We start from the raw sequence: 55,251 nt of genomic DNA, 5'->3' as shown, positions 1-55,251 counted from the left end.
TCTCGACGGTGACGGTCACGATGAAATCGTTGTGGTGAAGTCCTATCTCAAACGCGGCGCCGCGATTGCCGTCATCGCGCAGCGCAACGGCCGCTACCGGGTCGTTGCCGAGACAACGCCGCTTGGCGCCCCGAACCGCTGGCAGAACCCGGCCGGCATCGCCGACTTCACCGGCGACGGCAAGATCGACATCGCGCTGGTGCGCCAGCCGCACGCCGTCGGCGCGCTTGAATTATGGACCTACGACAAAGGCCGTCTGCGACAAACCGCAAGCCTTAACGGCTTCAGCAATCATGTCATCGGCTCGCCCGCGCTTGGCATGAGCGCCGTGGCCGATGTCGACGGCGACGGCACGCCGGATCTCGCGCTGCCGTCCTTCGATCTGACGCGCCTGCGCATCATGTCGTTCAGGCCGGCGCCGCGCGAAATCGCCCGTATCGCGCTGCCATCGAACGCCGCCGGCAATATCGGCATCATCGCGCGAAACGGCGCGCCGCCGGCGCTCGCTGTCGCGCTCGCCGACGGCACCCTCGTTGTCGTTCGTAACGACTAGAAGACGGCGAGATATTTCAGCAGCGACAATACGCCGATGATGATGACGATGATGCGCGCAATCTGCTTGGCGCGGCCGTCAATCGGCAACATGTTGATGAGATAAAGCACCAGCACGATCACCAGGAAGGTGACCAGAATGCTGATCAGCAGGCTGATAGCCATGGCAGGAGCCCCGTGTTCTGCGCCGCGATGATGCGGCTGTCACGGGGCACCAAGTTCCAGGACGGTAAAAAGTTCCCCGCCGGAACCGCGTCAGCGCGCAGGTCGCCGGTTGGGGCCGGGGCCGGCCGACCCGGGTGCAAGTCCCGGTGGCATGGGATCGCACTTCTTCTCCATCGCCTCGCGGCGTAATTCGTCGATATTGCCGCGGACGAGACCATACTCGCTGCTATAAGCGAGCACCGAGACGACGCCGCCGCCCGGCCCCGCTTCGGCCTTGGCCTGGGCTTGCGCCAATTCGCGTTCGCGCGAGACGTAGCCCGCAGCCGACCGCGCCAGTTGCTCGCAATCGTAAAGCCGGTACTTGCCGGGCGCGACCAGGAATTTGCCGACCCTGTCCTCGTTGTTCGAGGCGCTGCAGCTGGTGAGCGCCAACGCGATCGTTGCGGCCGCGGCGCTAAGCCGGTTCTTGCTCGATTTCATGTTGCCATTTGCCATAGCCGCACTGTCCAGCGCAATCGCGGCATATTAAAGAATGGTGCGGACGGAGGGAGTCGAACCCTCACGGGCTTACGCCCAACGGATTTTAAGTCCGGTCTGTCTACCGGTTCCAGCACGTCCGCACATCTCGTTATCCGCCGTCACGGCGGAGAACATCCGGCGCGGACGGCGAATTCAAATCACTTCTCTAATAAATCACCCCAGAGTTCGTCCCAGTCCTTGCCCGAGGAGTCGGTGACGCGGCCGTCCTTCTCGTAGAACTTGTTCGGGATCTGGAAGATGGCGAGGAAGGTGCCGCCGTTCGGCGACCACGCCGCATGGCGGCTGCCGGCCGGGCGCCAGACGAATTCGCCGGCCTTCACCTCGATGCCGGCGCCGGGGCCTTCCTTGTCGGCGAGCGATCCCTCAAGCACATAGGTCTGCTCGATTAGCACATGCTCGTGGTCGGGCAATTCGGCACCAGGGTCCATCTTGAACAGCAAGGTCGCCAGTCCGCTCGCCTTGTCGACGAGCAGCGGCTTGGTCCAGCAGCCGTGAAAGCGGCTCTTCTGCCACGCAATGTCCTTGGGATAGACAACGCGCGACGACAGATCGTCCGGCTTGGGCTCTGCTTTGGCGACGGCGGTCATGACCTGCATCCAAGGCTGGTGGCGCGCGATCCTAGCGCGCCGGGGCAAGCGCCGCCAGCGCCGATCTGCGGCGCAATCCGGCGTCGTGCCGCTTGGGCTCGGCAGCTCTGCCAGGATGGTCTTGCCAAACCTCCCGGAAGTCCTGCATGAAGTCGAAAACCAGCAACGAAACCGCACGCCCATCGCGCCGATAACACCGCAGATTCGAGGAAACGACATGCCCACTTATCGCTCCCGCACCACGACGCACGGCCGCAACATGGCGGGCGCGCGCGGACTCTGGCGTGCGACCGGCATGAAGAACGAGGACTTCGGCAAACCGATCATTGCGGTTGCAAACTCCTTCACCCAGTTCGTGCCGGGACATGTCCACCTCAAGGATCTCGGCCAGCTGGTGGCGCGCGAGATCGAATCCGCTGGCGGCATCGCCAAGGAGTTCAACACGATTGCTGTCGACGATGGCATCGCCATGGGCCACGACGGCATGCTGTACAGCCTGCCCTCGCGCGAGCTGATCGCCGACAGCGTCGAGTACATGGTCAACGCGCATTGCGCCGATGCTCTCGTCTGTATTTCCAACTGCGACAAGATCACGCCGGGCATGCTGATGGCCGCCTTGCGCCTCAACATTCCGACGATCTTCGTCTCCGGCGGCCCGATGGAGGCCGGCAAGGTGACGCTGAAGGGTAAGGCGCGCGCCGTCGATCTGGTCGATGCCATGGTGGTCGCCGCTGATAGTTCCTACAGCGACGCCGATGTCGCCGCCATCGAACGCTCGGCCTGCCCGACCTGCGGCTCCTGCTCGGGCATGTTCACCGCCAACTCGATGAACTGCCTGACCGAGGCGCTCGGTCTCGCGTTGCCGGGCAACGGTTCGGTGCTGGCCACCCACGCCGATCGCAAGCGCCTGTTCGTCGAGGCTGGCCATCTCATCGTCGATCTGGCGCGGCGCCATTACGAACAGGACGATTATAGCGTGCTGCCGCGCAGCATCGCCAATTTCGAAGCCTTCGAGAACGCCATGACGCTCGACATCGCCATGGGTGGCTCGACCAACACCGTGCTGCATCTGCTTGCCGCCGCCCATGAAGGCGAAGTGCCGTTCACGATGAAGGACATCGATCGGCTGTCGCGGCGCGTGCCGGTGCTGTGCAAGGTCGCGCCCTCGGTGGCCAACGTCCATCTCGAGGACGTGCACCGCGCCGGCGGCGTCATGGGCATTCTCGGCGAACTCAACCGCGGCGGTCTCATCCACGCCAAGGTCGGCTCCGTCCACGCCGACAGCCTGGAGAGCGCGCTGGCGCGTTGGGACGTCGTCGCCACGAACAACGAAAGCGTGCGTGACTTCTACCGCGCGGCGCCCGGCGGCGTGCCGACGCAACAGGCCTTCAGTCAGGCCGAGCGCTACGATGAGGTGGATACCGATCGTGAGAAAGGCTGCATCCGCGACGTCGCCCATGCCTTCTCGAAGGATGGCGGCCTCGCCGTACTCTACGGCAATCTCGCCGCCGATGGCTGCATCGTCAAAACCGCGGGCGTCGATGAAAGCCTGCTGACCTTCTCGGGCCCGGCGCGCATCTTCGAAAGTCAGGACGCCGCGGTGGATGGCATTCTCGGCGGCAAGATCGTCGCCGGCGACGTCGTGCTGATCCGCTACGAAGGGCCCAAAGGCGGGCCCGGCATGCAGGAAATGCTGTACCCGACCAGCTATCTCAAATCGAAGGGCCTCGGCAAAGCCTGCGCCCTGATCACCGACGGTCGCTTCTCCGGCGGCAGCTCGGGTTTGTCGATCGGCCACGTCTCGCCGGAAGCCGCCGAGGGCGGTTTGATCGGTCTGGTCGAAGAAGGCGACGTGATCCAGTTCGATATTCCGAACCGCCGCGTGCATCTCGATGTGCCGGAAGCTGAACTGACCAAGCGTCGCGCGGTGATGGAGGCGCGCGGTGCGGCGGCGTGGCATCCGGCGGCGAAGCGTCCGCGCAAGGTGACGACGGCGCTCCGCGCCTACGCGGCCTTCGCCACCAGCGCCGCCCGCGGCGCGGTGCGCGTCGTCAAGTAAGCACCATCAAGATCAACGCGCCGGCTGGGCTCAATCGCCGCCGGCGCGGATCGGCGGCGCGTAGGACAAAGCAGTGTCCCACGGGAAATAGATCCAGGTGTCCTGCGACACTTCGGTGATGAAAGTGTCGACCAGCGGCCGCCCCATCGGCTTGGCGTAGACCGTGGCGAAATGCGCGGCCGGCAGGATGTCGCGCACCATGCGCGCGGTCTTGCCGGTGTCGACGAGGTCGTCGATGATCAGCACGCCCTTTCCCTGGGCGCGCATCGACGTGATTTCCGGGCCGACGCCCTTCATCACCTTGATGTCACCCTGGTTCTTGTAGTCGTGATAGCTGGCGATGCAGACGGTCTCGATGATGCGCACGTTGAGTTCGCGCGCCACAATGGCCGCCGGCACCAGCCCGCCGCGCGTGATGCAAACGATGGCCTCGAACGGCCCGGCCTCGTGCAGCCGCCAGGTCAAGGCGCGGGTGTCGCGGTGAAACTGGTCCCAGGAGACGGGAAAGACTTTGTCGGGTCGCGGGGCGTCGCTCATCGGATTCTCTTCGGTCGCTTCCTCAGGATCATTGCTTTTATGCGCCGCTCAGGTCGCGGCGATCTGCGCGTGCACGGTCACCAGCATCGCCTCGACTGCGGCTTTGACTTCCTTGAGCCGCTCGGGATCGCGCGAGCGCACCACGATATGCGTATTCGGCCCGCCCTGCTCGTCCGTGAATGGATAGCTGCCGATGATGGCATCGGGATAGGCCTTGGCGATCAGACCAAGCTCGGTGCCGACATCGCCTTCGCGCGCATTGGCGCGGATCGACTCCGACAGCATCTTGACGCCGGTCTTCAGCTTCGGCGCCACCTCGTCGAGCATCGCCTGCATCACCGCCGGAATGCCGGCCATGGTAATGACATTGCCGATCCAGAAACCCGGCGCGCCGGACACCTTGTTGGCGACCAGCGAGCCGCCTTTGGGAATGCGCGTCATGCGCATGCGCGCTTCGTTGAGTTCGCCGCCGGCCTTGGCGATGCGCTCCTTCATAATTGCGATCGCGTCGGGGTGGAACTCGAGTTCGACGCCAAAAGCTTTGGCAACGCAGTCCGCGGTGATGTCATCGTGGGTTGGGCCGATACCGCCGGTGGTGAACACATAATCGTAGGCGCTACGCAGCGCGTTCAGCGCCGTAACGATGGCGGTCTCGTCGTCCGACACGACCCGCACTTCCTTGAGATCAATGCCAAGGGCGGTCATGTAGTCGGCGATGTAGCCGATGTTCTTGTCCTTGGTGCGGCCGGAGAGAATCTCGTCGCCAATCACCAGCACAGCCGCGGTGACGACGGCAGGCTTGGACGAAGTGGCGGTCATCAAAAGGTCCCTCGAGGGCAACGCATGCAGGCGTTTCCGCCGGACAAAAATCAGCGTTCGGCCGTTAAAGCAGAATGGCCGCCTCGCGGAAACAGGCCCGGCCCCGCTGCCGCCGGGCTGTCCGCAATTCTTTTCCATGCGCCTATTGGCCATCTTGCCGGCGCCCCTGCTTACTGCCCATAATTTGGGCAGCCAAGTCCGACGGACCCGGATATCGTCGGCAAATATGTGTTTTGCTTCAGGTTTTCCTTGGCCTGAAGATTGCTACGAGGGGTGAGGGAAACCCTCAAGGTGACCCGGCCAAAGCGTGGCCGGCCGGTTTGGGGGCTAAGGCGTGCTGGGGATCTGAATGGTATCCGCCTTCGACGAGATGAAGGGCCGCGACGGTGGAACCGTCCGGCCGGCCTATGGCGAACTCGACCGTTGGCTCAAGGAGGTGCCGCCGGACGTCCTCGACTACCGGCGCCGCGAGGCCGAACTGATCTTCCGCCGCATCGGCATCACCTTCGCCGTCTATGGCGAGGCCGACGCCACCGAACGCCTGATCCCCTTCGACGTCATCCCGCGCATTATGTCGGGTGCCGAATGGCGGCAACTGGAGAAGGGCCTGACCCAGCGCGTCAACGCGCTCAACCTGTTCATCAAGGACGTCTACGGCGCGCGCGAGATCCTGCGCGCCGGCATCGTCCCCGAAGACATGATCTTCCGTAATCCGGCGTTCCGCCCGGAGATGAACGGCCAGAGCGTGCCGCACGACATCTATGTGCACATCGCCGGCATCGACATTATCCGCGTCGACGCCGATACCTTCTATGTGCTCGAGGACAATGCCCGCACGCCCTCCGGCGTCTCCTACATGCTGGAGAACCGCGAGATCATGATGCGGCTGTTCCCGGAATTGTTCTCGCGCCATCGCATCGCGCCGGTCGAGAACTATCCCGACGAACTGCTCGCCACGCTCAAATCGGTGGCGCCCTTGTCGACGCCGAAGGAGCCGAACGTCGTGCTGCTCACGCCCGGCGTCTACAACTCCGCCTATTACGAACACTCGTTCCTCGCCGACAAGCTCGGCGTCGAACTGGTCGAAGGCCGCGACCTCTTCGTCAAGGACGAGGTCGTTTACATGCGCACGACGCAAGGCCCGCAGCGCGTCGATGTCATCTACCGCCGCGTCGATGACGACTTCATCGATCCCCTCGCCTTCCGCCCCGACTCGATCCTCGGCGTGCCCGGCCTGATGTCGGCCTATGCCGCCGGCAATGTCACGCTCGCCAATGCGGTCGGCACCGGCATTGCCGACGACAAGGCGATCTATTCCTTCATGCCGGACATCGTGAAGTTCTATCTCGGCGAAGAACCGCTTTTGAAGAACGTGCCGACCTGGCGCTGCCGCGAGCCCGAACATCTCTCCTATGTGCTCGATCACCTGCCAGAACTGGTGGTCAAGGAAGTGCACGGCTCCGGTGGCTACGGCATGCTGATTGGCCCGTCCGCCAGCAAGATCGCGATCGAGCAGTTCCGCGCCAAACTGAAAACGGCACCGGACAATTTCATCGCCCAGCCGACCCTCGCGCTGTCGACATCGCCGACCTGTGTCGAGAGCGGCGTGGCGCCGCGCCATGTCGATCTGCGGCCCTTCGTGCTCACCGGCCGCAAGGGCGTGCGCATCGTGCCCGGCGGCCTTACCCGCGTCGCGCTCAAGGAAGGTTCGCTGGTGGTCAATTCGAGCCAGGGCGGCGGCACCAAGGACACGTGGGTGCTGGATGGTTGAGATGTCGATGCAACGCGCCGGTCTCTCTTCACCTCCCCCTGGAGGGGGGAGGTCGGCGAGCGTAGCTCGCCGGGAGGGGGTGACGCGTCAGCGCCCAAGGTCACCCCACCCCGATGCGCTTCGCGCATCGACCCTCCCCCTCCAGGGGAGGGTGAAGATGAGCGCCGGGAATTTCTAAATGCTCTCACGCACCGCCGATAACCTGTTCTGGCTCTCGCGCTATGTCGAACGCGCCGAATATCTGGCGCGCATTCTCGACGCCACGCAGCGTCTGTCCGCTTTGCCGCTGGCTTATGTCGGCACCGGCAACGAGTGGGAATCCGCGGTGCTCACCGCCGGCTGCGCCGGCAGCTTCTTCAAGCACTACGAAACCGCGACGGAGGAAAACGTCACCGACTACCTCGCCTTCTCCACCGCCAACCCGTCCTCGATCCGCAACTGCTTCGAGATGGCGCGCGGCAACGCGCGCGCGGTGCGCACCGCGCTGACCGGCGAGATGTGGGATGCCATCAACGGCACCTGGCTCGAGCTCAAGCGCTTCGGCAACGGCCCCGCCTCGCGCGAGGAAACGTCGCGCTTCCTGCGCTGGGTGCAGGAATCCTCGCTGCGCTATGACGGCTCGGCCTACCGCACCATGCTGCGCAACGACGCCTATTGGTTCTCGCGACTCGGCGTCTACATGGAGCGCGCCGACAACACCGCACGCATTCTCGACGTGAAGTATCACCTGCTCCTGCCCGAGCATGAGCGCGTCGGCGGCCCGCTCGATTACTTCCAGTGGGCGGCGATCCTGCGCTCGGTGTCGGCGCTCACCGCCTATCACTGGGTCTATCGCGAGAGCCTCAAGCCGTGGCTAGTCGCCGACCTCTTGATTCTGAAAGAAGAGATGCCGCGCTCGCTCGCCTCCTGCTACGAGGCGATCGTGCGCAATCTCGATGCCATCGGCTCGACCTATGGCCGTCAGGGTCAGGCGCAGCGCCATGCCCGCGGCATCCGCACCCGCCTTCAGAACAGCAAAATGGACGGTATCTTCCAGCGCGGCCTGCACGAGTTCATCGGCGAATTCATCACTGAAAACAACCGCTTGGGCGTGAACATCACCGAGCAATTCCTGCAATGAGCCACCCCCTTGCTTCTCCCGCCGCCGTGCTAGGGTAGCTCGTCAGAACACCCCGCGCGCCACGCCAGGCTCCATGCGAATCCGGATCGCCCACACCACCACTTACACTTACGATGCGCCGCCCAAGAGCGTGACGCAGGTGCTGCGCCTCACGCCGCGCAATCACGACGGCCAGTATGTGCTGAACTGGCGCATCGACCTGTCGCGCGATTGCCAGTTGCACCAGCGCGAAGGCGCCTTCGGCAATATCAGCCATGTCTTCACCGCCGAAGGCCCGTTCAACGAACTCTCCGTCACCGTCGAAGGCGAAGTCGACACGCAGGATACGAGCGGCGTCATCCGCGGCACGATCGAGCGCTTTCCGCCGGCGCTTTATTTGCGCGACACCGAGCTCACGCAAGCCGATGCCGCCATCATCGCCTTCGCCGAAGACATTCGCGAGAAAGCCGGCTCCGACACCCTCACCGTGCTGCATGCCCTGCTCGCCGCGCTCAATGAAGGCTTCACCTTCGACACCGAGCCGACCGATGTCGGCACCACGGCGGCCGAAGCCTTTAAGCTCAAGCGCGGCGTCTGCCAGGACGGCACGCATATCTTCATCGCCGCCGCACGCCATCTCGGCATCCCGGCGCGCTACATCGGCGGCCATTACTGCCGCGCCGAAGAGACCTCGCCGCAGGAAGCGGGTCACGCCTGGGCCGAAGCCTATATCGACAAGCTCGGCTGGGTGGGCTTCGACCCAACACATGGGCTGTCACCGACCGAAGCGCATGTGCGCGTTGCCGTCGGGCTCGATTATCTCGGCGCCGCGCCGGTACGTGGTTCGCGTATCGGCGGCGGCAGCGAAACCATGTCGGTCGCCGTTCGGGTCGCGCCTGCGCTTCCGGGCGGCAACTGGCAATCGCAGTCGCAGCAGTGACGGCCTTGCATTTATAGTCCCTGCCCGAACCGACCACGCTCCAAAAAGAACCTGCCGGAAAAGACCTGACCAATGACCTATTGCTGCGGAATTCTCGTGCGCGACGGCCTCGTCATGATTGCCGATACGCGCACCAATGCCGGCCTCGACAATGTCTCGACGTTTCGCAAGCTGCATGTCTACAGCCAGCCCGGCGAGCGCATCATGGCGATCGCTTCGTCCGGCAATCTGTCGCTGTCGCAAACCGTGCGCTCGATGCTTACCGAAGGCATCGAAAATCCGGAAACGGGCGAACTGGAAACACTGATGAATGCGCCGACCATGTTCCAGGCGGCGCAGCGCATCGGCAAGGCGGTGCGTCTCGTTCAGGGCATCGACGGCAAAGCATTGGCCGAAGCCGCCATCGACCACGACGTCGCCTTCCTGTTCGGCGGGCAGGTCAAGGGCGGCAAGCTGCGCCTGTTCATGATCTACTCGGCCGGCAACTTCATCGAGTGCACCACCGACACGCCCTATTTGCAGATCGGCGAGCATAAATACGGCAAGCCGGTGCTCGACCGCGCCATTTCCTTCGACACAGACGTCTATGATGCGCTCAAGATCGGGCTGATCTCGATGGACTCGACCATGCGCTCCAATCTCGGCGTCGGTCTGCCGATCGACCTGATGGTGGCGCGGCGCGACGAGCTCAACGCCGAGGTCAATTACCGCATCGAGCCGGGCGAGCCCTATTTCCAGGACCTGCGGGAGCAATGGTCGGGGGCGCTGCGCGCCGCCCATATCGCCATCCCCCGTCCGCCTTACGGCAACGGCCGATAAGCGGACGAAATCGCCCGGTTTACGTCGATGGACCGCCAAAAGCGGTCCTTTGGCCATCCCGTTGCGGTGGAAATGCGGAGATTTTCGCCTTTACCTTCGGTTAACGGCGCTTGACGATTTGCCGTGGTAATTTGTTCCGCTGCCCCGAAAGCGGCCCGATGAAAGCGATTGGCAAGCTTTAACCCCTACCGTCCGGACGGATTGTCCAATCACTAGGACGCTTTAGGGGAAGCTTTGTTGTCGCCGGCTCATTCGAGAACCCCCGACGACCCGCAATACACCAACTGGGATCGCGCGCGGTTGAGCGTTGTGGTGCCGGTCGGCGTCATCGTCGCTGTGGCTATCGTCTGCATCGTCGTCGCCGTCCTGTCTTCGGCGCAGCGCGCCGACGAAGTGGCACTGGCGCAAGAGCGTCAGCTCCTCTCCAACGCGTTGCAGAATGTCGGCCACCGCGTGCTGCGCGAGACCGACAGCGTCGCCTCCTCGCAAGGCGCCTTCGAACATATCCGCCAGAAATTCGACCCTGCCTGGGTCGAGGAACGGGCCGGCGCCTGGCTGGCCACCTATTTCCAGCACGATCTGGTTCTGATCTTCGACAAAACCGATCGGCCCATCTATTCGCGGCTAGGCCGGGTTGCCGCCGACCCGAACGCGCTTGATTTCCGCCCGCCCGAGATCATGGCTGTACTCGACACGGTGCGCGGCCGCGCCAGCAATAACGCCAACGCCATCCGGCTCTCCGACCAACCGGCCCCGGACGCCGGCGCCCGGCCGAATGTCCTCGAGCTTCGGCGGATCATGGGTCAGCCTGCCGTGGTAGCCGCAGTGGCCATCGGCGATGGCCGCCTCGCCGCCGCCTACGACACCGAGGCGCCAGTTCTGATTTCGGTGAAGTTCATCGGCCCGCAGGTCATCAACGCGACCAGCTCTCACCTCGGCCTCAACAATCTTCGCATCGCCGATAGCGGCAGTCCGGTGCCCGAGGGCGATTACGGCTATCAGGTCACCGCGCCCGACGGCTCGCGCATCGTGGATCTGGCATGGACGCCGAAGCAACCCGGCGCCGAGATCGTCCGCAACGTCGTGCCATTCATCGCGGTGGCGCTGGCCGGCTTCGCCCTGTTAGGGGCCTTCGTGCTGCGTTACATGCGCCGCACCGCGGTCGCCATCGCCGCCGGCGAAAACCGACTACGTCATCTCGCGCTGCACGATCCCTTGTGCGGCCTGCCGAACCGCATCTTCTTCTCTGAGCGCCTCGAAGCCGTGATCGACGAAGTCGCCGCCACGGGCGTGCCGGCGGCGCTGTTCTACATCGATCTCGATCATTTCAAGGATGTGAACGACACACTGGGCCACCCGGTCGGCGACGAACTGATCCGCAACGTGACTTTGCGCCTGTCGCACACCTTGCGTGGCGGCGACCTGGTGGCCCGGCTCGGTGGCGACGAATTCGCCGTGCTCTCGTCGATCGGCGGCGACAGCGCCATGCTGATGGCCCTCGGCCAGCGCCTCATCAGCACCATCTGCGCGCCCTACGGTATCGCCGGGCAGAACATCGTCATCGGCGCCTCGATCGGCATCGCCGTCATCGACAAGAATTGCGCCGGGGCGCCGGACGTCATGCGTTATGCGGACATGGCGCTCTATCGCGCCAAGAACGAAGGCCGCAACCGCGCCTGCATCTACGACAATGCCATGGATGCAGACCTGTCGAACCGCAAGCTGCTCGAGGGCGACCTGCGCGAGGCGATCCAGAAAAACCAGCTCCGCCTGCTCTATCAGCCCATCGTCGACAAGAGCGGCAACGTTATGCTGGGCGTCGAGGCTTTGTGCCGCTGGACACATCCGACGCGCGGCGAAATCTCGCCCGCCGAATTCATCCCGCTGGCCGAGAATTCCGGTCTCATCGTCGAACTGGGCGCCTGGGTGCTGCGCAAAGCCATGATGGACGGGCTCGCTTGGCCCAGCCTCACCGTCGCGGTCAACGTTTCGGCGCTGCAATTCCGCCGCGCGGATTTCGCCGAACTGGTCGAGCGCACGCTCACCGAAACCGGATTCGATCCGGCGCGGCTCGAGCTTGAGATCACCGAAAGCGTGCTGATCGGCAATTTCGACACTGCCGAAGCCAGCATGCTGCGGCTCAAGGCGCTCGGCGTGCAGCTTGCGCTTGACGATTTCGGCACCGGCTACTCGTCGCTGCTCTATCTGCGCCGCTTCCCGTTCAACAAGCTCAAGATCGACCGCAGCTTCGTGCTGTCGATCGAGAAGGCCGCCGACGCCGCCGCCATCGTCCATGCCGTGGTTTCGCTCGGCCGCGGCCTCGGCATGAAGGTCACCGCCGAAGGCGTCGAGACCGCCGACCAGCACCTGTTCCTGCGCGCCGCCGGCGTGCACCAGATGCAGGGCTATCGCTTCGGCCGTCCCACGACGGCCGACCGCATCACGGCACGCCTCGCCTCGCCGGAAGACTACCGCAACAGCGACCAGCCCTCATCGCTGGCCGGCTAACGCCCCGAACATCTCGATTGGCCGCGCCGCAGCGCATAGTCCCGCGCGCTTCGCCCCCTGTGGCATCGATGACCTTTGTGCTAGGCAGGCCGCACAAGAAAACGTACCCATCGGGGAGGACTGCCTATGACCGCCAAGATCGCTCTCGTCACCGGTGCCGGCACCGGCGTCGGCCGCGCCGTGGCCATCGCACTGGCCAAGGCCGGCTATAATGTGGTGCTGGCGGGCCGGCGCAAGGAACCGCTCGACGCGGTCGCCGCCGAGATTAACGCCATCGGCCAGCAGGCGCTCGCCGTGCCGACCGACGTGTCGCAGCGTCAGTCCATCCTCGACCTCTTTGCCAAGACCAAGGCCAGCTTCGGCCGCCTCGACGTGCTGTTCAACAATGCCGGCATCGGCGCACCGCCGGTGCCGCTGGAAGAACTGCCGTTCGAGACTTGGCAGAACGTCGTGAACACGAACCTGACCGGCATGTTCCTGTGCACACAGGAAGCCATCAAGATCATGAAGAGCCAGAATCCTCAAGGCGGCCGCATCATCAACAACGGCTCGATCTCGGCGCATGCGCCGCGGCCGTTCTCGGTCGCCTACACCGCGACCAAGCACGCGGTCACGGGCCTGACCAAGTCGACCTCGCTCGACACCCGCAAGTACAACATCTGCTGCGGCCAGGTGGACATCGGCAACGCCATCACGCCGATGACCGAACGCATGGCGCAGGGCGAAGGCGTGCCGCAAGCGAACGGCACCATGATGGTGGAGCCGCGCATGAACGCCGACAATGTCGGCGCCGCGGTGGTCTACATGGCGAGCCTGCCCCTCGACGCCAACGTCCTGTTCATGACGGTGATGGCCAACAATATGCCCTTCGTCGGACGCGGCTAGTCCTCAGGCCGGATCGTCGCGACAAGCCGCGAGGCCTGCCAGACCTCGATAACCGAATCCTCGACCACGCGACGGGCGTGCTTCACCGCACGGTCATCGCTGTCGAAAGCATAGGTTTGGGCGGGACACGCTCTTCGAGCGCAGGTTCGTGGTCCGGCATTTTGAAGCTGCGACGTTTACGCGCTGGCTTGGAATCCCCGGCCGGCGGGGGTTTTGGGGCGTCGGCCGGGGACCTACCCATACGCACCTTGGCCAAGTGTTTATGTGGTAGTTGTATTCGTTACATGCCGCAACCCTATGGTCATACCTTGGGTCAGGGTCATTGACTTGTCAGTATCTTAGTAGCGCAGACGAAAGTTGGCCGACGCTGACGATGGCAGCATCGCCCTGTCGTAGTCGTCCCGCGGGATCGCTGCTAGTTGGCCGCGGCAGTCACCTGACGCACCTTGGCGAAACGGACCACCCTTTGCGCGGCGCCGGCGTCGAGCGTCAGATATTGCGCCCGCGTCGGCGGCGTCCGGTACTCGTATTCCGCGGACTTGGCTTCGCGCAGCTTCAGGAACGCCTCCACGACTGGCCATGACAAAGTCGCGGCGCGCATCAGCAGCAATGCGGATTGCAAATTGCTGCCCGCCAGCACGCCGAATGTATAATCCCGGTCGAGCGACAGCACCGATGCCAGCACGGTCGCCGCGTCGCAAAGCCTCCCTTGAGCGAACAGCCCACGCAGCACATCGCCGGCGTTGAGATCGCCCTTGCGGATCCCGGCGATATAGGCATCGGTCCGTTCGGCATTCTTCTTCCGCTCGGCGAGCCATTCGGCCAGATACGTTTTTACCGCGGCATTGTTCGCCCGGGCCGCGTTGGCGCATAGCCGCCGCGCCAGTTCCTCGTTGATCATCGGCAGCAAATACTCGACCGCGGTCAGCGAGAGATCCTTGCGATCGACCAGCAGAGCTTGCAGATGGCGGTCTTCCCTGGCTTTGCCGACCAGGCGGCGCATGCCGGCGTCGGAGAACTGCGCGCCGTTGTTGGCGGCGAGAATGCCGACAACGGTGTTGTCGCCGCGCTCGACCACGACATCCGTCACCGGCGGCGTCACTTGGTCGCGGGCGGCAATGACACGCAGATGTTCCTGGGAGCCGGTGCGGGCGATATCGACCAGGATGGGCTCCGGCATGGTCTTGTAATCGCGGATCATCGGCTGCGCCACGGCGATGTCGGCATCGCTCGCCAGCGAACGCACCAAATCGTCGGGCAAGTTCTTCATCGCAGCGAGCGTGTCCGACGCGATGACGCGATGCGAACCGCGGAGCTTGTCGACCAGCTTGGAGATGACCTCGTTGAAGAGATAACGCTCCGTCGCCACGGGCGGCTCGGCGTGCGTCGCGTAGGCCTCCGCGATCCGTCTGAGCAGTTCGACTCGCTTGTCCGATGAACGTTCGGCGGCGAGGCTCGCCAGGTCGTCGGCGAGCGTGAATGACGGGTCGTTCAGCGACGCAATTTCGTACGGCATGACGGTTGTTTCCTCCAACCGCCATATGAGCGCAGAGCTCTTAAATCACGCTGAAACGATGTGCGAAGTATTCGGCATTTGATTTAGATGTTGCTTACCGCATCGGGTCCGATGCGGTAATTCGATAAGGCGAATGGTATTCTTGTCACCCTTGAAAGATCACGGTACCGAAACGCGCACCGTACGATCGCGCGTCAGCGCCCAGATGACGATGGCCATCGCGACGAAGATGACGCCGACCATACCGAGCTCGCGCAACAATCCGGCGCTGAACAGGGCGCCGCCGAGGCCGGAACCGATGGCCTGGCCGACGTAAACGCCACTGGTGTTGAGCGCGACCGACGCACTGGCAAGCTCGGGCGCCGCCTGCACCAGCCGCGCCTGCTGAATTGAGTTGCTGGCAGAAAAGCCGAGCCCCAGAAAAAACATGCCCGCTGTCATCAATGCCAGCACACCGGCGCCGGCGCTCCACAACAGAAGTCCGAGAAGATTGCAGCTCAGGAATATCACCGACGTTTTCCAGCCGCCGAGCCGGCCGACGATCCGCGTTGCGACAATATTGCCGACGAAACCCATCACGCCATACAGCGCGAAGATCATGCCGATGGTCCCGTGGCTGGCGCCGGCGAGTTGGCTGAGCAGCGGCCCGAGATAAACGAAGACCATGAACTGGCCGCCGATGAACAGGATGGTGATCGTGAGCAGCATCGGAATCTTGGCGTTGCGCATCAGCAGCACGAAGCTGCCAAGCGACAGTGGCGGTCCGATCAGCCGCCGTGGCAATGCGATGGCCAGCATGATGCACGGCACCAGCGACGCGAAAGCCGAGAACGCGAAAGCCCCGCGCCATCCGGCATAAGCCGCGATCAAAGTGATGAGCGGCAGGCCGGCGGCCACCGCCAGGGACCAGCCGAGAAAGATGAAGGTGATCGCACCGGGACGGGCGCGGTCGGACACCATCAGGCCGATCGCACTCGCCGCTTGCGGCGTGAACACGGCGGCGACCGCCAGCATCGCCAGACGCAGCGCCAGCACGGTGCCGTAGTTGGGCGCCAGCGCCATGGCCGCCTGCCCCGCCGCCATCACTGCCAGCGTTGTCACGAGGAGCGTGCGCCGGTCGATGCGCGTCGTCAGCCAGGCCACCACCGGCGAGCCGATGCACAGGACGATAGCGCCGAAGGTCACCAGCAAGCCGGCGTCGCGGATGCCGACATTGAGACCGTCGGCGAGGATCGCCAGCATGCCGGCCGGCGCCAGCACCGACAGGCCCGTCGCGAAATTGCCGAGCAGCAGCCCGTAGCGAGAGAGTTGATCGTTGACGGGCATGGCGCGCTGGGCTCGATGGCGGGACACGTGACATGGCAATGGGCGCGGGTTCGGACAAGCCTGATTGGCACATGGCGGACGCACATTTGTGAATGGCGTCGATAACGGTTGGTGATGGAAGTACTGCTAATGCCTCGCCGCACGCTCTCGCTTCCCCTCTCCCCTTGAGGGAGAGGAAGCGAGATCGCGGTGACGTCGTCCCCGCGAAGGCGGGGACCCATACGCCCTGACCTCTCGATGGCGCTGTGGCTATGGGCCCCCGCCTTCGCGGGGGCGACAGGTGCTTAAAATAATATTCCTAGGACTATTGACTCTGTCGCCAGCCTAGCCCTATATTCCCATCCATCCCGCCCCATCTAGCGAGGGGTGTCTGTACAGCATCTTCAGATGCTGGGGCGGGGAGCGGTGGCCGGGTTGGGGCGTCGGAGATGCGGCGCAGTTTCCCCTCCCGGCGGTCCAAGCCGCATCGGTCCTGGCGCGCTAAACCGCGCGCAACGGGGAGTGTAACTGGGCGTGGGGTGACGGGAGGTTGCCTCACGTCCTGAAGAAATCCCACAGCGGTGGATAGGCTGCCCCGACGTAAGAAGGGCTCGCCTGAAAGGTCGTGAGTCCACCGGGGGCCATGCGGAGCAAACCTAAGAAACACCGCGCGCGGAACGCCGGAGGCTCGGCAATTCCGTGGTGACTAACTCGTGTGAATCTAACTCACACTCACACGAGGCTGCGGGGCTGTTCGAGCCCCGGCGTTCCGCGCGCCCTCGTTCTATCGAGAGCGTGTAGCCCGGATGAGCGAAAGCGAAATCCGGGGAGACAGGAAATGCGGCCTGCCCGGGGCCGATCAAAGAACGCGGGCGATGAATCACGTCCGTCATTCCGGAGCACGAGCAAAGCGAGCGAACCCGGAATCCATAAGCCGCAGCACTGGGGATATGGATTCCGGGCTCGCGGCCTTAAGAGGCCGCGCCCCGGAATGACCAAGTTAATGCAGCACGAACTCGCCGTTCACGCTGCGCATCTCCGCCGGCTTGATCAGCTTGCAGTGCGCGACCTGGACGGAGTGTAGCGGCCCCTCGAGCTTCGCCTGCCAGAAATCGAGAAACCGCTGCAGCTCGGGAAACTTGGGAAACAGGTCGTAGGCCTGCCAGACATAGGATTGCAGCAACCAGCGATGATCGGGGCGGCGGTAAAGGATGTGCGCCGTGGTCAGCCCGTAGCCCTCGACCTGCCTGACAAAGTCACTCGAAACCGTCGAACCCATTCCGTCCTCCATTGCAGCAAGCGGACGATAATTTTCCAGTCCCGGCACGGTTCATTGCAAGCCGAATTGATGAACAAACTGTTTAAAATCAATGCGTTAGCAGCAGACGCCGCAACCTGCTAACAACGCCCTGCCCCGGCCGTTTCCCGAAAGCTGTCGTGGCTCCAGCGGCACCTCCCCGCAATGCGCATCCCGACCCGCCTCACCCTACCCACCCCTGCTGTTAACCATTGAATTTCAGGGCCTTGGCGGAATTGTTGGCACTCCCATCAAATGAGTGCTAAAAAATTTCCGAAGCCCTCTTGCGGGCCCAAAATGCTTCTCCCATCTCGGTTGCGAGGTGTCGGAGGGGACCATGTCCCGACACCGGGAACGTCAAAAAACTCAGTCTTAGGAGGTTTGCCATGAAGTTCCGCCCGCTTCACGACCGTGTCGTCGTCAAGCGCATCGACGCCGAGCAGAAGACCGCCGGCGGCATCATCATCCCCGATAGCGCGCAGGAAAAGCCGAGCCAGGGCGAAGTCATCGCCGTCGGCCCGGGCGGCCGCGACGAAAGCGGCAAGCTCACCCCGATCGACGTCAAGGTCGGCGACATCGTGCTGTTCGGCAAGTGGTCGGGCACCGAGGTCAAGATCGACGGTCAGGATCTCCTGATCATGAAAGAGTCCGACATCATGGGCGTCCTCGAGGGCGTCGCGGCCAAGAAGAAGGCCGCCTAAGCAGGGACAACCCTCGTCCTGAGGAGCCTGCCGCAGGCAGGCGTCTCGAAGGACGGGAGCAATGAACTCATCGGCCTCATCCTTCGCGACGCGGCTAAAGCCGCTCCTCAGGATGAGGGTCTAGGAAACAGAGGATCAAACAATGGCTGCCAAAGACGTCAAATTCTCCGTCGACGCGCGCGACCGCATGCTGCGCGGCGTCGATATCCTCGCCAACGCCGTGAAGGTCACGCTCGGTCCGAAGGGCCGCAACGTCGTGATCGACAAGTCGTTCGGCGCCCCGCGCATCACCAAGGACGGCGTCACCGTCGCCAAGGAGATCGAGCTCGAGGACAAGTTCGAGAACATGGGCGCGCAGATGGTCCGCGAGGTCGCCTCGAAGACCAATGATCTCGCCGGCGACGGCACCACCACCGCGACCGTCCTCGCCCAGGCGATCGTCAAGGAAGGTTCGAAGGCGGTTGCCGCCGGCATGAACCCGATGGATTTGAAGCGCGGCGTCGACCTCGCCGTCGAAGCCATCGTCGAACACCTCAAGGCCAACTCCAAGAAGGTCACATCGAACGAGGAAATCGCCCAGGTCGGCACCATCTCGGCCAACGGCGACAGCGAAATCGGCAAGTTCCTTGCCGAAGCGATGAAGAAGGTCGGCAACGAAGGCGTCATCACCGTTGAGGAAGCCAAGTCCCTCGACACCGAACTCGACGTCGTCGAAGGCATGCAGTTCGACCGCGGCTACATCTCGCCCTACTTCGTCACCAACGCCGACAAGATGCGCGTTGAAATGGACGACCCCTACATCCTGATCTACGAAAAGAAGCTGTCGGGCCTGCAGGAACTGCTGCCGCTGCTCGAAGCCGTGGTGCAGACCGGCAAGCCGCTGCTCATCGTTGCCGAGGACATCGAAGGCGAAGCCCTCGCCACCCTCGTCGTCAACAAGCTGCGCGGCGGCCTCAAGGTCGCGGCCGTCAAGGCGCCGGGCTTCGGCGATCGCCGCAAGGCCATGCTGCAGGACATCGCGATCCTGACCGGCGGCCAGGCGATCTCGGAAGACCTCGGCATCAAGCTCGAGAACGTGACGATCAACATGCTCGGCCGCGCCAAGAAGGTGTCGATCGACAAGGAGAACACCACGATCGTCAACGGCGCCGGCAAGAAGGCCGACATCGAGGCGCGCGTTCAGCAGATCAAGGCGCAGATCGAGGAAACCACCTCGGACTACGACCGCGAGAAGCTGCAGGAGCGTCTGGCCAAGCTCGCCGGCGGCGTCGCGGTGATCCGCGTCGGCGGCGCGACCGAGGTCGAGGTGAAGGAGCGCAAGGATCGCGTCGATGACGCGATGCATGCGACCCGCGCCGCGGTCGAGGAAGGCATCGTGCCGGGCGGCGGCGTCGCGCTGCTGCGTTCGGTCGAGGCCCTCAAGAAGATCAAGACCCAGAACGAAGACCAGAAGCACGGTGTCGAGATCGTCCGCAAGGCGATCCAGGCCCCGGCCCGCCAGATCGCCCTCAACGCGGGCGAGGACGGTTCGGTCATCGTCGGCAAGATCCTCGAGAAGGATCAGTATTCCTACGGCTTCGACGCCCAGAACGCGGAATACGGCAACATGCTCACCAAGGGCATCATCGACCCGACGAAGGTCGTGCGCTGCGCGATCCAGGACGCGGCGTCGGTCGCGGGCCTGCTGATCACCACTGAGGCGATGGTTGCCGAACTGCCGCCGAAGAAGGGCGCCGGTGGCGCTCCGGCCGGCATGCCGGGCGGCATGGGTGGCATGGACTTCTAAGGTCCGCGTCACGCGACACAAAAACGAAGGCCCGGGAGAAATCCCGGGCCTTTTCTCTTTGGAACCCTGTGCCGCCGTCGGAAATTCACGCCGCGGCAATTGCGGGCCACGTCACATCCGCTAGGCTGACGACTCTCCATTTGCCCGCTGTCGCATCACTGTCACAATCGCCCTCGGAAAACCTGGCAATGCACTTTCCTACGTCGCTGAACGACATCGACTTTGTCATGCTCGTATCGGCCGCGGCCGTCATCCTCAACATCATCGGCTACATGATGAAGACGATGATCCCGCTGCGCGTCGTGGCGATGACGACCAATTGCCTGTTCATCCTGTGGTCGACGCTGGCCGCGATCTATCCGACACTGATCCTCAACATCATCCTGTTCCCGATCAACGCCCTGCGCTTCTGGCAGATGAAGCGCCTGATCCGTCAGGTCAACGACGCCGCCAATGGCGATCTATCGCTGGATTGGCTCAAGCCGTTCACGACCAAGCGTCACTTCGATGCCGGAACGACCTTGTTTCAGAAGGGCGATCCCGCAAGCGAACTGCACTTCATCATGTCGGGGCGGTTCCGTGTAGTCGAACGCGGCATCGACATCGGCGCTGGCGGCATCATCGGCGAGCTCGGCCTGCTCGAACCCGGCAAGGCCCGCACGGCCACCATCGAATGTATCGAGACCGGCGAGACTTTGGCCGTCTCCTACGATCACGTGATGCAGCTTTATTTCCAGAACCCGACCTTCGGCTTCTACTTCCTGCAACTGTCGACCGCGCGGCTGTTCCACACCATCAAGTCGCTGGAGGAAGAAAACGCGGCGCTACGCGCCGCCAATGCGCGGCTCGGTTCCACGACCTCGGCGTAAGACGTGGCTTCAAAGAGGAGAAATCGGGTGGACGGGATCGGCGGACGCAGTAGCCTGCGACACATGACCGATGCGCACTCAAAAACGAAAACGACCACGGAGAAGATCAAACGCGGGTACATCCGCCGTCGTCGATCTTATCGTGGCCGTCTGGGCGCAGATCGCTTGAGCAATCCGGCGCCGCTTGCCCTATTCTATAGACCCCGATTGTGTAGATAACGTGACGAAAACCTTAATGAAACCTTACATGGCAAAGGCTTACGTCGGTGTCGGCGGCTGGACCTACGAGCCGTGGCGCGGCGTTTTCTATCCCAAAGGCCTGCCGCATGCGCGCGAACTCGAATATGCGGGGCAACATCTGACCTCGATCGAGGTCAACGGCACCTTCTATTCGACAATGAAGCCGGCCAGTTTCGCCAAATGGGCCTCAGAAGTGCCGGACGGGTTCGTGTTTTCGCTGAAAGGGCCGCGCTATGCGGTCAATCGTCGCGTGCTGGCGGAAGCCGGCGACTCGATCAAACGGTTTCTCGACTCCGGCATCACCGAGCTCGGCCCCAAGCTCGGTCCCCTGCTCTGGCAGTTCGCGCCGCACAAGAAATTCGACGCCGCCGATTTCGGCTCCTTCCTCGATCTGCTGCCGGACAAGTTCGACGGTCGTGCGCTGCGCCATGTCGTCGAGGTGCGCAACGACACTTTCAAATCGCCGGAGTTCATCGCGCTGGCGCGCAAGAAAGGCGTCGCCATCTGCTACGCCGAGCACGAGACCTATACCGAGATCGCCGACATCACCGCCGACTTCGTCTATGCCCGGCTGCAGAAAGGCGATGAAAAGCTCAAGGCCGGCTACCCGCCCAAGGCGCTCGACCAATGGGCCGATCGCGCCAGGGTCTGGGTTAAAGGCGGCGACCCAGCCGACCTGCCGCGCGTCGACAAGAAATCCGCGCCGAAAAAGCCACGCGATGCCTTCATCTACTTCATCCATGAAGCCAAGGTGAAGGCACCGGCCGCAGCGATGGCGCTGATCGAGCGACTGAAAAGCTGACAACTCAGCCGGCAGGAAAGACCTGCCAGTACCGCGGCAGAATGGGGACGCGGCTCGTATTGTCGAACGGCGTGTCGAGCGGTAACTCGACTTCGATCTTGTGTCCGCCTTTCCCGACCAGCAATTCGGCGCGACGCAATCCGCCGCTGCGGTGAACCGACACGATCGTGCCGACGATCGCTCCTGGGCCATCCGGTACTAGGTTGACGCCGTTCGGGCGCAGGAACAGCCAACCTGGACCGTTCGGCACCTCGCTCGGCGGCAGATCGAGCAGATGGCCTTCGAACAGCACCTTGCCGCCTTCCACGGTCACCGGCAATTCGCTTGTCTCGCCGATGAAGGAGAATACGAAAGGCGAATTGGGGCGGTCGTAAATCTCGTCCGCCGTGCCGACCTGCTCGATACGGCCCTGGCTCATCACCACGACGCGGTCGGCGAGCTCCAGTGCCTCCTCCTGATCGTGGGTGACGAACACCGTCGTATGCCCAGTCTTATCGTGCAACTCGCGCAGCCAGTGACGCAGTTCGCGCCGTACCTTGGCATCGAGCGCGCCGAACGGCTCATCGAGCAGCAGCACGCGTGGCTCGATGGCGAGCGCCCGCGCCAACGCCACGCGCTGACGCTGACCGCCCGAAAGCTGGCTCGGATAGCGTTTCTCCAATCCGGAAAGCTGGACCAGATCGAGCAGCTCCAGCGTACGGCGTTGAATCTCAGCCTTTGGCGGGCGCGATACACGCGGCCGCACCGACAGCCCGAAGCCGATATTCTCCGCCACCGTCATATGACGGAACAGCGCGTAGTGCTGGAAGACAAAGCCGACATGGCGATCTTGGACCGACTTGAAGGACGCATCTTCATCGCCAAACAGAATTTTGCCTTCGTTCGGGAAATCGAGCCCTGCAATCAGGCGGAGCAGCGTGGTCTTGCCGGAGCCGGAAGGCCCTAACAATGCGATCAACTCGCCGGAGCAGATATCGAGCGAGACGTCATGCAACGCCGCAAACCGGTCGAACTCCTTGCGGACGTTCCTGATACTGAGTTCCATCGTCTTGTCTCAATGTCCGTTTCTGGTGGCCGCGAGCTGATGCGCATAGCGCCATTCGAGCCACGTCTTTACAGCCAGGGTTACAAGCGCAAGCCCGGCAAGCACCGCCGCGAGGCTGAAAGCAGCCACCTGCGCCAACGCCCTGAACTCCTGATAGTACAGCTCAATCTGCAACGGCATCGTCACCGTCTCACCCCTGAGCTTTCCGGAGATCACCGCAACCGCGCCGAACTCGCCCATGGCGCGCGCATTGCAAAGCAGGACGCCATAGAGCAGCGCCCATTTCACGTTAGGCAAAGTCACACGCCAGAACGTCTGCCAGCCGGACGCCCCCAGTGACAAGGCGGCCTCCTCATCGCCCGTTCCCTGATCTTGCATCAACGGAATGAGTTCGCGCGCGATGAAGGGAAAGGTGACGAAGATCGTCGCGAGAATGACGCCGGGTACGGCAAAGATGATCCGAACGCTGAAATCCTCGAGAAACCAGGCACCGATTGGCGTGAAAGGCCCGAGCAGCAGCACGTAGACGAGACCGGCGACGACCGGCGACACCGAAAAAGGCAGGTCGATCAACGAAATCAACAGTGCCCGCCCTCGGAAACGGAATTTCGCGATGGCCCATGCGGCAGCGACGCCGAAAACGAGATTGCAGGGAACGGCAATCGCCGCGACCAGCAGCGTCAGTTTGATCGCGGCAATCGCATCGGGATCCCGGAATGTCGCCAGCGCCGGGCCTATGCCCAGACCAAGCGCCTGCGCGAACACCGCGATGAGCGGCATGATCAGGAACAGCACCAGCACGAAGATGCTGATTCCAATCAGCGTCAGTCGAACCGGCCGTGTTTCACTGACGGGAGAAACGATCATGTGGCTTTTCATGGCGGGCTCAACCATTCCCGAACCTCCGGTAACTCCACACCTGGAGCAGGTTGATCAGGAGCAAAATGACGAATGAAATGGTCAGCATCACAGCGGCAATGGCAGCCGCGGCGGCATAGTCACGCTCCTCCAGACGAAACACGATGAGCAGCGGCAAAATCTCGGTTTTCCTCGGGATATTGCCGGCGATGAAGATGACCGAGCCGTACTCGCCGACGGCACGGGCGAATGCGAGGGCGAACCCGGTGAGAATCGCAGGGATCAACGGCGGGAGAATGACGCGCAAAATCGTCGCACGCCGCGGCGCGCCGAGCGTTGCCGCGGCTTCCTCAACCTCGCGGCTGAAGTCCTCGAGCACCGGCTGGACGGTCCGCACGACGAAGGGCAAACCGATAAACACCAGCGCGATCCAGATGCCGACCGGTGTATAGGCGATGGTGATGCCGAATGGCGAGAACAGGCGGCCGAGCCAGCCTTGCGGCACGTAGAGCGCGGTGAGCGCGATACCGGCGACCGCGGTCGGCAAGGCGAAAGGCAGATCGACGATGGCGTCGAGAAGACGCGCCGCGAAGAAACGATAGCGCACCAGGACCCATGCGATGACGACGCCGACGATGACATTGAACAACGCAGCGAGCAGCGACGCCCCGAAGCTCAGTTGCATCGCGGCCATGAACCGTGGTCCGGTGACGATGGCCCAGAAGCGCTCCCAATCAAGCTCAAACGTCTTGATATAGAGCCCGATAATCGGAATGAGAACAATGAGGGAAAGATAGAAGACCGTGAAACCGAAGGTCAGCCGAAAGCCTGGGATAATACTTGCTTCCCGGAATCGAATGCCAGACATAACGAATTAGCTCCGATACCCATAAATATGGCGGGCCGTGGGGATGCGATTTGCCCACACGGCCCGCCAGTGTGCTCGGTCGCGCCGGGGCGCGTCAATTCTTCGAGTATATCTTGTCGAAAATGCCCCCGTTGTCGAAATGGGTCGGCTGAGCCTTGGCCCATCCACCGAATACCTCATCGACTTTGACCAGCTTGACTTTCGGGAAGGCCTTGAGATTGGCAGGGTCGACATGCTCCGGCTTGCCCGGCCGGTAGAAGTTCTTGGCGAAGATCTTTTGCGCCTCGGGCGAATAAAGCTGGTCGAGGAAAGCCTTGGCGACCTCGCGCGTCCCCTTCTTGTCGACGTTCTTGTCGACGATCGCCACCTTCACCTCGGCGAGGATCGAGACAGACGGCACGACGATTTCGTAGTCCGCGCCGAACTCCTTGAGCGAGAGGAGCGCCTCGTTCTCCCAAGCGATCAGCACGTCGCCGACCTTGTTCTGCACGAAGGTGTTGGTCGAACCACGCGCGCCGGTGTCAAGCACCGCCACATTCTTGTAGATCGCAGCGACGAAATCCTGGGCCTTTTTCTGATCGCCCTTGCTGCGCTCCAACTCGTAGGCCCAGGCCGCGAGGTAATTCCAGCGCGCTCCGCCCGATGTCTTCGGGTTCGGCGTGATCACCACCACACCCGGCTTAATCAGATCGTCCCAGTCCTTGATGCCCTTCGGGTTGCCTTTGCGGACCAGGAAAACGATGGTCGAGGTATAGGGCGAGGAATCGGCGGGGAATTTGCTCTTCCAGTCGGCGCTGATCAGGCCCTTCTGCTGAATGCCGAGAATGTCGCCTTCGAGTGGGAAGGTTACCACATCGGCGGGCAGGCCGTCGATCACGGATCGGACCTGCGCACCCGAGCCGCCGTGGCTGTTACTGATTTCGATCGTCTTGCCGGTCTTCTCTTTCCAGTACTTGACGAAGTACTCGGAGTAGTCGCGGTAAAGCTCGCGCGTGGGATCGTATGACACATTGACGAGCGTCGTTTGCGCCACGGCCGGCTGCACCGAGGCCAGGTTCATACCGACGGCCGCCGCAACAGCGCCGGCCAGCGACACACGAATTAAGGATCGGGTCGTCAAAATGCGCATGACAATGCTCCACAATTGTTCCGTGGTTCCGACCTTTGCCGCAACTGCGATGGACAGCAAGACCGAGGAGCAAGAAAAAATAAAACCTGCCAAAATTTCGATCAGGCAAATAATGATTTGCTTAAGAACAGCAGATCGATAAGTCGAAATTCTCCCGCTTTTTTTCAATCGCGGCAGCCGTTTGCCAAATCTCGTCCTATGCAGTCGCTCGCTCCCTCCCGGCGAGAGGGTGCGGAGCGATTGACGCAGTGCCTATTCCGCCGGCTGCAGGGCCTGCCGGTTCTCGATATTCACGACCATGGCCGTGAGCGCCAGCGTGGTGAGAAACATCACCAGCGCCACCGCGGCATTGGCGCCGAGCACGAGACCGAAGCCCCCGGTCTTGTGCAGCAGCGCGATCATGCCGATGGCGATGCCGGAGGAAATGAACAAGGTGAAATAGCGCACGGCATAGACGCGGCCGCGCCAGGCATCCGCGGTATAGCGGGCGAGGATGATGTCGTTGACCGTCACCTGCGCGTAGATCGCGGCAATCGCGATGGCGAGTGCGATCATCAACGGAATGCCATCGGCCTGCGAAGCCCAGAAGTTGCCGACGAAGCCGAGGCAGGTCACGACCGCGAACAGGTAATGCGGCGCAAAGCGCTCGACGAGACGGCCGATGGCGAGCTGCGCCAGGGCGCCGCACAGCAGCACCGCCGTGGCAACGCTTCCAACCAGCACCAGCGGCACACCCTTCACCATGCCCTCATCGACAACCTTTGGCAGCGCAATGGTGAGCACGTTGAACACAAGACCGGCCGATAGCGCGATCACCAGGAACAGGCCAAACATCACCGCCATCAGCTTCGCGGTCAGCGGCACCGCAGCCTTGCTCTGGCGCTTGCTGGCGTGGTGGCGATCGTCCGGCGTCAGTCGGAGATAGAAGATACCCGCGACGAGCATGAACGCTGCCGGCACATAGAACGCGGCGCGCCAGCCGATCCACCAGGCGAGCGCACCGGAAATACCGGCCGCCAGCGAGACCCCGAGATTGCCGCAGACGCCGTTGAAGGCAAGCGTGCGGCCGATCGTCCCGCCACTCGCGCCGGCTGCTTCAATCAGCATCGCCATGCCGACCGGATGGTAGATGGCGGCAAATATCCCAATCGCGAACATCGCAATGGACAGCACAATCAGGTTCGGCGCCATCGCCACCGCGATCATTGACAGGCCGCAGCCGAGATAGAACGCCGCCATCATGTTGCGGCGGCTCCAGCGGTCGGCGAGCCAACCGGCCGGCAATGAGAAAAGGCCGAAAGCCACGAAGGCGGCACTCGAGAGCGCGATCAGCTCGCTGTAAGGCCGGCCGTAAACCGCTTCAAGTCCGATGACGACCGTCGGATAGATCAGCAGCACGTAGTGGTCGAAGCCGTGCGCGATGTTCAGGAAGGTGATGGAGCGTCGGCGGGCGGTCTCGTCGGCTGGGGCGGCGGCAGTTGTGGTGGCGGTCATGGACGAGGCTTTCCGAGGCACATCGAATCTGAGAATGCCTCGCAATATAGGTCTTGCCATTTGGCGATGTTCGGTCGATTTTCGTCGCGTTTGGGCCAAAAGGACCACCATGCCCGCCTCTCTACCAGAATACCGTCAGAACCTCGACGATGCGCCGCGTCCCGTTGCGGTCATGGCCAAGACCTGCGCGGCCACCGAGCACATTCCCCTGCACATCCACCGCCGTGGTCAATTGCTCCATGCCACCAGTGGCATCATGCGGGTCGAGACTGAGCAGGCTGCCTGGATTCTGCCGCCGGCCCGGGCGATCTGGTTGCCGCCGCAGTTGCCGCACAAAGTCACGATGCGGAGCAAGGTCGAGATGCGCACCGTGTATATCGACCAGGCCCGATGCGTGGGCCTGCCGCGCCACCCGGTGTTCGCCGAAATGTCCGGGCTGTTGCGCGAATTGATCCTCGCCCTTTTGAAGGAACCGGCGGACTACGCCGAGGAAGATCGTGGCGGCGCTATTGCCCGGCTCATTCTCACCGAGATCGGCCGTCTGGACGAGCGCCGCTACGACGTGCCGATGCCGCGCGACGAGCGAGTCTTGCGCGTCGTCCGCGTGCTCCTGGACGACCCGGCCGTCGACCATGACCTCGACCGCTGGGCGGATGAGTCCGGCGCCAGCCGGCGGACGCTGGCCCGCCTGTTCCGTCAGGAAACCGGCCTCGGCTTTGCCGAATGGCGCGCCCGCCTCCGCGCGGTCGATGGTCTGGCGCGGCTGTCGAATGGCGTGTCGGTCGCCGAATCCGCGGCGTCGGTCGGCTATGCCAGCGCCTCGGCTTTCTCTGCCATGATCCGGCGTACCCTCGGCGAGCCCCCGCGCCGGCTCACTGCGACTCAACCGCGTATCAGTTGACGGCACAACCTTATACTACTTTTGCGCGATTCTATGCGAGGAGTAGACACGGAGTTACCTTCTCTCTGTAGTTGTGGTCCGGCGGTAATGCGTAGCGGACGGGGCCGCGATGAGACTCGGCAAGTGCATGGGCGAGGCACTCGTCGCGGCCGCCATTTGCATTTGCGGCTTCCCGGCCATTGCGGACACCGCGGACGACGACCCCACCACGCTGCAATTTTCCGGCCGCGATGCCTGGCGCAACGGCGTCTTCGCCTATTCGGGCTTTCTCTACGCGCCGGGCGGTTTCGAGCGCGACGGCTTCATGCTCAAGCTGCTGGTGAACGGCGGCGTCTACCGCTACTGGCCCGGCAGCATGCCGGGACAGGAAGTTCGCGGCGCCGAGTGGCAGATGCAAATTCTACCCGGCTTTCGCATCAAGCGCGGCGCCACCGAAATGAAGTTTTTCTTCGGCCCGGAATGGCAGAAGCACTGGCTGTGGCCGGACGACCCCGGCAACAGTCTGCGCGGCCAGAACTTCGGCGCGCGTTTCGCCGCCGAACTGTGGAGTGAGCCCACAACGGAGACACTCATTGCGGGCGATGTGTCGCTGGGCACGCTGTCGACCAGTCATTCGGCGCGGCTCGCCTTGGGCTGGCGCGTCGCAGGCGAACTGCTCAACGAGGAATTCTTTTACCTAGGGCCCGAGTTGCAGGTCTTCGACAGCGACGGTTATCGCCAGAGCCGCATAGGGCTGCACATCACCAGCATGAAAACCGGCGATGTCGAATGGTCGGCCGCGATCGGCTATGCCCGCGACACCGACGGTCACTCCAGCCCTTATTTCAGGCTCAGCCTCGCCCAGAAACTCTAATCGAGCGTGCGGCGGAAACGTGTCACGGCAATAGTCATCGCCATCAGCATCAGCACCGCGAGCGCCGCCGCGTCGTAATGCAGATCGGATACCCCGGCGCCTTTCAGCATGATCGAGCGCACGATGCGCAGATAGTGCGTCAGCGGCAGCGCCTCGCCGATCCACTGCGCCCAGACTGGCATGCCGGCGAACGGAAACATGAATCCCGACAGCAGGATGTTCGGCAGGAAATACATGATCGACATCTGCATCGCCTGCAGCTGGTTCTGCGCGATGGTCGAAAAGGTGTAGCCGGTCGCCAAATTGGTGGCGATGAAAAGCGTGCTCAGCGCCGCGAGCAGGCCGAGACTGCCGAGCAACGGCACGCCGAACAGCAGGATGCCGATGCCGATAATCAGCGCCGCCTGCACGAAGCCGACTGCGACATAGGGAATGATCTTGCCGAGCATGATCTCGACCGGCGTGATCGGCATCGACAGCAGATTTTCCATAGTGCCGCGCTCGATCTCGCGCGTCACGGACAAGGCCGTGAAGATCAGCATGGTCATGGTTAGGATGGTGCCGACAAGGCCTGGCACGATGTTCAGCTCGGTCTTGGCGGCCGGATTGTATCGCGCGTGAGTTCTGATCTCGAAGGCGGGCGTGCCCGCGGCGGGAATGGCGTAGTCGTGCTGCAGGGCCGTTTGCGCCAGCCGGTTAAGCGCGGACAGCGCCGAACCCGCCGCGACCGGATCGGTCGCATCCGCTGCTACCAGCATTGCCGGATTCTCGCCGCGCCGGAGCGAGCGCTCGAAATTCGCCGGGATCTCGATGCCGAACAGCACCTTGCCGGAGGCGAGCAGTTGGTCGAATTCCGCCTCGGTGCGCGGCAGTTCCGTGACCTTGAAGTACCGCGTGTTCTTGAGCGCGGCCAAAATGGAGCGCCCGACGTCGCTCGATTCCTGCAACAGCACCGCGGTCGGCAGATCGCGCGGCGTCGTGTTGATGGCATAGCCGAACAGCAGCAACTGCATCAACGGCACCATCACAATCATGGCGAACGAAACGCGGTCGCGCTTGAGCTGGATGAACTCCTTGATCAGCATGGCCCAGGTTTTGCGCCAGAAGCCATTGCCGCTCATGCGTCCCGGTGCTTTTGCGGGAATGACCTGGTTCATTGGAAGTTATCCTTGGCGCGGCCCATCAGGTCGATGAACACATCCTCGAGCGATGCTTCCGACCGTTGCCAGACGAGATCGCGGCGCTCGCGATAAGGCGCGATGGCGGCTTCGAGCGCGGCGCCGTCGCGGCTCGAGACGTGCAGGCTGGTGCCAAACGGCGCCACCATGTCGACGCCGGGCTTGCGCTCGAGTTCATGGCCGAGTGCATTGATGCCGTCGCCGTTCCGCGCGCTTACCACATAGGTGGTGAGGTTCGACGCCGCGATTACCTCCTCGACGGTACCGCGCACCAGGAGCTCGCCATAGGCGATATAAGCAATCTCGTGGCAGCGCTCGGCCTCGTCCATGTAATGCGTCGACACCAGCACGGTGAGCCCTTCGGCGGCGAGCGCGTGGATCTCGTTCCAGAATTCGCGCCGCGCCTTGGGATCGACGCCCGCGGTCGGCTCGTCGAGGAGGAGCAGTTGAGGGCCCGACAATGTGCAGGCGCCCAGCGCCAACCGCTGCTTCCAGCCGCCCGACAATTCGCCGGCGAGCTGTTCCTCGCGGCCCTTAAGTCCGAGGCGCTCGATCGCCCCGCGCGCCGCCGCACGCGGGCGTTCCAGGCCATAAAGCCGGGCGATGAATTCCAGGTTCTCGCGCACCGACAAGTCCTGATACAGCGAGAATTTCTGCGTCATGTAGCCGACGTGCTGCTTGATCTTGTCGGTTTCGGTACGGATGTCATAGCCGAGACAGGTGCCGGTGCCCTCGTCCGGCGTCAGCAGGCCGCACAGCATCCGGATGGTCGTGGTCTTGCCGGAGCCGTTCGGCCCGAGAAAGCCGTAGATCGAGCCGCGCCTGACCTGCATCGAGACGTCGCGCACCACGGCGCGGCCGTCGAAGCGCTTGGTCAGGTGCTGGACGTCGATGGCGACGTCGCGGCCCACTTCAGCGTTCACGGCTTGCCTCCGCGTGTAACGGTGACGGGCTGGCCGACGCGCAGTTTTGATGGATCGTCCGGCCGCGCCTCGATCAGGTAGACGAGCTTGGCGCGCTCCTCGAGGCTGTAGATCACCGGTGGCGTATATTCAGCGCTGCGGGCAATAAAGGTGACCTTCGCCGTCAGCCCTGTCGGGCAACTATCGCAGGACACGCCGACGACATCGCCGATCTGGATGGCGGCCAGTTCGCGCTCCGGAGAGAAGAAGCGTACCTTCAAATTCGCCGGCGGCAGCAGCGCAACGACCGGCTTGCCCGGTTGCACGGTCTCGCCCGGGCGGTAATAAACCTCCTCGACCGATCCGGTGACCGGGCTCAACTGACGCCGCCGCGTCAGCCGTGTTTGCGCCGCGTCGAGATTGGCCTGCGCCTGCTGCAAGGCGGATCGTGCGTCGTCGAGTGTCTTCTGTGTGCCGGCCGCGGTCTTCAGCAGTTCCTCGGCGCGCGCGTAAGATTGTCGCGCGGCAGCCAAGGTCGCCTGCCGAACCTGCACATCGGCGCGTTGCAGATCGTCGTCGAGGGTGAACAGGAGATCGCCCTTCGTGACCTTGTCGCCCTGACGCACCTTCAGCTCTTCGACGCGGCCCTGCTCGTCCGGCGACACGAAGATCGTTTCGGCTTCGACCCAGCCTTGCAACTGCCGGTCCGGCCCCTTCTCGCAGCCGGCGAGCGCGAGCGACACCAGCATGAGCGCGGCATAACGAACAGTCATGGCTTAGTCCTCGGAGCGAGCAGAATATCGATGTGGGTTTGCATCATCTTTCGCACGTCGAGCGGCGCGACATTGCCGAACAGTCCGGTCCAGACGACGGCGAGGAGGGCCGGCGCGGCGATGAGTTGCGGAAACTCCGCGAGCGACTGCGGGATTTCGCCGCGCGCGGCGGCCCGTTTCAGGATTGCGTGCAGCGCCTCAAAGATACGCGACAACACTTCGCGATAGTAGAATTCGGCGAGCTTGGGAAAGCGCCGGCCCTCGGAGATCATCAGGCGGATCACATCCTTGCGCCTGGTCTCGAACACTTCGTGGACGAAGACGTCGCGCATGCGCTCGGCCAGTTGCTTGGCCGGGATATCGGCCTGCCCCAGCGTCTCGAAGCCGCCCACGATCGGCGTCAGCATTTCGCGTAGCAGTTCCTGAAACAAGGTCTCCTTGTCGCGGAAATAGAGATAGATGGTGCCCTTGGCGATGCCGGCGCGTTTGGCGACGTCATCGAGCCGGGCCGCTTCGAACCCGCGGTCGGCGAACTCGTCGAGCGCCGCGTTGAGAATGACCTCGCGACGTTCGGCGCTTCGCGCCTCGCGGCCAGTCCCCGGCGCCGAAGCCGGGCTCTTGCCGTTGCGACCCGTTCCCGCACGGATCGACGGCGCAAGGCTCCTCGCAGCGGTTGGCTTCCGCGCCTTTTTCCGTGCTGCAGGCTTCTTTGCCACGCGCAACCCATCTTGCCAGGACTGAGTGTACTATGACTGACTGGTCAGTCATTTATACGCCCGACGACGGACCACCGCAAGACCCGATCCGCATCGGAAAGGCGCTGTCCGGAATTGAGGAGTTGCGGCGAACGGATTGCCACCCGGCGGCGGCTCAGCCGCCGCAGAGAAGCTTCTAGCCTCGCGTTTCGCGGGGCGCTGAGTCGATAAGGCCCGCCCACGCCAGAGGCGTCGCGGGCATCGTGAAATCCACGGCGTAAGTCGCACAACTCAGCTTCGAAACTGTCACCATACGGCAAGCATCGCTCGCGCATGCAGACGCAGCGCGGCAGGCACCGCCTGCGCCAGCGACACGGGCCGTGACGAACGTCATCGTCATGATTGCGAGCAACAGGCTCGCGACAACGATAACCCGCACGGCCGGGGCATAGGTATCAGTCATCGGTTCGCCCCCGAAGGGCTCCGCGTGGAACTACCACACAAGATAAACGGCGAGTCGCGCGGCCCGATCAATGATTCGAATCTCAGGCGCGTTCAATTTCGGCCTTGACCGCCTTCAGAGACTCAGGGGTATCGACATCGGTCAATGCCGCCTCCCCGGACAGCGGCACTTCAGTCGTGACCTCGCCGTACTGGCCGATGAGATGACGGGCGCCGACATCGCCGCTGATCGACATCAATTCATTGAAGAATCGCCGCGACCACACGACCGGATTGCCGCGCTTGCCGTCGATCGAGGGCACCACGATCAATGCGCCCTTCTCCGGGTCGAAGGCGGCGAGCAGCTTGTCGATCAAACCGCTGTCGACCTGCGGCATGTCGCCAAGGCAGACAATGGCGCCGCCGGCTTCGGCAGGCACCGCGGCAATGCCGGTGCGCAGCGAGGTGCCGAGGCCATCGGCATAGTCCGGGTTATGCACGAAGCGCACCGGCAGACCGGCAAGCGCCGCTTCCACCTGCTCCCGCTGATGCCCCGTGACGACAATGACAGGCTTCGCGCGCGAGGCCAAAGCCTGTTCGGCGGCGATGCGCACCAGGGGCTTGCCGCCGATCTCGGCGAGCATCTTGTTCAGCGCGCCCATGCGGGTCGAGCGCCCGGCCGCCAGCACGATCGCGGCGATGCGCTGGCCCGCTTCGGCCACCGGCTCGCTGCGCGGCTGCGGCCGCGTCACGATCTCCATCAGCAGACCACCGACACCCATGCCGGTGATGTCCGCGCGCGAGACCGGCAGTCCGGCAAGCAGACGCATCAGCACCCAGTCGAAGCCGTTTTCCTTCGGCGAGCGCGCACAGCCCGGCGCGCCGATCACCGGCGCCTCGCCAATGCGGCCGATCAGCATCAGGTTGCCAGGATCGACCGGCATGCCAAAATGCTCGATGGCGCCGCCGGCGCTTTCGATCGCCATTGGAATGACGTCGCGCCGGTCGGCGATGGCGGAAGCGCCGAACACGATGACCATCTCGGCGCCAGCCTCGCGCACCTCGGCGATGGCGGCGGCGAGCGCGGCCTCGTCATGCGGCACGCGCCGCTCGGCAACGATGGTCGCGCCCGCGGGCGCAAGGCGCTCCTGCGTAATGTGCAACGTCTTCTCGATCACCTTGGGCGCGAGTCCGGGCAGCAAGGTCGAGACGACGCCGATCTTGCGGATGACATACGGCGCGATTCGAATGACGGGCTCCGCCTTCTTCGCGGCCGCGACCGCCCTGTCGCGCGCCTTGCCGGACACAGCGAAGGGAATGATCTTCACGGTGGCGATCATCTCGCCTTCGACCACCGGCTTGTAGGCGGACAGCGTCGCCAGCGTTACGGCTTCATCAATGCGGTTCAGGCTATCGACCGTATCGCGATCGACGACCAAAATGCCGGCGGTTTCGGCAAACAGATTGCAGCGGCCGGTGAAGGCGCGGTCGGTGCGCGTGCCATCGCCCGCGACCGCGGCCGCGATGCTCGCCGCCGCCTCATCTTCCGAGACATCGCCCTTGTCGAGACGGGCGACAACGATCTCTTTCACACCGGCGGCGTCCAGCGCGGCGATCTCCTTGTCGCCAATCACGGTGCCCTTCTTGAGCACGAGGTCGCCCTGGCGGATCGAGTGCACCGCCGTGGCGCCACGCGCATCCTTGGGGGCGACGGGACCGAATTTCATGCCGCTTCCGCCTTGTCCTGCTTAACGCGCAGCCGCAGCGTGATCTCGGCCATGATGGACACCGCGATCTCGGCCGGCGACACCGCGCCGATGGCAAGCCCGATCGGCGCGTGAATGCGCGCCAGCGCCGCGTCCGACAGCCCTTGCGCCTTCAGGCGCTCCAGCCTTCGGCCATGCGTCTTCCGCGAGCCGAGTGCGCCGATATAGAAGCAATCGCGCGACAGCGCATGCATGAGCGCCGGATCGTCGATCTTCGGATCGTGCGTCAGCGCAACGAAAGCAGTGTAATGATCAATGTTGAGCGGCGGCAGCGCTACGTCTGGCCACTCAGCGATCACGCTGATGCCGGGAAAGCGCTCCGGCGTCGCGAAGGCGGTACGCGGATCGACGATGGTCACGGCGTAATCGAGCATCTGGCCAAGTGGCGCCAACGTCTGCGAGATATGCACCGCGCCGGTGATGACGAGCTGCGGCGACGGCACATGAACGGTGAGGAAAACGCGCCCCTGCGCCGTTTCTTCCATGCCGCTCTTGGCCATGCGCACGCGCTTGTCGAGCACCTCGGCGAGCGGATCGGTGGCGATGTCGGTCGCCTTGACTATGCGCTGCGCGCCGGTCTCGGTGTCGGTGACGACCACCACGGCGCGCCGCGCGGCGCGTTCGGTGTTAAGGGTGGCGAGAAGATCGAGTTTCACGTCAGCTCACCTTCTCCACATACACCCGGATGGTGCCGCCGCAGGACAGGCCGACCTTCCACGCGGTCTCGTCGGCAACACCGAATTCCAACACCTTCGGCTTGCCGCTGTCGATGACGTCGATGGCTTCGGTCACTACCGCGCCTTCGACGCAACCGCCGGACACGGACCCGAGAAAATTGCCGTCGCTGTCGATCACCAGATTGGAGCCGACCGGACGCGGCGCCGAGCCCCAGGTTTCGACCACGGTGGCAAGCGCCACGCCGCGGCCTTCCTTCGACCAGTCTTCGGCGGCCTTGAGGATGTCTTCGTCGCGACCGAGCATTGTTGTTCTCCCTTACGCCACCCGGCGTAACATCGCCCTAGTATCGTAGCCCTTCTCCGGTGCGCCGGACAGGGCGCGCACCAAGGCCGTCATCGACTCCAGATTGTGCACTGGACGCAGTTCGTCAACATGCGCCAGGATGGTTTTCACGCCCTTGGCGCGCGGCTCAAAACCGTCGAAGCGCAGCAGCGGATTGAGCCAGATCAGGCGCCGGCAGGAGCGATGCAGCCGGTCCATCTCGAAGGCAAGCGTATCGTCGGCGTCGCGCTCCAGTCCGTCGGTGATCAGCAGCACCACCGCGCCCTGCCCGAGCACCCGCCGCGCCCAGTGCTTGTTGAAGTCGTGCAGCGAGGTGGCGATGCGCGTGCCGCCGGACCAGTCCACCACATGCGCGCCGCAGGCAGCGAGCGCCTCGTCCGGATCGCGCTGGCGGATGGCGCGCGTGACATTGGTCAGCCGTGTGCCGAACAGGAAGGTGGTCACGCGCTTGCGCGCATCGGTGATCGAATGCAGGAAGTGCAGGAACAGCCGGGTGTACTGGCTCATAGAACCGGAGATGTCGAGCAGTGCCACGATTGGCGGCTCCTTCACGCGCGGCCCGAGATATTTCAGATCGATCAGCGCGCCGCCGGCTTTCATGCTGGAGCGCAAGGTGCGGCGCATATCGATGAGGCGGCCATGGCGCGCGGGTGTCAGGCGCCGCGTCTTCACCTCGTCGAGCGGCAGCGCGAGGCGCGCGATCGCTTCTTTCGCCTTGGCAATCTCGGCGCTGGTCATCTGTGCGAAGTCTTTCTTCTGCAGCACCTCGCGATCCGACACAGTGAGGCGCGCATCGATCTCGACTTCCTGCTCCTCGGTCTTGGCCTTGTTGCCGGCAAACAAGGCTTCCTGGATGCGCTGCGCGCCGGCTTCGGGGGCCTGCGGCGCGGTCGGCAAGGTTTGCGGCAGCATCTGCGCGATCAGCTTGTCGATATAGCCGCGGCGGCGGAAGAAAATGCGGAAGGCCTGATCGAACAAAATCGAATGCTCGTGCCGCTTCACGAACACGGCGTGCAAAGTCCAATAGAAATCATCCTTGGTGCCGATGCGCGCGACGTTGACGGCTTCAAGCGCATCGAGCACGGCGCCGGGGCCGACAGGCAGACCGGCGGCGCGCAAAGCGCGCGCGAAGTAGACGATGTTCTCGGCGAGACGGCCGTCTTCACTCATTCGCTTGAGGTCTCCGCTGCCAAACAGGCCCGCATTAGATCTTCGCCCAAATCTGTCAGTTCGTACACTGACTCTGGAAATCCGGTCTCGTTATCGAAGTCGGAACGGTCTCTAACTCCGGCGGCGTCCTCGATCAGTCGCTTTAACGAATATATTACCTCTTTAAAATCTTCCTTCGAGACACTCGCCCCCGGCGCCAAAACCCATTCAATTTCGTCAATCTTTTCGAGATAGCGGCTGTCTGGAATTCTACGGACACATTGCTGGCGCTTTAAATTCTGAATTGCGACCGCCCTATCGCGCACCGGCACCGATTGCAAATCTCGCTCGGCATGCGCGTGTGCGACACGTAAACTTGAAAGATCAATCGTGCCGGCACGTGCCTGCGGAAGCAGGTACAAAAATTTTAAAATACGCACCTCAAGTCCAGAAATTGATTTTAAGATGTCGATGTGAACTCGCTTAATATCCTCCTTCGTATCTTTAGAAGTGGCGGCCGCAAGCAAGCCGGCCCACAACTCCTGAACTTCGTCATCACTTTCATTCGCTGACGCCTCGAAAAACCTATGAGCTATATCATATGGCAGGCAACGGATTGCGTCGTCGCAAATCCCCATTTGCTCACGGCGTCTCAACCATTTTAAACGCAACCGCTCAATATTTTGCGCTCGCCAATGCCCAAGCTGATCAGCAAGCATACTTCCGCCCAATTCGAAGGCAGGGCCCACGACTTTCCCAACAAACTCGGACGCAGAAATAAGCACACGGGAAATGTCGTTTACGGGCTGCGTTAGATCAGCCTTTACGGAAATATTTACTGGCCATGTCATTTTGACCTCAATGAACTACTCCGCCGCCCGCAGCTCCGACTTCACGTCGTCGAGCAGCGCCTTCACCTTGGTGCCGTCGAGCTTGGCGATGTCGTCCTGATACTTGAGCAACACCCCGAGCGTGTCGGACACAGTCGCCGGGTCAAGCGCGACGACATCGAGCTCGGTCAGCGCACCGGCCCAATCCAGCGTCTCGGCGACGCCGGGCGACTTGAACAAATCTTCCTTGCGCAGCGCCTGCACGAAGGCGACGACCTGCTGCGACAATTTCTTGGCGATGCCCGGCACCTTGGCGCGCAGGATGGCGAGTTCGCGCTCCGCGTTCGGATAGCCGACCCAGTGATAAAGACAGCGGCGCTTGAGCGCGTCATGGACCTCGCGGGTGCGGTTCGAGGTGACAATGACGATTGGCGGATGCTCCGCCTTCACGGTGCCGAGCTCGGGAATAGTCACCTGGAAGTCAGCCAGCACCTCGAGCAGGAACGCCTCGAACGCTTCGTCGGTGCGGTCGAGTTCGTCGATCAGCAAGACCGGCGCACCGGCGGGATCGGGTTCGAGTGCCTGCAACAACGGCCGCTTCACCAGATAGCGCTCGGAGAACACGTCATGCTCGAGCCGGGCGCGGTCGCCCTCACCCTGCGCTTCCGCCATACGGATGGCGATCATCTGCGCGCCGTAATTCCACTCGTAGACGGCGGCCGAAACGTCGAGGCCCTCGTAGCACTGCAAGCGGATCAGCCGGCGCCCTAGCGCGGTGGACAGCACCTTGGCGATCTCGGTCTTGCCGACGCCGGCCTCGCCCTCGAGGAACAAAGGCCGGCCCATCTTCAGCGCCAGATAGAGCACCGTCGCCAGCGACCGGTCGGCCACATAATCGGCCTTGGCCAGAAGGCCAAGCGTCGCATCGATGCTGTCGGGAAGCGGTGTAACGGCCATTCGTCAGTACCCTCGCTGACACTTTATCAGATCGCTTTGCCAGCCTAGATGTAATGGCACTCCGACCGCCAAACCAGCCGAAATAGGCGCCTGCCGCAGCAAATTCGGGATGGCAGCCATCATCTTACGGCAGATTGGACGCAAACCATGACCAGCACCACCGACGCCCCCAACAGCCCGCCCCGCTTCCCGACCATCGACGCCGGCACCCGGATCGGCCATGTCCACCTCAAGGTCGCCGACCTCAAGCGCGCGCTCGATTTTTATTGCGGCGTGCTCGGCTTCACTCTGACCACGACCTATCCCGGCGCCGCCTTCATCTCGGCCGGTGGATACCACCACCACCTTGGCCTCAACACCTGGGAGAGCAAAGGCGGCTCGCCGCCGCCGCCCGGTACGACCGGCCTCTATCACACGGCCATCCTCTACCCCACGCGCAAAGCGCTCGCCGACGCGCTCGGCCGGCTGATCGCTGCTGGGATCCCGCTCGACGGCGCATCGGACCATGGCGTCTCCGAGGCGCTCTATCTGCGCGACCCCGATGACAACGGCGTCGAGCTCTATTGGGACCGACCGCAGGAAGAATGGCCGAAGAATCAGGACGGCTCGCTGCACATGTACACGCGGCGGCTGGACCTCGACGATCTGATGAAGGAACTCGATCGCTAGACCGCTGCGACATCTCGCCCAACGCGCCGTATCCGCGCCGAATCAAGTAGAATTATTCACGGCGAACCGGCGCGAGCGCTCATGCTCTTGCCGCCGGTCTTTGGGGGCGCCGGGGAATTCATGTCGAATATGCCAAAGCGGGAGGGCCCGATCCCTGCCGATAGTTTCGTCAACGCCGATCCGTCCTCGCATGAAGCCACCGCTGCCGCGGTAGCGCGGCTCGCGGCGACGATCGAAGCACAGGCGCGCACCATCGGCCGCTATCAAACCGCGCTGGCCCGCAGCCGTGACACGTTCGAGCGCGCCGCGGCGGCGGCCCGCCTCGGCCTGTGGGAATGCGACCTCGCCACCGAAACGCTGCAATGGTCGCCCGGCACCTACGACATGTTCGACATTCCGCGCGAACGGCCGCTCCGGCGCCGCGAGGCGCTGATCCGCTATCCGGACGACGCGCTGAAGACCCTTGAAGCCGTGCGGAGCCGCGCCATCGCTGACCGCAGCGGCTTCAACCTCGACACCGCCATCGTGACACCGGGTGGCGGCCGGCGCTGGATTCGCATCACCGCCACCGTCGAATGCGCCGGCGAACGGCCGATCCGGCTGTTCGGCCTCAAGCAGGACGTCACCGAGGAAACCGAGCGCTGGCAACGCGCCCATTACTTCGCCGAGTTCGACGAACTCACCGGCCTTGCCAACCGCCGGCAGTTGAGATCGCGGCTGGCGGAGGCCTGCGGCGACGACGGCAACATGGGCAACGCCGGCGGCACGCTGTTGCTGCTCGATCTCGACGGCTTCAAGGAGGTCAACGACTCGCTCGGCCATGCCGCGGGCGACGAATGCCTCAAGGAAGCGGCGCGGCGGCTCACCGGGGCCTGCGAGCCCGGCGATCTCGTGGCCCGCCTCGGCGGCGACGAGTTCGCGGTGCTGCTTGCCGCCGGCAGCGACAGCCAATCGACGCTGCTGGCGCGCAAGATCATCGCCGTGATGGGGCAGCCGATCCACTATGGCGCGCGCCGTTTCCAGGTCGGCGTATCGATCGGCATCGCTTCGCTCGCCGGCTGCAATTCGCGCGACGCGCTCAAGCGCGCCGATGTGGCGCTCTACGCCGCCAAGGCCGCCGGACGAAATACGTTCCGGCGGTTTTCGACGTTGCGGATGCGGCTCTGAGGCCTCGCGCCTACGCCGTCGGCTTTTACGCCGTCGCTTTGGCCAACGCGCGCTTGGCAAGGACGCCGACGAGATGGGCGCGATATTCGGGCGTCGCGTGAATGTCGGAGTTCATGCCGGAGGCCGGAATAGTCAGGCCCTCGATCGACTTCGGCGAGAAACGCTTGGCCAGCGCTTCTTCGAACGACTTGACGCGGAACACGCCGTTCGAGCCGGCGCCAGTCACCGCGACGCGGATATCCGGGCCGCGCTTCGACACGAACACGCCGACCAGCGCGAAGCCCGACGCCGGATGCTTGAACTTCTCGTAGGCCGCCTTCTTGGCGATCGGGAACGAGACCTTGACGATGATCTCACCGTCTTCCAGCGCGGTCGAGAACATGCCGGTGAAGAAGTCGTCGGCGACGATGCGGCGCTTGTTGGTGATGATGGTCGCGCCGAGGCCGAGACACGCCGCCGGATAGTCGGCGTTCGGATCATTGTTCGCGATCGAGCCGCCGATGGTACCGCGGTTGCGCACCTGCGGATCGCCGATCGAGCCCGGCACCGAGGCAAGGCCCGGCAGCACTTCCTTGAGCACATCGGACTTGGCGACATCGGCATGACGCGTCATGGCGCCGATCACGACCGAGCGGCCCTTGAGTTCGACGCCGGTCATGCCCTCGACCTGCGACAGATCGACGATGGCGGACGGCTGCGCGAGACGCTGTTTCATCACCGGCAGCAGCGAGTGGCCGCCGGCAAGCAGCTTGCCCTCGGGATTGCGCGCCAGAAGACCGGCCGCCTGGCGCACCGTGGTCGGGCGATGGAAGGTGAAGTTGTACATCGGTCTCTCCGTTCGAATTCTTTATGCCGCTTTCGGTGGCGTCTTTTGCATCACCGCCCACACCGTATTCGGCGTGGCCGGCATGGCGATATCCTCGGTTCCGAGCGCATCGGTGATGGCGTTGATCACCGCCGCCGGCGCCGCGATCGCGCCGGCCTCGCCGCAGCCCTTCATGCCGAGCGGGTTCGACGGCGACTTGGTCTCGGTCAGGCCGACGTGGAACGACGGCAGGTCGTGCGCGCGCGGCATGGTGTAATCCATGAACGAGGCCGTCACCAACTGACCGCTGGCATCGTAGACGACGCCTTCGAGCAGCGCCTGGCCAACTCCCTGGGCAATGCCGCCATGGACCTGACCCTCGACGATCATCGGATTGATGACGGTGCCGAAGTCGTCCACCGCGGTCCAGTTGACGATCTCGGTCTTGCCAGTTTCCCGGTCGATCTCGACCTCGCAGATGTGGCAGCCCGCCGGGAAGGTGAAGTTGGTCGGGTCGTAGAACGAGGTTTCCTTCAGACCCGGCTCCAGCTCGGCGCCGGTGAATTTGTGCGCGATATAGGCATTGAGCGCCACGTCGCCGAAGCCGACCGACTTGTCGGTGCCCTTCACCGTGAATTTGCCGTCCTTGAAATCGATGTCGCTCTCGGCGGCTTCCATCATGAAGCCGGCGACCTTCTTGGCCTTGGCTTCGATCTTGTCGAGCGCCTTGACGATGGCCGACATGCCGACCGCGCCGGAGCGCGAGCCGTAAGTGCCCATGCCGAACTGCACCTTGTCGGTATCGCCGTGAACGATCGACACGCTCTCGAACGGAATGCCGAGTCGCTCCGACACCAGTTGCGCGAATGTCGTCTCGTGGCCCTGCCCGTGCGCGTGGCTGCCTGTCAGCACTTCGACATTGCCGGTCGGGTTGACGCGCACCTCGGCGCTCTCCCACAGACCGACGCCGGCGCCGAGCGAACCCACGGCTTGCGACGGCGCGATGCCGCAGGCCTCGATATAGGTCGAGTAGCCGAGCCCGCGCAGTTTGCCGGCCCGCGCGCTCTCGCGCTTGCGCTTGGCGAAGCCTTTGACGTCGGCAAGCTCCATCGCCTTCTTCAGCGACGCATTATAGTCGCCGGCGTCGTAAGCCATGATCACCGGCGTCTGGTGCGGGAAGTTGCGGATGAAATTGCGCTTGCGGAAATCGGCCGGATCGAGCCCCAATTGCCGCGCCGCGACTTCGACCAGCCGCTCGACCACGAAGGTCGCTTCAGGACGGCCCGCGCCGCGATAGGCATCGACCGGCACGGTGTTGGTGTAGACCGCGTCGACCTCGCAGTAGATCTGCGGGATGTCGTACTGGCCCGACAACAGTGTCGCGTAGAGATAGGTCGGTACCGACGACGAGAAGGTCGACATATAGGCGCCGAGATTGGCGATGGTCCTGGCGCGCAACGCGGTGATCTTGCCGTCGGCATCGAGCGCCAGTTCGGCGTGGGTGATGTGGTCGCGGCCATGGGCGTCAGTCAGGAACGCTTCGGTGCGGTCCGAGGTCCACTTCACCGGGCGCTTCACTTTGCGTGCGGCCCACAGGCAGACGACCTCTTCCGGATAGATGAAAATCTTCGAGCCGAAGCCGCCGCCGACATCCGGCGCGATGACGCGCAGTTTGTGCTCGGGGGCGATGCCGACGAAAGCCGAGATCACCAGCCGCGCCACGTGCGGATTCTGCGACGTGTTCCACAACGTCAGATGATCGTTGCCGGCGTCGTAATCGGCGAGCGCGGCGCGCGGCTCCATCGCATTCGGCGCCAAGCGGTTGTTGACGATATCAAGCTTGGTGACGTGCTTGGCCGCCTTGAACGCGGCCTCGACCGCCTTCTGGTCGCCGAGATGCCACTGATAGATGGTGTTGTTCGGAATGTCGGCGTGGATTTGCGGCGCGCTCTTGGCCTGCGCCTTGGCCGGATCGACCACTGCCGGCAGCACTTCGTAATCGACCACCACCTTCTCGGCGGCGTCCCTGGCCTGCCCCACGGTCTCCGCGATCACCACGGCCACTGCGTCGCCGACGCAGTTGACCTTGCCCGCGGCCAACGCCGGATGCGCCGCCATTTTCATCGGCGAGCCGTCCTTGGAGTGGATCATCCAGCCGCAGATGAGATTGCCGACCTTGTCGTCGGCGAGCTGAGCGCCGGTCAGTACATCGACCACGCCCGGCATTTTCTTGGCCGCCGTGACGTCGATCTTCTTGATCCTGGCGTGGGCATGCGGCGAACGTACGAACACCGCGCGGGTCTCGCCGGGCCGGGTCACGTCGTCGGTGTACTGGCCTTGTCCCGTGACAAAACGAAAGTCTTCCTTGCGGCGCACCGGCGCGCCGATCCCGGTTGCGGTCATTGGCGGCATCCTCCCACTGTCTTTATCGACGTCGTTGTCTTTATCGACCTTGTTCGGCAGCCAGCGTCACGCGGGCAAGTGTTACTTCGCCATCGCCCTCGCGCCGGCTTCGATCGCCTTGACGATGTTGTGATAGCCCGTGCAGCGGCAGATGTTGCCGTCGAGCTGGTCGCGAATGGTGTGCTCGTCGAGTTCGTTGCCGTTGCGGCGCACGATATCGAGCGCGGCCATGATCATGCCGGGGGTGCAATAGCCGCACTGCAGGCCGTGATGCTCGCGGAAGGCTTCCTGCATCGGGTGCAGCTTGCCGTCGGCCGCCGCCAGACCCTCGATGGTGGTGATCGACTGGCCTTCGCACTGGAGGGCCAGCGTGGTGCACGACTTGGCGGCAACGCCGTCGATATGGACGACACAGGCGCCGCACTGCGACGTGTCGCAACCGACATGAGTGCCGGTAAGACGGAGATTTTCGCGCAGAAATTGTACCAGCAGGGTTCGCGGTTCGACATCACCGGTGACGGCCTTGCCGTTCACCGTCATGGACACTTTCGCCATGACTTCCTCCCGAATTAGGGGCCCAGCGCCCCTCAACGACCGGCGTCACGCCTGAGACCGGCTCGCGGTAACGATGGCGGCCCGGTTCGACCGGTTTCCGCATTTGAACCAGAACAACTTGAACACCCGGCAAGCGGGCGGTCAAGCGATTCCGCGCTGAAATCGACGCGAAGTGAGCAAAGTTGCGATGCACAATTGTCAAGTTGGCCAAAAAGTCGTCGTTTTGCGGCCCGCGCGAATCCATGGAACGCGGCGCGGGGCCCGAGGCTTAGCGTGGTGCCCCCGTTCTCCAAACCAAAGGTTGCATCATGCGTACGAAATTGTCGGCCGCGCTTGCGGCACTTGTCGTGGTCGCCACAACGACGGCCACCGTGATGCCTGCTGACGCACAATGGCGTCGCCATCACCGGCACGGTGGCGGCGGCGCGGTCCTCGGCGGATTGGCCGCCGGCGCCATCATCGGCGGCGTGCTGGCCGCCCAGCAGAGGCCCTACTATTACGACCGTGGCTACGCCTATGGCCCCGGCTACACCTATGGCGGCGACGAAGTCGCCTACTGCATGCGGCGCTTCAAATCGTACGATCCCGGCTCGGGCACCTATCTGGGCTATGACGGCTACCGTCATCCCTGCCCGTAGCGGGCATTAAAAAAGCCGCCCTCCGGGGCGGCTTTTCCTTGGTGAGAGCGCGGAACCTCAAGCGGCGGGCTGACCGCCCACATTCGCAGCGAAGTTCTTGAAGAAGTCGTCGGCGGTCTTCTTCGCCGCGCCATTGACCAGGCGCTGGCCGAGCTGCGCGAGCTTGCCGCCGATCTGCGCCTCCACGTTGTAGGTGAGCAGCGTGCCGCCATCCTTCTCGGTCAATGTCACGGTCGCGCCGCCTTTGGCGAAGCCGGCGACACCGCCGTCGCCCTCGCCCGAAATCTTGTAGCCGTTCGGTGGATCGAGATCGGTGAGGTGCACCTTGCCTTTGAACTTGGCCTTCACCGGGCCAATCTTGGAGACGACGGTCGCCGCAAAATCGGTCGGCGAATCCATGATCAGCTCCTCGCAGCCCGGGATGCAGGCTTTGAGCACTTCCGGGTCGTTGAGCTTCGCGTAAACCACCTCGCGGGTGGCCGGAAGCTGCACCTCGCCCGTCATCGTCATCGCCATGGCAACCGTCTCCTCTTTCTTAAGGCCAGCACGCTGGTTCTGCCGCGCCCTGCCTTAAGCCGTCCAGGCCCCTCTGAAAAGGGCTTTGCAGCAACCCCGACCCGGCATTAAGTCTCACCTCGCGCCGGCGACAGGCCGGCGGCCACAAAATGGCGATACGGGGAGAGACCTTCATATGCCGATGATCACTGCCGACGACGGCTGCCGGATCAATGTCGAAATCACCGGCAGCAACAGCGCCCCGGCGCTGATGCTGTCGAACTCGCTCGGCACCAACGTCCATATGTGGGACGACCAGATCGGCGAATGGTCGAAGCATTTTCGCGTCATCCGCTACGACCGGCGTGGCCACGGCCAGTCCGACGCGCCGAAGGGCCCCTATTCGATGGAACGATTTGGGCGCGACGTCCTCAGCGTGCTCGACGCGCTCGACGTCGAGAAGACGCACTGGTGCGGTCTATCGATGGGCGGCATGGTCGGGCAATGGCTGGGAGCGAACGCGCCATCGCGTATCGGCAAGCTCGTGCTGTCGAACACTAACGCGCATTATGCGGACAAGAAGATATGGGACGACCGCATCCGCTTCCTGGAGAGCAATGATCTCGACAAACTGGTCGACCCCAACATGGAGCGCTGGTTCACTGCGGACTTCCGCGCGAAGGCGCCGCAGGCGATCGCGCGAATGAAGGAAATCTTCCTCACCACCAGCAAGGGCGGCTATGTCGCCTGTTGCCAGGCGATCCGCGACATGGACTTCCGCGCTTCCAACCCGTCGATTACAGCACCGACGCTCGTGATCGTCGGCGCGCAGGACCCCGCGACCCCGCCCGCGCAAGGCGAAGCCATCGCGGCGCAGATTCCGGGCGCGAAGATCATCAGCTTCGAAGCCGCGCATATCGCGAACATGGAGCAGCCGGCGCCTTACGCCAAGGCGGTCGTCGACTTCCTGAAGGATTGAAGGGACACCCGATGGACGAGAAAGAACGCTACGACCTCGGCATGGCCAAGCGCCGCAAGGTGCTCGGCGCACCTTGGGTCGACCGTGCCAATGCCAGCAAGACGCCGCTCAACGAGGAATTCCAGAACTTCATCACCCGTGCCGCCTGGGGCGAGGTGTGGACGCGGCCGCATTACGACGAGCGCACCCGGCGCATTCTCGTTATCGGCACCATGCTCGCGCTCGGCCACTGGGACGAGTTCGTGATGCATGTGCGCGCAGCGCTGACCGAAGGCGGCTTCAGCCACGACGACATCAAGGAGATCATCCTGCAGCAGGCGATCTACTGCGGCGTGCCGGCAGCCAACCACGCCTTCAAGGAGGCGGCCGGTGTCATCGCCAGCCTGGAGAAAAAATAGCCCGCCGCGCAGGAGTGCGAGGCGGGCCTAAAGTTCACGCTACCGGTTGCTCAGACAGCGGTAGAATTCCGATCGGATGTCAGCGCAGCGGCGAAAACGCCTCGCTCCGCGGCAACACGGCGGCCAGCGCCGGGTTGACCGCACGGCGTGTGTAATTGCGCTCGACAAGGCACAGCGCGACGGCGATGGCGGCGAGCAGCAGGTGCAACACCTGCTCGCGCAGGAGGTCGCCGTTCTGCGTCCACGCCGCCGGTCCGGCCGCAGCCATGCTGACTGCCACGACAAGAATGAGACCGCCTTCGAGCACGTCGGCATTGGCCTGGCCGCCGGCAAGGTTGCGCAGCCGATCGACAATGTGGATCGCGCAAGTCAGCGCGACCGCGAGCTTCACCACACCGAAGAAGGCAGCGAGCCTCATCAACCCCAGCGGCTCCAGCTTGAAATAGCTGCCGATGCCGAAAACGTACTGCGACCGCCAGACATCATCGAGACCCCAGGTCGGCGAGGTGAGGACGCGCAGCGCTTCGTAACCCCAGAACAAAGTGAAATAGAGCGCGATGGCCACGATCATCGCAATGCTGGCGCCGGACATTTTCCGCATGAGCCGCTCCCTGAAACGTTGCAGCGACCCTAAGCGCTTCAAATGCACGCATCAAAAGAAACCAAAATTTTACCTTACCGGGACGGCTCATTAAGCGCGTCCGTCAAGCTTAACGGTGCCGCACAAACGATGAGGCCCCGTCACGACGACGGGGCCTCCTGCCAGTTGTGCTTGTATCGATTAGCGATGCGGTTGCCGCGTTAGCCGTTCTGCTGCGGCTTGCCCTGCTGCTGGCCACCCTGCTGACCGGGCTGGCCCGGACGCTGCTGTCCAGGCTGACCCTGCGACTGCTGACCGGGCTTCTGGTTCGGGTTCGGGTTCTGGTTGGGATTGTTGTTCTGGGCCATCGGTATGTCCTTTTCGTATTCGGCGGCCCCGCTTCCCTTCACGGAATGGAACCCACCGAAAAGCCCCGCCCGGGATATCAACACTTTTATCGGGCGATCGTTCCGCGGCCAGAAAAGCGGATCGCCGTCCGTGCTGCGGAACCTGAGTTGCACACCGCGAGTTTCGACAGCACCCAAATCATGGACTGAGGAGACGAAACAATGGGACGTTATCTGCTGCTGTGGCTGATCGGTGTGCCGCTCCCGATCCTGGCGCTGATCTGGGTATTCGGCGGCCTGCATTAGTCGAAGTTACAGTTTGCGACGCCGGCGTGCCGACGGCCCTGTCGGCCGCCGGTTCTTTTTTTGGAATACCCCGGCTCTGCCCAGCTTCTGGCATGAGGCTTGCGACAAACGGACTAGCCACAGCGGCAGGGCCCGGCGTTGCCGCATGGCCCGGGCCCTGTTAAGCATTTGATAGAGGGACCAGATGGACGGCGGCCCGCCGTCCTGTCGGTGAGAGGGGTGGGCAAGCGCATGGAAGTATTCCTCCAGCAGCTTATCAACGGTATTACGCTCGGGTCGATCTACGGCCTGATCGCCATCGGTTACACGATGGTCTTCGGCATCATCGGCATGGTGAACTTCGCCCACGGCGACGTCTTCATGGTGTCGGCCTTCGTGGCGCTGATTGCCTTTCTGTTCATCACCACATGGATCGGCGTGCCGTCGATCGCGGTGGCGCTGCTGCTGGTTCTAGTGGTCGCGATGGTGTTCACCTCGCTGGTGAACTGGGCGATCGAACGCCTCGCCTATCGACCGTTGCGCGGCTCGTTCCGCCTGGCGCCGCTGATCTCTGCAATCGGCATGTCGATCTTCCTCTCGAATTTCGTGCAGGTGACGCAAGGACCGCGCAACAAGGCGATCCCGCCGATGGTGCACGGTGAAATGGTTCTGTTCTCGCAGAACGACTACAATGTCACCATCTCGCTCAAGCAAGCGATCATCTGGGGTGTTACCGCAATCCTGCTGGTGGCGTTCTGGTATCTGGTGGCCAAGACCCGGCTCGGCCGCGCCCAGCGGGCCTGCGAACAGGACCAGAAGATGGCGGCGCTGGTCGGCGTCAATGTCGATCAGACGATCTCCATCACCTTTATCATCGCCGCGGCGCTCGCCGCCGTCGCCGGCACGCTCTACCTCACATATTACGGCGTGGTGAACTTCGCCGACGGCTTCGTGCCCGGCGTCAAGGCGTTCACCGCTGCGGTGCTCGGCGGCATCGGCTCGCTGCCCGGCGCGGTGATTGGGGGGCTATTGATCGGCCTGATCGAGACCTTCTGGTCGGCTTACTTCTCCATCGACTACAAGGATGTTGCAGCCTTCTCGGTGCTGGCGATCACCCTGATTTTCCTGCCGCAGGGCCTGTTCGGCCGCCCCGACGTCGAAAAGGTTTGACCGATGCAGCAGGCGTCCACGGTCAACGGCACCAATGCGTTTGCGGCCTTGCGCGAGGCAGCGTTCACCGCGCTGATTTCATTCGGTCTGTTCCTGCCGCTGATCGGCTTCGAGACCGTCGTCAATATTCGCAACGAATTGACTCTGGACACGCGCTGGCCGCTGCTGTTCAGCGTGGTCGGTATCATCTTCGTCGGACGGCTCGCCTACTCGCTGTTCGCGGCGCCAAGGCTCGCGCAACGCAAGCAGCGCGGCGTGAAGGCACCGGCCTGGTTCGGCACCGTCGGCAAATGGTTCGTGCCCTTCGCCATCGGTTTCGTCATCGTCTATCCGATGCTGATCCTGTCGACTGCGGGCTCCAGCGGTGCGCTCAAGTGGGTCGACAACTTCGGCATCCAGATCCTGATCTATGTCATGCTCGGCTGGGGCCTGAACATCGTTGTCGGTCTCGCCGGCCTTCTCGATCTGGGTTATGTCGCCTTCTACGCCGTCGGCGCCTACTCCTATGCCCTGCTCGCCAAGGAGTTCGGCTTCTCGTTCTGGCTGCTGATGCCACTCGCCGGCATCATGGCCTCGTTCTGGGGTATCCTGCTCGGATTTCCGGTGTTGCGGCTGCGCGGCGACTATCTCGCCATCGTCACGCTCGCTTTCGGCGAAATCATCCGCGTGGTGCTGATCAATTGGGTCGACCTGACCAACGGCTATGCCGGCATCAGCGGCATTCCGCGACCCACCTTCTTCGGCATTCCGTTCACCGCCGGCGACGACGGCTTCGCCGCGACCTTCGGCCTGGAATTCTCGCCGATCTACCGCACGATCTTTCTCTACTACGTCATTCTTGCGCTCGCCTTCCTGACCGCCTTCGTCACCGTGCGACTGCGCAGACTGCCGGTCGGCCGCGCCTGGGAAGCCCTGCGCGAGGACGAGGTCGCCTGCCGCTCGCTCGGCCTCAATACCACCAACACCAAGCTTACCGCCTTCGCCATCGGCGCGATGTTCGGCGGGTTTGCCGGCTCGTTCTTCTCGGCGCGGCAGGGTTTTATCTCGCCGGAGAGCTTCACCTTCATCGAGTCCGCCACCATCGTGGCCATCGTCGTGCTCGGCGGCATGGGTAGTCAGGTCGGCGTCGCGGTCGCCGCCATCGTCATGATCGGCGGCACCGAGATCATGCGCGAACTGAACTTCCTCAAGCAAATTTTCGGCGAGTCCTTCGATCCGACGCAGTACCGAATGCTGATCTTCGGCTTCGCCATGGTCCTGATCATGGTGTTCCGCCCGCGCGGCTTCGTCTCGACGCGACAACCGACCGTGTTCCTCAAGGAACGCAAGAGCATTTCGTCCGACCTGGTCGGCGAAGGACACGGGTAGCGCGACATGTCGACGTCAAACGCCATGGGTCCTTTGTCTGACGGCGTCGTCGGCGCGCCAAAGATTGGCGTCAAAGGCGACACGCTGCTTCGGGTCGAGCATCTGACAATGCGCTTCGGCGGCCTGGTCGCGGTCGACAGCCTGTCGTTCCAGGCCCGGCAAGGCGACATCACGGCGCTGATCGGCCCGAACGGCGCCGGCAAGACCACAGTCTTCAACTGCATCACCGGCTTTTACAAGCCGAGCGAAGGCCGCATCGGCTTGGCGCATGGACTACCCGCGGTCTGGGACGAAATCGACGCGCTCACCGATGGCGGCCATCGCAGTATCACCACCGCGGAGGGCGCGCTGTATCTACTCGAGCGCATGCCGGATTATCAGGTAACGCAGATGGCGCGCGTCGCCCGCACCTTCCAGAACATCCGCCTGTTCCCGGGTATGACGCTGCTCGAGAACCTGCTGGTCGCCCAGCATAACCGGCTGATGCTCGCCTCCGGCTACACCCTGCTCGGGGTTTTCGGCGTGCCGTCCTATCGGCGCGCCGAACGCAGTGCCATCGACAAGGCACGGCAGTGGCTCGATCGCGTCGGCCTCTTGCACCGCGCCGACGATCCGGCCGGCGACCTGCCCTATGGCGACCAGCGCCGTCTCGAGATCGCCCGCGCCATGTGCACAGACCCGGTTCTGCTGTGCCTCGACGAACCTGCCGCCGGCCTCAACCCGCGCGAAAGCGGCGAGCTGAACGATTTGCTGCTGTCGATCCGCGACGACTTCAACATGTCGATCCTGCTCATCGAGCACGACATGTCGGTGGTGATGGAAATCTCCGATCACGTCATCGTGCTCGATTACGGCGTCAAAATCTCCGACGGCGCACCGGAAGAGGTGCGCAACGATCCCAAGGTGATCGCCGCCTATCTCGGCGTCCAGGACGACGAGGTCGAAAAGGTCGAAGCGGAGGTAGGTCTATGACCACCCCGTTGCTCACCGTTCGCGGCGTCAAGACCTATTACGGCCGCGTCATCGCCCTGAAAGGCGTCGATCTCGACGTCAACGAAGGCGAGATCGTCACGCTGATCGGCGCTAACGGTGCCGGCAAGTCGACGCTGATGATGACCGTCTGCGGCAATCCGCGCGCGCGCGAAGGCTCCATCACTTTCGCCGGCCGCGACATCACTCATCTGCCGACGCACGAAATCGCGCGGCTCAAGCTCGCGCAGTCGCCCGAGGGTCGCCGCATCTTCTCGCGGATGACCGTGCTCGAGAATCTGCAAATGGGGGCCATGGTGGCCGATGAGGCGAACTTCGCCGACGACCTCGAGCGTATGATGACCTTGTTCCCGAGGTTGAAGCAGCGCATCGACCAGCGCGGCGGGACGCTATCGGGCGGCGAGCAGCAGATGCTGGCAATCGCGCGCGCGCTGATGTCGCGCCCTCGCCTGCTGCTGCTCGACGAGCCGTCGCTCGGACTGGCGCCTCTGATCGTCAAACAGATCTTCGAGGCAATCAAAGCGCTCAACAAGCTGGACGGGCTCACCGTGTTCCTGGTCGAGCAGAACGCCTACCACGCGCTCAAGCTCGCCCATCGCGGCTATGTGATGGTCAATGGCCTGATTACCTTGTCCGGCACCGGCAAGGAACTTCTGGAGCGTCCCGAGATCAAACAGGCTTATCTCGAGGGAGGCGCGTGATGGAGTCGGAAGCCACCTCTGTTCTCCACCTCATCTACGAGGAAAACTCGTTCTGGATCTTCATCCTGGTCACGCTGGTCCTCGGCGGAGGCGCCGCCTGGCTAACCGGCCGGGCGGTCGCCGGGACCTGGCGGCCGGCGTGGCAGGTCTTCGTCTATTGTCTGATCCTCGGCGGCGCAGTGCGGTTTATTCACTTTGCGCTGTTCGGCGGCACGCTCATCTCCGGCCACTATTACCTGGTCGATACGGTTGTCCTTATGGCGTTCGGATTCTTGGGATTTCGGGCGGCCCGCGTGTCTCAGATGATCACCCATTATCGCTGGATCAACGAAGCCGACGGGCCTTTGCGCTGGCGCCGCCGCGGACCTTGACGTAGGATTTGGCCAGGTGACATCCGCTGGTCAAACCCACCTGCCGTACCTGTTCACCAGTAAAGTTGAAGGGGAAAACGAATGAAAAAACTAACGACTCTCGGTCTTGCGCTTGGCGTCGCCGTTGCGATGTCCAGCGCCGCTTCCGCTCAGGTCAAATTCGCCGTTGCCGGTCCGATCACGGGTCCGAACGCAGCATTCGGCGCCCAGCTCAAGAACGGCTCGCAGCAGGCGATCGACGACATCAATGCCGCCGGCGGCATCCTCGGCCAGAAGATTGCCCTGCAGTTCGGCGACGACGTCTCCGACCCGAAGCAAGGCGTGTCGGTGGCCAACAAGTTCGCCGGCGACGGCGTGAAGTTCGTGATCGGCCACTTCAACTCCGGCGTCACCATGCCGGCCTCGGAAGTCTATCAGGAGAACGGCATCCTGATGGTATCGCCCTCGGCCACCAACCCGCAGATCACGGAACGCAAGATGTGGAACACCTTCCGCACCTGCGGCCGCGATGATCAGCAGGGTGCGGTTGCCGGCGCCTACATCCTCAAGAACTTCAAAGGCAAGAAGATCGCCGTCGTCCACGACAAGACCACCTACGGCAAGGGTCTCGCTGACGAAACTGTCAAGGCGATGGGCAAAGGCGGCATGAAGGCCGCACTCTATGAAGGCGTCAATACCGGCGAGAAGGACTTCTCGGCGCTGGTCTCCAAGATCAAGTCGGCGGGCGCCGACCTCGTCTACTGGGGCGGCCTGCACACCGAAGGCGGTCTGATCGTTCGCCAGATGCGCGATCAGGGCATCAAGGCGCCGATGATGAGCGGCGACGGCATCACCTCCGACGAATTCGCTTCGGTCGGCGGCCCGGGTGTCGAAGGCACGCTGATGACCTTCGGTCCGGACGCGCGCAACAACCCGGCCGCCAAGGCGATGGTAGACAAGTTCCGCGCCGCCAAGTTCGAGCCGGAAGCCTACACCCTCTACTCGTACGCCGCGGTGCAGATCATCAAGCAGGCCGCGGAATCGGCCAAGTCGCTCGACCCGAAGAAGGTCGCCGAGAAGATGCACTCGGGCATGACCTTCAAGACCGTGCTCGGCGACATCTCCTACGACAAGAAGGGCGACCGCACCAACCTCGACTACGTTATGTACATCTGGAAGAAGAAGCCGGATGGCAAGATCACCTACGTCGAGTGTCCCGGCAACGACTGCTCGAAGGCGAAGTAATAACGCCTGACGGTAACGTCGCAGCAAATACGGAAAAGCCCGCCTTAACCGGCGGGCTTTTTCTTTTGCCCTCATCCTGAGGAGCAGCGCGAAGCGCTGCGTCTCGAAGGATGGGGCGGCCTCCCGATCTCGGGTTTACCCGAGATCGGCATTTAATGCCCATGAGGGCCGGTCACCCGATCTTCCCCAGCACCGGAAACGTCTCGAGCAGCCAGATACTCATGAGATTGATGCTGCCGGTGAGAAAGGCGATGCCGGTCAGTACCAGCAGGCCGCCCATCACCTGCTCGACGCGGTGCATGTATTTTTTAAAGCGCGCCAGAAACGCTGCAAACGGCTCGACCGCGAAGGCCGCGGCGACGAACGGGATGCCGAGGCCTAGCGAATAGACGGCCAGCAGGCTCGCGCCTTTCGTCACCGTCTGCTCGGACGCAGCGACCGCGAGAATGGCCGCGAGGATTGGGCCGATGCACGGTGTCCAGCCGAAGGCAAAGGCAAGCCCCATGACATAGGCGCCCCACAGCCCGACCGGCTGCACGATCTTTGCCCGCTTCTGCCGGTACAGCCAGGCGATCGGCGTCAGACCCAGGAAATGCAGGCCCATGACGATGATGAGAATGCCGGCAATGATCGACAGCGGCTGCGCATAGGCCCGGACCAGGCCGCCGAGCACGCTGGCGCTCGCGCCCAGCGCCACAAACACGGTCGAAAAGCCGAGCACAAAGAGCACCGCCGCCATTACCGTCTCGCGCTTGACGCGCGGTTCCGTCTCGCGCGCCTCGAAGCGCTCGAGCGAGGTGCCGGCCAGATACACGAGATAAGGCGGCACCAGCGGCAGCACGCAGGGCGACAGGAAGGAGACGATACCGGCGATCAGCGCGGCGAGGTAGGAAACGTCGGCGGACATGGATGGCGATATGCGCCCTGCAATGTGGCAATGGCAAGAGCATCGTGACCGTGGTTGCGGAGTTGTGATAAGCGGGTGATCGGAATCGAGAAGGGGCCCGATCATGCGCAACCTCATCACCGATGTCGAAGGCCTCCGCGTCGGCCACGCCCAGGACGACAAGCTCGCATCCGGCACCACGGTCATCATCTTCGACCGCGCGATTGTCGCGGCGATCGACGTGCGCGGCGGCGGCCCCGGTACCCGCGAGACCGCCCTGCTCGAACCGGCGCAGACCGTCGAGAGTGTCGACGCCATCGTGCTGTCCGGTGGCTCCGCCTTCGGCCTCGACGCGCCCTCCGGCACGCAGGCCTTCTTGCGCGAAAAAGGCCGCGGTTTTCGTATCGGCGACGCCGTCGTGCCGATCGTGCCCGGCGCCATCATGTTCGACCTGCTCAACGGCGGCGACAAGAACTGGGACCGGTATCCGCCCTATCGCGAATTCGGATATGAGGCGGCGCGTACCGCCTCGGTGGACTTCGCGCTTGGCAGCGTCGGCGCCGG

56 protein-coding genes and 1 tRNA gene (2 of these 57 cut by a window edge) are annotated in these 55,251 nt (G+C 63.4%); 26 read left to right on the top strand and 31 right to left on the bottom strand.

All coding sequences use genetic code 11. The annotated features are described in order from the left end of the window. On the top strand, positions 1–553 hold the 3' portion of the coding sequence (locus tag E8Q40_RS09035; protein WP_137044067.1) for a VCBS repeat-containing protein. It extends 446 nt beyond the left edge of the window; the window shows 553 of its 999 coding nt (coding positions 447–999); its start codon lies beyond the left edge, outside the window; the stop codon is at positions 551–553. Here the strand turns inward: E8Q40_RS09035 and E8Q40_RS09030 are convergent. From E8Q40_RS09030 to E8Q40_RS09015, 4 genes are all read right to left on the bottom strand, one after another. Continuing rightward, the gene (locus E8Q40_RS09030) at positions 550–717 is read right to left on the bottom strand and encodes a Thivi_2564 family membrane protein (RefSeq protein ID WP_168197696.1); all 168 of its coding nucleotides are present in this window, start codon (positions 715–717) and stop codon (positions 550–552) included. The two genes, E8Q40_RS09035 and E8Q40_RS09030, sit on opposite strands and share 4 nt — an antisense overlap. Positions 718–807: 90 nt before the next feature. Then, positions 808–1,212, bottom strand: a complete 405-nt coding sequence (locus E8Q40_RS09025; protein WP_205995744.1) for a hypothetical protein — start codon at positions 1,210–1,212, stop codon at positions 808–810. 38 nt (positions 1,213–1,250) lie between these two features. Next, positions 1,251–1,337: transfer RNA gene (locus E8Q40_RS09020), tRNA-Leu, on the bottom strand. Positions 1,338–1,394: 57 nt separating this feature from the next. Further along, on the bottom strand, positions 1,395–1,844 hold the full coding sequence (locus E8Q40_RS09015; RefSeq protein ID WP_137044065.1) for a cupin domain-containing protein: 450 nt from the start codon (positions 1,842–1,844) through the stop codon (positions 1,395–1,397). A 217-nt stretch (positions 1,845–2,061) separates the two neighbouring features. Here E8Q40_RS09015 and ilvD point away from each other — a divergent pair, with 217 nt between their 5' ends. After that, positions 2,062–3,903 carry a dihydroxy-acid dehydratase gene (ilvD, locus tag E8Q40_RS09010; protein ID WP_137044064.1) on the top strand — a complete coding sequence of 614 codons (1,842 nt, stop codon included), beginning with the start codon at positions 2,062–2,064 and terminating at the stop codon, positions 3,901–3,903. A 30-nt stretch (positions 3,904–3,933) separates the two neighbouring features. On the opposite strand, the gene gpt is transcribed toward ilvD, so the two are convergent. Both gpt and E8Q40_RS09000 read right to left on the bottom strand, forming a co-directional pair. Further along, positions 3,934–4,440, bottom strand: a complete 507-nt coding sequence (gene gpt / locus E8Q40_RS09005; protein WP_137044063.1) for a xanthine phosphoribosyltransferase — start codon at positions 4,438–4,440, stop codon at positions 3,934–3,936. Positions 4,441–4,488: 48 nt separating this feature from the next. Further along, complete coding sequence (locus tag E8Q40_RS09000) at positions 4,489–5,259, bottom strand: molybdopterin-binding protein (RefSeq protein WP_137044062.1); 771 nt, start codon at positions 5,257–5,259, stop codon at positions 4,489–4,491. A 349-nt stretch (positions 5,260–5,608) separates the two neighbouring features. On the opposite strand from E8Q40_RS09000, the gene E8Q40_RS08995 reads away from it, so the two are divergent. The 6 genes from E8Q40_RS08995 to E8Q40_RS08970 all read left to right on the top strand — a co-directional run bounded on the left by E8Q40_RS08995 (position 5,609) and on the right by E8Q40_RS08970 (position 13,281). Continuing rightward, complete coding sequence (locus tag E8Q40_RS08995; protein WP_137044061.1) at positions 5,609–7,030, top strand: circularly permuted type 2 ATP-grasp protein; 1,422 nt, start codon at positions 5,609–5,611, stop codon at positions 7,028–7,030. A 178-nt stretch (positions 7,031–7,208) separates the two neighbouring features. Then, positions 7,209–8,150 (top strand): alpha-E domain-containing protein, encoded by a 942-nt coding sequence (locus E8Q40_RS08990; protein WP_137044060.1) that lies wholly within the window; start codon positions 7,209–7,211, stop codon positions 8,148–8,150. A gap of 73 nt (positions 8,151–8,223) precedes the next feature. Continuing rightward, positions 8,224–9,069 (top strand): transglutaminase family protein, encoded by an 846-nt coding sequence (locus E8Q40_RS08985; RefSeq protein WP_137044059.1) that lies wholly within the window; start codon positions 8,224–8,226, stop codon positions 9,067–9,069. A gap of 72 nt (positions 9,070–9,141) precedes the next feature. Continuing rightward, positions 9,142–9,888, top strand: a complete 747-nt coding sequence (locus tag E8Q40_RS08980; protein ID WP_137044058.1) for a peptidase — start codon at positions 9,142–9,144, stop codon at positions 9,886–9,888. A gap of 237 nt (positions 9,889–10,125) precedes the next feature. Beyond that, the gene (locus E8Q40_RS08975) at positions 10,126–12,396 is read left to right on the top strand and encodes a bifunctional diguanylate cyclase/phosphodiesterase (protein WP_168197784.1); all 2,271 of its coding nucleotides are present in this window, start codon (positions 10,126–10,128) and stop codon (positions 12,394–12,396) included. 126 nt (positions 12,397–12,522) lie between these two features. Then, the gene (locus E8Q40_RS08970; RefSeq protein WP_137044056.1) at positions 12,523–13,281 is read left to right on the top strand and encodes an SDR family oxidoreductase; all 759 of its coding nucleotides are present in this window, start codon (positions 12,523–12,525) and stop codon (positions 13,279–13,281) included. A gap of 415 nt (positions 13,282–13,696) precedes the next feature. Here the strand turns inward: E8Q40_RS08970 and E8Q40_RS08965 are convergent, their stop codons facing one another. The 3 genes from E8Q40_RS08965 to E8Q40_RS08955 all read right to left on the bottom strand — a co-directional run bounded on the left by E8Q40_RS08965 (position 13,697) and on the right by E8Q40_RS08955 (position 17,381). Continuing rightward, a complete protein-coding gene (locus E8Q40_RS08965) occupies positions 13,697–14,797 on the bottom strand; it encodes a DUF2336 domain-containing protein (protein ID WP_137044055.1) in 1,101 nt (366 codons plus the stop codon). Positions 14,798–14,956: 159 nt separating this feature from the next. Continuing rightward, positions 14,957–16,123 carry an MFS transporter gene (locus tag E8Q40_RS08960; protein ID WP_137044054.1) on the bottom strand — a complete coding sequence of 389 codons (1,167 nt, stop codon included), beginning with the start codon at positions 16,121–16,123 and terminating at the stop codon, positions 14,957–14,959. A gap of 979 nt (positions 16,124–17,102) precedes the next feature. Continuing rightward, the gene (locus tag E8Q40_RS08955) at positions 17,103–17,381 is read right to left on the bottom strand and encodes an usg protein (protein ID WP_137044053.1); all 279 of its coding nucleotides are present in this window, start codon (positions 17,379–17,381) and stop codon (positions 17,103–17,105) included. 404 nt (positions 17,382–17,785) lie between these two features. Between E8Q40_RS08955 and E8Q40_RS08950 the strand changes: the two genes are divergently transcribed. The 4 genes from E8Q40_RS08950 (at position 17,786) to E8Q40_RS08935 (ending at position 21,797) form a co-directional block, all read left to right on the top strand. After that, the gene (locus E8Q40_RS08950) at positions 17,786–18,100 is read left to right on the top strand and encodes a co-chaperone GroES (protein ID WP_137044052.1); all 315 of its coding nucleotides are present in this window, start codon (positions 17,786–17,788) and stop codon (positions 18,098–18,100) included. Between the two features lie 142 nt (positions 18,101–18,242). Then, on the top strand, positions 18,243–19,886 hold the full coding sequence (gene groL, locus E8Q40_RS08945; RefSeq protein WP_137044051.1) for a chaperonin GroEL: 1,644 nt from the start codon (positions 18,243–18,245) through the stop codon (positions 19,884–19,886). Between the two features lie 188 nt (positions 19,887–20,074). Then, positions 20,075–20,755 carry a Crp/Fnr family transcriptional regulator gene (locus E8Q40_RS08940; RefSeq protein WP_246663047.1) on the top strand — a complete coding sequence of 227 codons (681 nt, stop codon included), beginning with the start codon at positions 20,075–20,077 and terminating at the stop codon, positions 20,753–20,755. A gap of 247 nt (positions 20,756–21,002) precedes the next feature. Further along, a complete protein-coding gene (locus E8Q40_RS08935; RefSeq protein WP_246663046.1) occupies positions 21,003–21,797 on the top strand; it encodes a DUF72 domain-containing protein in 795 nt (264 codons plus the stop codon). A gap of 4 nt (positions 21,798–21,801) precedes the next feature. Here E8Q40_RS08935 and E8Q40_RS08930 read toward each other — a convergent pair whose 3' ends face one another. The 5 genes from E8Q40_RS08930 to E8Q40_RS08910 form a co-directional block, all read right to left on the bottom strand. Continuing rightward, positions 21,802–22,842 carry a sulfate/molybdate ABC transporter ATP-binding protein gene (locus E8Q40_RS08930; RefSeq protein ID WP_137044049.1) on the bottom strand — a complete coding sequence of 347 codons (1,041 nt, stop codon included), beginning with the start codon at positions 22,840–22,842 and terminating at the stop codon, positions 21,802–21,804. 9 nt (positions 22,843–22,851) lie between these two features. After that, positions 22,852–23,736, bottom strand: a complete 885-nt coding sequence (gene cysW / locus E8Q40_RS08925) for a sulfate ABC transporter permease subunit CysW (RefSeq protein ID WP_137044048.1) — start codon at positions 23,734–23,736, stop codon at positions 22,852–22,854. Further along, on the bottom strand, positions 23,729–24,568 hold the full coding sequence (cysT, locus tag E8Q40_RS08920; protein WP_137044047.1) for a sulfate ABC transporter permease subunit CysT: 840 nt from the start codon (positions 24,566–24,568) through the stop codon (positions 23,729–23,731). Before cysT ends, cysW begins: the two co-directional genes overlap by 8 nt. 94 nt (positions 24,569–24,662) lie before the next feature. Further along, on the bottom strand, positions 24,663–25,697 hold the full coding sequence (locus E8Q40_RS08915; protein WP_137044046.1) for a sulfate ABC transporter substrate-binding protein: 1,035 nt from the start codon (positions 25,695–25,697) through the stop codon (positions 24,663–24,665). A 252-nt stretch (positions 25,698–25,949) separates the two neighbouring features. Then, positions 25,950–27,191: an MFS transporter gene (locus E8Q40_RS08910; RefSeq protein ID WP_168197783.1), complete on the bottom strand. Its 1,242-nt coding sequence runs from the start codon at positions 27,189–27,191 to the stop codon at positions 25,950–25,952. Between the two features lie 172 nt (positions 27,192–27,363). On the opposite strand from E8Q40_RS08910, the gene E8Q40_RS08905 reads away from it, so the two are divergent. Beyond that, entirely contained in the window at positions 27,364–28,092 is a 729-nt protein-coding gene (locus tag E8Q40_RS08905) for a helix-turn-helix transcriptional regulator (protein ID WP_168197782.1), read from the top strand. A gap of 109 nt (positions 28,093–28,201) precedes the next feature. Next, positions 28,202–28,945 (top strand): cellulose biosynthesis protein BcsS, encoded by a 744-nt coding sequence (bcsS, locus tag E8Q40_RS08900; protein ID WP_137044043.1) that lies wholly within the window; start codon positions 28,202–28,204, stop codon positions 28,943–28,945. Here the strand turns inward: bcsS and E8Q40_RS08895 are convergent. The 10 genes from E8Q40_RS08895 to E8Q40_RS08850 form a co-directional block, all read right to left on the bottom strand. After that, the gene (locus E8Q40_RS08895) at positions 28,942–30,102 is read right to left on the bottom strand and encodes an ABC transporter permease (protein WP_205995742.1); all 1,161 of its coding nucleotides are present in this window, start codon (positions 30,100–30,102) and stop codon (positions 28,942–28,944) included. The genes bcsS and E8Q40_RS08895 overlap by 4 nt on opposite strands. Beyond that, positions 30,099–31,046, bottom strand: coding sequence for an ABC transporter ATP-binding protein (locus E8Q40_RS08890; RefSeq protein WP_168197781.1), 948 nt, complete (start codon positions 31,044–31,046; stop codon positions 30,099–30,101). The genes E8Q40_RS08895 and E8Q40_RS08890 overlap by 4 nt, the downstream gene beginning before the upstream one ends. Beyond that, entirely contained in the window at positions 31,043–31,798 is a 756-nt protein-coding gene (locus E8Q40_RS08885; protein ID WP_137044042.1) for an HlyD family secretion protein, read from the bottom strand. Before E8Q40_RS08885 ends, E8Q40_RS08890 begins: the two co-directional genes overlap by 4 nt. After that, entirely contained in the window at positions 31,795–32,514 is a 720-nt protein-coding gene (locus E8Q40_RS08880; RefSeq protein ID WP_246663045.1) for a TetR/AcrR family transcriptional regulator, read from the bottom strand. The genes E8Q40_RS08885 and E8Q40_RS08880 overlap by 4 nt, the downstream gene beginning before the upstream one ends. A gap of 524 nt (positions 32,515–33,038) precedes the next feature. Continuing rightward, a complete protein-coding gene (locus E8Q40_RS08875; RefSeq protein ID WP_137044041.1) occupies positions 33,039–34,661 on the bottom strand; it encodes an NTP transferase domain-containing protein in 1,623 nt (540 codons plus the stop codon). Continuing rightward, on the bottom strand, positions 34,658–35,356 hold the full coding sequence (locus E8Q40_RS08870; protein ID WP_137044040.1) for an XdhC family protein: 699 nt from the start codon (positions 35,354–35,356) through the stop codon (positions 34,658–34,660). The genes E8Q40_RS08875 and E8Q40_RS08870 overlap by 4 nt, the downstream gene beginning before the upstream one ends. 1 nt (position 35,357) lies before the next feature. Further along, a complete protein-coding gene (locus E8Q40_RS08865; protein WP_137044039.1) occupies positions 35,358–35,681 on the bottom strand; it encodes an XdhC family protein in 324 nt (107 codons plus the stop codon). 12 nt (positions 35,682–35,693) lie between these two features. Continuing rightward, entirely contained in the window at positions 35,694–36,890 is a 1,197-nt protein-coding gene (locus E8Q40_RS08860) for a VWA domain-containing protein (protein ID WP_137044038.1), read from the bottom strand. Continuing rightward, a complete protein-coding gene (locus E8Q40_RS08855) occupies positions 36,887–37,720 on the bottom strand; it encodes an Abi-alpha family protein (RefSeq protein WP_137044037.1) in 834 nt (277 codons plus the stop codon). The genes E8Q40_RS08860 and E8Q40_RS08855 overlap by 4 nt, the downstream gene beginning before the upstream one ends. Positions 37,721–37,735: 15 nt before the next feature. Continuing rightward, positions 37,736–38,656 carry a MoxR family ATPase gene (locus E8Q40_RS08850; RefSeq protein WP_137044036.1) on the bottom strand — a complete coding sequence of 307 codons (921 nt, stop codon included), beginning with the start codon at positions 38,654–38,656 and terminating at the stop codon, positions 37,736–37,738. Positions 38,657–38,803: 147 nt separating this feature from the next. Here E8Q40_RS08850 and E8Q40_RS08845 point away from each other — a divergent pair, with 147 nt between their 5' ends. Both E8Q40_RS08845 and E8Q40_RS08840 read left to right on the top strand, forming a co-directional pair. Continuing rightward, positions 38,804–39,325, top strand: coding sequence for a VOC family protein (locus tag E8Q40_RS08845; RefSeq protein WP_137044035.1), 522 nt, complete (start codon positions 38,804–38,806; stop codon positions 39,323–39,325). Positions 39,326–39,445: 120 nt separating this feature from the next. Continuing rightward, a complete protein-coding gene (locus E8Q40_RS08840) occupies positions 39,446–40,492 on the top strand; it encodes a GGDEF domain-containing protein (RefSeq protein WP_137044034.1) in 1,047 nt (348 codons plus the stop codon). A 25-nt stretch (positions 40,493–40,517) separates the two neighbouring features. Here the strand turns inward: E8Q40_RS08840 and E8Q40_RS08835 are convergent, their stop codons facing one another. From E8Q40_RS08835 to E8Q40_RS08825, 3 genes are all read right to left on the bottom strand, one after another. Continuing rightward, positions 40,518–41,318: a xanthine dehydrogenase family protein subunit M gene (locus tag E8Q40_RS08835; RefSeq protein WP_137044033.1), complete on the bottom strand. Its 801-nt coding sequence runs from the start codon at positions 41,316–41,318 to the stop codon at positions 40,518–40,520. Positions 41,319–41,339: 21 nt separating this feature from the next. Further along, complete coding sequence (locus E8Q40_RS08830; RefSeq protein WP_137044032.1) at positions 41,340–43,700, bottom strand: xanthine dehydrogenase family protein molybdopterin-binding subunit; 2,361 nt, start codon at positions 43,698–43,700, stop codon at positions 41,340–41,342. Between the two features lie 81 nt (positions 43,701–43,781). Next, positions 43,782–44,255, bottom strand: coding sequence for a (2Fe-2S)-binding protein (locus E8Q40_RS08825; protein ID WP_137044031.1), 474 nt, complete (start codon positions 44,253–44,255; stop codon positions 43,782–43,784). A gap of 308 nt (positions 44,256–44,563) precedes the next feature. On the opposite strand from E8Q40_RS08825, the gene E8Q40_RS08820 reads away from it, so the two are divergent. Further along, positions 44,564–44,893 carry a BA14K family protein gene (locus E8Q40_RS08820; protein ID WP_137044030.1) on the top strand — a complete coding sequence of 110 codons (330 nt, stop codon included), beginning with the start codon at positions 44,564–44,566 and terminating at the stop codon, positions 44,891–44,893. A gap of 57 nt (positions 44,894–44,950) precedes the next feature. Here the strand turns inward: E8Q40_RS08820 and E8Q40_RS08815 are convergent, their stop codons facing one another. Continuing rightward, positions 44,951–45,409 (bottom strand): CoxG family protein, encoded by a 459-nt coding sequence (locus E8Q40_RS08815; RefSeq protein WP_137044029.1) that lies wholly within the window; start codon positions 45,407–45,409, stop codon positions 44,951–44,953. A 175-nt stretch (positions 45,410–45,584) separates the two neighbouring features. On the opposite strand from E8Q40_RS08815, the gene pcaD reads away from it, so the two are divergent. Both pcaD and E8Q40_RS08805 read left to right on the top strand, forming a co-directional pair. Next, positions 45,585–46,367, top strand: coding sequence for a 3-oxoadipate enol-lactonase (gene pcaD / locus E8Q40_RS08810; protein WP_137044028.1), 783 nt, complete (start codon positions 45,585–45,587; stop codon positions 46,365–46,367). A gap of 11 nt (positions 46,368–46,378) precedes the next feature. Further along, the gene (locus E8Q40_RS08805; protein WP_137044027.1) at positions 46,379–46,765 is read left to right on the top strand and encodes a carboxymuconolactone decarboxylase family protein; all 387 of its coding nucleotides are present in this window, start codon (positions 46,379–46,381) and stop codon (positions 46,763–46,765) included. A 79-nt stretch (positions 46,766–46,844) separates the two neighbouring features. Here the strand turns inward: E8Q40_RS08805 and E8Q40_RS08800 are convergent, their stop codons facing one another. After that, the gene (locus E8Q40_RS08800; protein WP_137044026.1) at positions 46,845–47,366 is read right to left on the bottom strand and encodes a hypothetical protein; all 522 of its coding nucleotides are present in this window, start codon (positions 47,364–47,366) and stop codon (positions 46,845–46,847) included. Positions 47,367–47,566: 200 nt separating this feature from the next. Then, complete coding sequence (locus tag E8Q40_RS21945; protein ID WP_168197780.1) at positions 47,567–47,713, bottom strand: hypothetical protein; 147 nt, start codon at positions 47,711–47,713, stop codon at positions 47,567–47,569. 516 nt (positions 47,714–48,229) lie between these two features. On the opposite strand from E8Q40_RS21945, the gene E8Q40_RS08795 reads away from it, so the two are divergent. From E8Q40_RS08795 to E8Q40_RS08770, 6 genes are all read left to right on the top strand, one after another. After that, positions 48,230–49,147 (top strand): branched-chain amino acid ABC transporter permease LivH, encoded by a 918-nt coding sequence (locus tag E8Q40_RS08795; protein ID WP_137044025.1) that lies wholly within the window; start codon positions 48,230–48,232, stop codon positions 49,145–49,147. A 3-nt stretch (positions 49,148–49,150) separates the two neighbouring features. After that, the gene (gene livM, locus E8Q40_RS08790; protein ID WP_137044024.1) at positions 49,151–50,515 is read left to right on the top strand and encodes a high-affinity branched-chain amino acid ABC transporter permease LivM; all 1,365 of its coding nucleotides are present in this window, start codon (positions 49,151–49,153) and stop codon (positions 50,513–50,515) included. 24 nt (positions 50,516–50,539) lie between these two features. After that, positions 50,540–51,487 carry an ABC transporter ATP-binding protein gene (locus E8Q40_RS08785; protein WP_137046646.1) on the top strand — a complete coding sequence of 316 codons (948 nt, stop codon included), beginning with the start codon at positions 50,540–50,542 and terminating at the stop codon, positions 51,485–51,487. Continuing rightward, complete coding sequence (locus E8Q40_RS08780) at positions 51,484–52,206, top strand: ABC transporter ATP-binding protein (protein WP_137044023.1); 723 nt, start codon at positions 51,484–51,486, stop codon at positions 52,204–52,206. The genes E8Q40_RS08785 and E8Q40_RS08780 overlap by 4 nt, the downstream gene beginning before the upstream one ends. After that, positions 52,206–52,577 carry a DUF6867 family protein gene (locus tag E8Q40_RS08775; protein ID WP_137044022.1) on the top strand — a complete coding sequence of 124 codons (372 nt, stop codon included), beginning with the start codon at positions 52,206–52,208 and terminating at the stop codon, positions 52,575–52,577. Before E8Q40_RS08780 ends, E8Q40_RS08775 begins: the two co-directional genes overlap by 1 nt. Positions 52,578–52,658: 81 nt before the next feature. Further along, on the top strand, positions 52,659–53,801 hold the full coding sequence (locus tag E8Q40_RS08770; protein WP_137044021.1) for a branched-chain amino acid ABC transporter substrate-binding protein: 1,143 nt from the start codon (positions 52,659–52,661) through the stop codon (positions 53,799–53,801). 172 nt (positions 53,802–53,973) lie between these two features. On the opposite strand, the gene E8Q40_RS08765 is transcribed toward E8Q40_RS08770, so the two are convergent. Next, positions 53,974–54,708: a cytochrome c biogenesis CcdA family protein gene (locus E8Q40_RS08765; RefSeq protein WP_137044020.1), complete on the bottom strand. Its 735-nt coding sequence runs from the start codon at positions 54,706–54,708 to the stop codon at positions 53,974–53,976. 103 nt (positions 54,709–54,811) lie between these two features. Between E8Q40_RS08765 and E8Q40_RS08760 the strand changes: the two genes are divergently transcribed. Then, positions 54,812–55,251 carry the start of a P1 family peptidase gene (locus E8Q40_RS08760; protein WP_137044019.1) on the top strand. It continues 562 nt past the right edge of the window, so only the first 440 of its 1,002 coding nucleotides appear in the window; it begins with the start codon at positions 54,812–54,814; its stop codon lies beyond the right edge, outside the window.

It is taken from the genome of Pseudolabrys sp. FHR47 (assembly GCF_005153485.1).
GTDB lineage: Bacteria > Pseudomonadota > Alphaproteobacteria > Rhizobiales > Xanthobacteraceae > Pseudolabrys.
The sequence above is the reverse complement of the archived record's forward strand: the minus strand, read 5'-3'. Positions and strand labels throughout refer to the sequence as shown.

Bases quoted from the DNA above. Each gene is read 5' to 3' on its own strand.
- livM (WP_137044024.1), top strand. From the start codon at position 49,151: ATGCAGCAGGCGTCCACGGTCAACGGCACCAATGCGTTTGCGGCCTTG.
- E8Q40_RS08765 (WP_137044020.1), bottom strand. From the start codon at position 54,708: ATGTCCGCCGACGTTTCCTACCTCGCCGCGCTGATCGCCGGTATCGTC.
- E8Q40_RS08815 (WP_137044029.1), bottom strand. From the start codon at position 45,409: ATGGCGATGACGATGACGGGCGAGGTGCAGCTTCCGGCCACCCGCGAG.
- E8Q40_RS08905 (WP_168197782.1), top strand. From the start codon at position 27,364: ATGGCCAAGACCTGCGCGGCCACCGAGCACATTCCCCTGCACATCCAC.
- E8Q40_RS08940 (WP_246663047.1), top strand. From the start codon at position 20,075: ATGCACTTTCCTACGTCGCTGAACGACATCGACTTTGTCATGCTCGTA.
- ilvD (WP_137044064.1), top strand. From the start codon at position 2,062: ATGCCCACTTATCGCTCCCGCACCACGACGCACGGCCGCAACATGGCG.
- E8Q40_RS08840 (WP_137044034.1), top strand. From the start codon at position 39,446: ATGTCGAATATGCCAAAGCGGGAGGGCCCGATCCCTGCCGATAGTTTC.
- E8Q40_RS08775 (WP_137044022.1), top strand. From the start codon at position 52,206: ATGGAGTCGGAAGCCACCTCTGTTCTCCACCTCATCTACGAGGAAAAC.
- E8Q40_RS08885 (WP_137044042.1), bottom strand. From the start codon at position 31,798: ATGACTGTTCGTTATGCCGCGCTCATGCTGGTGTCGCTCGCGCTCGCC.
- E8Q40_RS08800 (WP_137044026.1), bottom strand. From the start codon at position 47,366: ATGCGGAAAATGTCCGGCGCCAGCATTGCGATGATCGTGGCCATCGCG.
- E8Q40_RS08770 (WP_137044021.1), top strand. From the start codon at position 52,659: ATGAAAAAACTAACGACTCTCGGTCTTGCGCTTGGCGTCGCCGTTGCG.
- E8Q40_RS08980 (WP_137044058.1), top strand. From the start codon at position 9,142: ATGACCTATTGCTGCGGAATTCTCGTGCGCGACGGCCTCGTCATGATT.
- E8Q40_RS21945 (WP_168197780.1), bottom strand. From the start codon at position 47,713: ATGGCCCAGAACAACAATCCCAACCAGAACCCGAACCCGAACCAGAAG.
- E8Q40_RS08860 (WP_137044038.1), bottom strand. From the start codon at position 36,890: ATGAGTGAAGACGGCCGTCTCGCCGAGAACATCGTCTACTTCGCGCGC.
- E8Q40_RS08795 (WP_137044025.1), top strand. From the start codon at position 48,230: ATGGAAGTATTCCTCCAGCAGCTTATCAACGGTATTACGCTCGGGTCG.
- E8Q40_RS09015 (WP_137044065.1), bottom strand. From the start codon at position 1,844: ATGACCGCCGTCGCCAAAGCAGAGCCCAAGCCGGACGATCTGTCGTCG.
- E8Q40_RS08865 (WP_137044039.1), bottom strand. From the start codon at position 35,681: ATGCTCGGTCGCGACGAAGACATCCTCAAGGCCGCCGAAGACTGGTCG.
- E8Q40_RS08965 (WP_137044055.1), bottom strand. From the start codon at position 14,797: ATGCCGTACGAAATTGCGTCGCTGAACGACCCGTCATTCACGCTCGCC.
- E8Q40_RS08785 (WP_137046646.1), top strand. From the start codon at position 50,540: ATGGGTCCTTTGTCTGACGGCGTCGTCGGCGCGCCAAAGATTGGCGTC.
- E8Q40_RS08875 (WP_137044041.1), bottom strand. From the start codon at position 34,661: ATGAAATTCGGTCCCGTCGCCCCCAAGGATGCGCGTGGCGCCACGGCG.
- E8Q40_RS08995 (WP_137044061.1), top strand. From the start codon at position 5,609: ATGGTATCCGCCTTCGACGAGATGAAGGGCCGCGACGGTGGAACCGTC.
- groL (WP_137044051.1), top strand. From the start codon at position 18,243: ATGGCTGCCAAAGACGTCAAATTCTCCGTCGACGCGCGCGACCGCATG.
- E8Q40_RS08825 (WP_137044031.1), bottom strand. From the start codon at position 44,255: ATGGCGAAAGTGTCCATGACGGTGAACGGCAAGGCCGTCACCGGTGAT.
- E8Q40_RS09000 (WP_137044062.1), bottom strand. From the start codon at position 5,259: ATGACCGCCACTTCGTCCAAGCCTGCCGTCGTCACCGCGGCTGTGCTG.
- E8Q40_RS08830 (WP_137044032.1), bottom strand. From the start codon at position 43,700: ATGACCGCAACCGGGATCGGCGCGCCGGTGCGCCGCAAGGAAGACTTT.
- E8Q40_RS08955 (WP_137044053.1), bottom strand. From the start codon at position 17,381: ATGGGTTCGACGGTTTCGAGTGACTTTGTCAGGCAGGTCGAGGGCTAC.
- E8Q40_RS08960 (WP_137044054.1), bottom strand. From the start codon at position 16,123: ATGCCCGTCAACGATCAACTCTCTCGCTACGGGCTGCTGCTCGGCAAT.
- E8Q40_RS08805 (WP_137044027.1), top strand. From the start codon at position 46,379: ATGGACGAGAAAGAACGCTACGACCTCGGCATGGCCAAGCGCCGCAAG.
- E8Q40_RS09025 (WP_205995744.1), bottom strand. From the start codon at position 1,212: ATGGCAAATGGCAACATGAAATCGAGCAAGAACCGGCTTAGCGCCGCG.
- E8Q40_RS08855 (WP_137044037.1), bottom strand. From the start codon at position 37,720: ATGACATGGCCAGTAAATATTTCCGTAAAGGCTGATCTAACGCAGCCC.
- cysT (WP_137044047.1), bottom strand. From the start codon at position 24,568: ATGTCTGGCATTCGATTCCGGGAAGCAAGTATTATCCCAGGCTTTCGG.
- E8Q40_RS08930 (WP_137044049.1), bottom strand. From the start codon at position 22,842: ATGGAACTCAGTATCAGGAACGTCCGCAAGGAGTTCGACCGGTTTGCG.
- bcsS (WP_137044043.1), top strand. From the start codon at position 28,202: ATGAGACTCGGCAAGTGCATGGGCGAGGCACTCGTCGCGGCCGCCATT.
- E8Q40_RS08835 (WP_137044033.1), bottom strand. From the start codon at position 41,318: ATGTACAACTTCACCTTCCATCGCCCGACCACGGTGCGCCAGGCGGCC.
- E8Q40_RS08910 (WP_168197783.1), bottom strand. From the start codon at position 27,191: ATGACCGCCACCACAACTGCCGCCGCCCCAGCCGACGAGACCGCCCGC.
- pcaD (WP_137044028.1), top strand. From the start codon at position 45,585: ATGCCGATGATCACTGCCGACGACGGCTGCCGGATCAATGTCGAAATC.
- E8Q40_RS08895 (WP_205995742.1), bottom strand. From the start codon at position 30,102: ATGAACCAGGTCATTCCCGCAAAAGCACCGGGACGCATGAGCGGCAAT.
- E8Q40_RS08970 (WP_137044056.1), top strand. From the start codon at position 12,523: ATGACCGCCAAGATCGCTCTCGTCACCGGTGCCGGCACCGGCGTCGGC.
- E8Q40_RS08985 (WP_137044059.1), top strand. From the start codon at position 8,224: ATGCGAATCCGGATCGCCCACACCACCACTTACACTTACGATGCGCCG.
- E8Q40_RS09030 (WP_168197696.1), bottom strand. From the start codon at position 717: ATGGCTATCAGCCTGCTGATCAGCATTCTGGTCACCTTCCTGGTGATC.
- gpt (WP_137044063.1), bottom strand. From the start codon at position 4,440: ATGAGCGACGCCCCGCGACCCGACAAAGTCTTTCCCGTCTCCTGGGAC.
- cysW (WP_137044048.1), bottom strand. From the start codon at position 23,736: ATGGTTGAGCCCGCCATGAAAAGCCACATGATCGTTTCTCCCGTCAGT.
- E8Q40_RS08915 (WP_137044046.1), bottom strand. From the start codon at position 25,697: ATGCGCATTTTGACGACCCGATCCTTAATTCGTGTGTCGCTGGCCGGC.
- E8Q40_RS08935 (WP_246663046.1), top strand. From the start codon at position 21,003: ATGGCAAAGGCTTACGTCGGTGTCGGCGGCTGGACCTACGAGCCGTGG.
- E8Q40_RS08845 (WP_137044035.1), top strand. From the start codon at position 38,804: ATGACCAGCACCACCGACGCCCCCAACAGCCCGCCCCGCTTCCCGACC.
- E8Q40_RS08850 (WP_137044036.1), bottom strand. From the start codon at position 38,656: ATGGCCGTTACACCGCTTCCCGACAGCATCGATGCGACGCTTGGCCTT.
- E8Q40_RS08990 (WP_137044060.1), top strand. From the start codon at position 7,209: ATGCTCTCACGCACCGCCGATAACCTGTTCTGGCTCTCGCGCTATGTC.
- E8Q40_RS08820 (WP_137044030.1), top strand. From the start codon at position 44,564: ATGCGTACGAAATTGTCGGCCGCGCTTGCGGCACTTGTCGTGGTCGCC.
- E8Q40_RS08780 (WP_137044023.1), top strand. From the start codon at position 51,484: ATGACCACCCCGTTGCTCACCGTTCGCGGCGTCAAGACCTATTACGGC.
- E8Q40_RS08950 (WP_137044052.1), top strand. From the start codon at position 17,786: ATGAAGTTCCGCCCGCTTCACGACCGTGTCGTCGTCAAGCGCATCGAC.